Source organism: Blautia argi (assembly GCF_003287895.1).
GTDB classification, from domain to species: domain Bacteria; phylum Bacillota; class Clostridia; order Lachnospirales; family Lachnospiraceae; genus Blautia; species Blautia argi.
This window is the reverse complement of record NZ_CP030280.1, coordinates 40001-97671: the sequence shown is the minus strand read 5'-3', so window position 1 is coordinate 97671 and position 57671 is coordinate 40001. Positions and strand designations below refer to the sequence as shown.

The following is a 57671-nucleotide window of genomic DNA, read 5'->3' as shown; positions in this document are numbered from 1 at the left end:
ACACAGGCTTGCTTGTGATGGGCTTGCCATTCATGCCTTTTGAGCGTTTTACTGCTTTGATTTTCTTGCTCGTATCTCTCACCAGCCATTCGTTAAAGATATTCCGCAGCGGGGCAAAGTCATTGTCGCCCTGTGCGCTGTCCACTCCGTCATTGATAGCGATGAAGCGGACACCTTTCTGTGGGAAAATCATTTCCGTGTACATTCCCACTTGCAGGTAGTTTCGCCCTAACCTCGACATATCCTTTACGATAACTGTCCCGACTTTTCCGGCTTCAATGTCCGCAAGCATGGCTTGAAAACCGGGTCTTTGAAAGTTCGCACCAGAATAACCGTCGTCCGTGTACCAGCGCAGATTGGAAAAGCCGTTCTGCTTTGCATAGGTTTCAAGGATACGCTTCTGATTGGAAATGGAATTGCTTTCGCCTTGCAGCTCGTCCTCATGGGATAGTCTTGGGTAAAGGGCGGTAATTGGTTGTTGGTTGGTCTGTCTTAACATAAAATCCTCCGTTTCCGACAGCCAGCCCCACTATTCCGTACCTTGATTGTACCACATGGGGCGGCTGTCTGTATAGCGGCAAAAGCGTCAAATCTGCTTCTTTATGGTCGGTCAAATCGCCGTTTTTTGTGTAGCAGCTTCCGCTTCCAGCACTTTCATCATCTTGTCGGCTGCGGTGTCGGTTGCGCCCTGCTTGAAGAAGCCGGAAACGGTAAGGACGGAGTTGCCCATGCGGATTTCCGTCACACAGTCCGGGCGGCGGTCTGTTTTGGTGGTGCTTGTCTGTTTCGTTTCTGTCATAGGCTCTCCTTTCGCTGCTTCATCAGTTGCTTTAAGCGTTCCAGCTTTTCCTGTGCGGTTTCCTTTCGGAAGTTGCTGCCCGTGAAGCGGACGGGGGCGCACATGGAAGTCAGCCTGTCATAGATACGGGCGTGGGGCGTGTCCTGCGGGTGCTGCAATTCCTCCAGCGTGAGGTTGGTCGTGGCGATCAGCGGCTTGCCGCTTCGGTAACGGCTGTCAATCACGCTGTAAACCTGTTCCAGCCCGTATTCTGTTCCTCGCTCCATACCGAAATCATCAAGTATCAGCAGAGGGTAGCTGCAAAGGCGGGAAATATATTCGTTCCTGCCCTCAAAGCTGGCGGCAAGGTCACCCAGTATCGTTGCAAAGTTTGTCATGCAGACGGCAACCTCTTTTTTCCATAAGGGCGTTGGCGATACAGGCGGCAAGGTAGCTTTTTCCCGTCCCCACGCCGCCCCAAAACAGGTAGCCGATATTTTCAGCCTGCATGGTTTCCCAGCTCTCCACATAAAAGCGGGCGGTTTCGGTCTGCGGGTTTCTGCCGTTGTCATGCTCAAATGTCCAGTTCCGCATAGCAGGGTCGGTAAAGCCCCGGCGTTTCAAGTCCTCCACTTTTTCAAGGTGCTTCTGTCGGCTTTCGGCGGCTTGCTGCTTTTCACGGGCTGCCCGCTGGCAGTCGCACTCTGCCGGGTGGCGGTCACGCCCGAAACAAGTCTTTCCCTCTGCAAAATAGGCTTCTTTGGGCGTATGGCACTTACCGCAGTATAAAAGCCCGTCCTCGCCTGTGTAGTCCTCCGCTTCGGCGGTAGTGGCTGTAATGTCCGTAATCATAGCTTCAATTCCGTTTTTCATAAGCTCTCGCCCTCCTTGCATGAATAATCGGGTATGCCCTGTTTCGGGGCAGCCTTGCCTTTGGCAGCGTCCTCCTGCGCCCACTTGTAAATGGTGGCTGCATGGCTGTGGTACTGTTTCCCGGTGGAAGCGATATGGCAGGAAAGCCGGTCAATATAATACTCCCACTTGTCGGGCAACTCTGTTTTTAGCCCGGAAAGCTCTGTATCGGTCAGTATCACATTGTTGTATCTGCCATAAGCGGCGGGGGCGGGGTGTCCCGTTTCTCCCTCTCTCTCTTTTTCTATCTCTATCTCTTTCTCTAACTCTATCTCTATCTCTGGTGGACGAATGTCGGACAAATGTCCGCCTTTTGTCCGGGGCGGTAAAAGTGCCTTGTTTTCCAGTCTTGCAGCCCGTTTCCGCTCGGCTTCGGTAGAGGACTGTCCTATCATCAGCTCAATGTCGGTCATATAGAAAGCCCCGCTGTCAAGCTGCTCCACAAGCCCCAACTGCCGGAAAATCTCTAAAGCCCTCTCAACCGTCCCTATCTGGTGGCGGGTCAGTGTCGCTATCATCTGCGCTGTGTAGGGGATATGCTCGTCAAGCTGCAATTTCCCGCCGTTTTTCAGCGATTTTAAGTACAGCTTCAAGAGGATATTGGAGTATAAAATCCCGTCTTTCATATCTTCCAGCAGCACAATGGAGTCGCTGTCAAAAAAGTTCTCTTTCAGCTTGAGGTAGTAATACTTGCGGTTATCTGCCATTGTCCCTGTCCTCCTTTTTCCGGCGTTTGGAGTAGTAGTGGGGGCAGAGTATGATAACCGCCCGGAAGCTCTGCTTGCAGCTATGGGTACAGCCCCGGCAGAGGTCATTGTATGTGATACGATCGCAGGTGGAATTCCCGACTTTCACTTGCCGCAGGAAAAAAGACCATTCCAGCCGCCGTTTCTTGCTCATTCTTGGCATGGGTGCGCTCCTTTCTGCCGTTTCCGCTGGTGTGGCGGTATCGGCGGTAATTCTGTATCATCTCGGTATCATTTTCGGGTTTTTTCTGCCCTATAAGCCCGTTAAAAAATCCTTTGGTATTTGCGGATAGGGTACGGGGCAGCCCCCTTGTTCTGTATAGGTTCGGGTACATTTTGGGGCGGTTTTTATCGTTCCTGTTCCTGCCTTTTCACAGGCTTGCGCTCCCGGTGTAAAATCTGGTCGATATTGCCCTTGACAGTCTGTAAGCGGCGGTATTCCTCCCGTTTTGCCCGGTAATCGTTGTAGCCGCTGTTTTTCTCTTGGATAAGGGTTTCAATCTCTGCTTGCAGGGCTTTATAGCTCGGCAGCTTGGAAATGCCGTTTTCCCTGAAATAGCGGGCGGCTGCGTCTGCTATGATAAAGTCGCTTTCGTACTTCTGACGGTAGGCTGCTTTTGCTTTGGCGTTTTTCTGCTGTTTCAGCCCGTCCCGGACAGGGCGGGTCTTGGAATAGGCAAGCACCTGCCGTTGCAGCTCCTTTTTCCCGTTCAGCGTCTTTTCCATCTGCTTCAGCTCTGTAAGGCTTTCCCGCATGGCGGTATAGGCGGCAGAACAGGCTTCGTCCAGTTCCTCCGGGGAAGAAAAGCCGTACTGCTGATAGGCGGTAACGGTAGCTGCCATTTGCTTTAGGTTGTGCTTTGCCGCCCAGCGGTCATAGCCCACGCCCTTGCCCTCGGCTCGCTTGGCTTCCCGGTCAACCATGCGCTGCAAGGTGTTGTCTGCCGGGGTGGTTTTTTGTGGTTTTTTCCCCTTGTGACAGCTTTTTAACCGCGGCAGGGTATTCGAGTATGGCTTTGCTTGCTCTGTTCGGCGGCTCTGTGGGCGTTCTGCGTAAGCAGGACAAGGACAGCAGCCTTGTCAAAATCGTCCCCCAGCTTCCGGGCTGTGATAGGCTTTGTCCTGTCCGGCGTGAGGTAGGAAAGCCGCCCCCGGCTCTCCTTGACGGTCACACCCTCCCGCAGCAAAAGGGAAGAAAATTCGTCAAAGCTGCCAGCTTGGGAAAGTGCCTGCCGTATCGTCCGGCGCAGCTTCGCCTTGTCCGTTTCAAACTTGGTGGGCTTGGTCGGCTGTCCTGCGGCTTCTCTGACAGCGTTCTCTTTATCAAGGGCAAGCTGTCCTTTCTTTGCCGCCCAGTATTCCCGTTCGGTTATCCGTTCCTTGCTGCCGCTTAGGAGGTCGATTTGGTAAAGCCCCTCCCGGTGGCACATCTCCATGACTTCACTCTTGAAATATTCCATAGCGGCGTTGGTGCAGCGGTGCTTGCAGCCCTCCCGTGTGTCGGCTGGTCTGTCCATGTAGGGCAGAAGCGGGACTTCATAAATCCGCAGGGAGTTGATGACGATATGCACATGGATATTGCCGCTGTGGTTATGCCCGTCCGGGTGGGTGCAGACTAAGGCTTGGTGTCCGGGGAAATGCTCTTTACAGAACTGCTCGCCCAGCTCCTGCGCCCGGTCTACGGTCAAGCCGTTGTCTGTCCCGTCCCGTGGGTCAAAGCTGATGATATAGTGGTGGCTTTTCACATCTTCCCGTTTTTGGTTTTTCTCATAGCGGAGATTAGCCCGCATACAGGCAACAGCGAAATCCTCGCCCCCACAGTTGAGGGAAGAAATGCGGTAATCCTCCCTCGGTATCAGCCGCCCGTTTTCATCAAGGGTGGGCTTCATGGTAAACTCGTCATGCTCAAATGTGAGATAGGCTTCCGCTGCGCCATAGTCCGCATTTTTAGAGCTGATATGTTTGAATGTTGCCAACAGCGTCACCCACTTTCTGCAAGACTTCAAACTTTAGGGCAGCAAGGTCGGAAACCGCCGCCCGTACCTCCCCGGCAAGCTGCGGGTAGGGGCTGTGCCACTCGTTCAGCGTCCGGGCTATCTGGTTTAAGTTGCCGCCGATCCTGCCGTATTCGGCGGTCAGCTTCCCGACAGCGGCAAGCAACTCGTCATTGACGGGGGAAACGGTTATGATGGGGCGTATGGCTGCCCCGGTTATGGCTTGCCGGATAAACTCGGCTTGGCTCATGTTGTAAGCAGAAAGCCTTTCCGCAAACTCGGCGTATTCTTCCTCGGTCATGCGTGTCTTGACTACCCGGCTGCGGTGCGGCGTGTTATATCGTTTTCGCATGGTAAAACCTCCTTCGGCTGTGCGTGGTGTCCTCTCACTAATAGGAGAAAAACAGGGTGTAAAGCGGAACTGTTTTTGAAAAATCCGAAAAATTATTTTGAGGGATTTTCCAGCGGCGTAAGCCGCATAAGCAGGGTTTGGGGAAGGCACTCCCCAACAAGATTCCCGCAGGGGCAAAATGAGCGATAAGCGAATTTTGGTACTGCGGTAGAATCTTGCTCTGAAAAACTCCGGCGTTCCCCGGCTTCCGTACTTTCCGCTAACAAGACGTTTCAAAAGGGCTTTGCTACCCGCTATTCCGGCATATCTTGAAAATTTTCCTTTCACTACCTACAACACCACGCAAAGCAAAATGGACGGAGATTTTTAGAATTTCCCCTTATTCCCTACAACACCACGCAAGCCGAAAAAGGCGGACAATGGCAGTATTTTTTTCTTTGATACCCTCCACGGATAAGTAAGGGATTTTGCCAACTGCGGCGGCAATTTTCCCTTTTGTTTTTTCATACTGGGGATTTTCAAAAATGCCAAACAGGAACGAAAAAAAGCAGCAAATCTGTTGAATAGATTTACTGCTTTCTGGTTGCCGGCGAAGCGGCGGTTATTCAGTTGTAGGCGGTAGGGCTATCTCCCAAAGCGGAACTTGAAAATAGCTGTGAGAAGCGTCTGGGTGATGTAGTCCTCTGTATCTTGGTCTACCCGTCCATTCACACGGGCGGCACATTGTATGCGGCGGCGGTAATACTGCAATACAGTTCCCACCGCTTCCGGCTCCCCGCTGGTGGCTTGGACGATTGTTTCATAGGGGAGAAGCCTATTATTTCTCATATGCCATTCCCTCCATTTCCGCTTGGAGCTGCCGTAGGACTTTTCGGATATGGTAGCCCGCTGTGCTGCGGCTGCGCCCGTACTGTCTGCCAATTTCGTGCTGTGGAATACGCTTGAAAAAGGACAGGTAAATCATTTCCCGCTCCCGTTCGTCCAGCCGTGACAGGGCTTCCGCAAGTAAGCCGCTGCTGAAAATGACCGTATCGCCGCAAAGGGTAAGTATGTATTCCTCGTCCGGCTCCGGGGCTTGGAAATATTCATCTGTCGTGCCTAAAGGGTAGTGCTTTTCGTCTGTGAGGTATTCAAGGGATATTTCTCTTTTGTGCTTCCTGCTCCGTGTCCTCGCTGCGTTGATCGTTGCATTTCGGATAACGACTTTGCAAAAGGCATGGAAAGTGTACTCGATATGTTCCCGATATTCTTCTGTACAGGTCATGGAAAATCCCCCTTTCCTCCCAAAAGGGCTGTGGCTGGTTAGTAGTTGCTTTTTATGATAGTAAGGGGCGGCAGCACTTTAGGCTGTCGCTCCTTGACTGCCTAACTGCAAAACCGGGCGGGGCTGTCAACGGCGGGCGAAGCCCGTTCATCTTGACCGTTGACTGGCTCGGCCAGGTTTGCTATTTATCCGGCAAACTTGAATTTATTTTAAGCTATCACGTTTTACCTTTTTAAGCCTTACTATCATTACCATAGGAATTTCTTTGTTGTTTTTGAAACATTCTTCATAAAATCCATCAATGACAAATCCAGCTCTAAAACAAAGGTTAAAAATATCTTGTATGGAACGATGATAATAAATCTGCTCCTCCGGTTGCCCTTCAATCGCTATACCATAGTAACTGTGCGGTGTCATATATTTTTCAGTCAACGTGATAAAACAAGGGTGTTGCGTTGCAAAGACAAAAATTCCGCTTTCCTCCAACAGTTCATAAACAGCCATAAGAAGTGGTTCAATATCCGTAATATCCATAATTGCCATATTAGAAACTGCTTTCGTAAAGGCTCGATTTCTTTTTAATTCTAATATACTTTCTCTATTGGTCGCATCCGCTACACAAAATTCAATTTGTTTTGCATATTGTGATTGCCGTCTTTTAGCCAATTCTATCATTTTTTTGCTGTAATCAAAAGCGACAATCGAAGCGCCTCTTTGTGCAAGATACGAAGAATAATTTCCATTGCCACACGCAATATCCAAAATGTAATCCGCAGGATTAGGAGATAGAAGTTCCGTTACTTTGGGACGCACTACCTCTCTGTGAAATTCATTAGATTTGTCACCCATTGCATTATCCCAAAATTGTGCGTTTTTCTCCCAGATTTTTTTACTTTCCTCTGTTCCCATGTTCTCTCCCACTCCCAAAATTTGCCTTTTTGCTTCCATTAAATCTTCCTTACTATATTCCATTGTTACCCTCCATAACTTCTGATTGTTGCCGTCTTGACTATTATGTATCTTTTCTTTCCAAAATGGTATAGGCTTTTATTTTTATAATGCTGCAAAACTTTTCTTCTGTAAGGTATTCAAAGGATATTTCCCTTTGCCGCCGCTATTGGAAAGCCAAAAGCAGCGGCTTTTTTACGCGATATGACCGAAAAGTCTAGAAAGCAGGATATGTCATCATTTGTCATTTCTTCTCAATGTAATAACTGCATGGCATATCAAGCCAAATACAAGAGAAAAACAGCCACCGCCAAATAGTGATGCTCCCCACCCTGCACCCGACATTGTCATAAAACCGCCAACAAAGAAAATACCAATGCCAAGAAATATCCCGACACCATAAAAAAGTCCAATTGCCATATCATACTTATTAAATTGTCGTTTCTCTTTTTTTTCACATGTTTCCATTTTTGTTATTACCTCCTTCGCAAAATCGTCCATGTGGACTCCAAAAAGAAAACAAATTTTTTTCAACGTATTTAAATCGGGTTCATTAACATCTCTCTCCCAATTCGATAGCGCCTGCCGGGTAACATTCAATTCCCCAGCCAGTTCTTCCTGTGTCATTCCCGATTGTGTTCGCAGATGACGTATTTGCTTTCCTGTTGTAATATCCGTCTGTTTCTGGTTCAAAATGGTTCCTCCTCTCTGATGCTGATTTTATCAATGATATTTCGCAATAGCCAGCAATGAACGCTTGCATTGCGCAAGACGTTACATTATCTTCTGAAACATATGCCGGATCTTGTCTAAACGGCTGTTCGGGCGGCGTGGCTGAAATACAGGCTCGCCGGAAGTTTCCTGATACCCTTTTAATTCTGTAATGCAGACACTTCTTCCATTTGTATAAAAATTCAGATCATTCCTATATTCACCGATACAACGGGCAGGGATTTCACCCTTAAAAATAACTTCATCTTTTTCAAGTCTGGTTGATTCAATGATTGCGCAATACTTTGGTGCATCATTATAAGCCCGTGAAAGATATTCCTGCGGTGCAAAAAGGGTAAAGGAAAGGTATGGTTCCAACAGTTGTGTCCCTGCTTTTTTCAATGCCTGCTCCAACACGACAGGCGCAAGAAAACGAAAATCAGCGGGGGTGCTGACCGGGCTGTAATAAACTCCATAATCAAAACAAATTTGGCAGTCTGTCACTCCCCAGCCATATAAGCCCTGCTCCATTCCATAACGCACACCCTCCATGACGGCATTTTGAAAACTTTGGTTTAAATAGCCGAGAGATACCTCGCTTTTATATTGTGTTCCGCTTCCAACAGGAAGCGGTGTTACAGTCAAACCAATAGATGCCCAAAACGGATTCGGCGGCACTTCAATATGAATCGTGCAGCTCGCTTTTTTTTGCGGTCTTTCCAGATAAATAACCGAAGGCTCTTTCATAGCCACGCCCACATGATATTTTTCTTCTAATAGCGAACAAATAACTTCTAACTGTACTTTTCCCAAAAAAGATAACATAATCTCATGGGTAACAGTATCAATGTCAAAATGCAAAAGAGGGTCTGTATCAGCAATCTCTGCGAGGGCATTTAACAGGGCTTCCCTTTGCTCCGGCTTTTGCGGCTCTACCGTTGTCCGAAGTAATGGCATGGGATTATCAATCCGTGTTTTGTGAGGCAGGAGTTTTTCATTTCCCAGGATATCGTTCAGTTTCAAAGTATCATCAGCTAAAATAACAATTTCTCCCGGACAGGCATGGTCAGCCGGGACGATTTCACCATTTGACGGAATACACATTTCTGTAATCTTTATTTTTTCCTTTTTTGACAGCAGCAGGGTATCCCGTAAATGGAGCGTCCCATGATACAGGCGTAAATAAGAAAGCCGTTTTTTCCGCTCTGTATACTCAACCTTAAAAACATATCCACATAATTCAGACTGAATATCGTCCGTTTCTGTAATGAAAGTTTCTATAATCGCTTCAATCAGTTTTTCTGTTCCTAAATTGTCTTTTGCACTCCCATGATAAACAGGAAACAAAGAGCAGCATCTGGTTCTTTTGCACTTTTCATATTGTAATTCCTGTATATCCAAAGAATCCTCTGCAACATATCGTTCTAATAGTTCATCGCTTCCGGAAATAATCATATCCCATTTGTCTAAAGCAGAAATATCGGTCATGGTTATCTTTGGCGACAGGGAAACCTCCTGCATGACAATCATATCACTGGTAAGTTTATCTTTAATGCTTTGGTAAACACACTGCAGGTCGATCCCATTTTGGTCTATCTTATTTATAAAGATAATTGTCGGAATGTCCATTTTCTGAAGCGCATGGAATAATATACGGGTTTGTGCCTGTACGCCGTCTTTTGCTGAAATGACTAAAACAGCTCCGTCAAGGACAGATAAAGAGCGGTATGCTTCGGTTAAAAAATCCATATGACCGGGAGTGTCCACGATATTGATTTTATAATCATTCCAATAAAAAGAAGTAACCGCTGTCTGAATGGTAATTCCCCGTTGCCGTTCCAAAATCATAGTGTCTGTTCTTGTGGTCCCTTTATCCACGTTTCCCTGTTCCGCAATCGCTCCACTGGTGTATAGCAGACTTTCTGTCAATGTAGTTTTTCCTGCGTCTACATGGGCCAGAATGCCGATATTGATTATTTTCATGTGATTGTCCTCCCTTTACAGCCCCAAAGGGCATAAAAATCCCCAGCAGTAAAATACTTTTACCACTGGGGATTCTAATTTGCGGACATACACATATACAGCATACACCTATTTGTGATTGCTGTTTTTTGAATATGTCAAAATTGATAAGGCAAAAGTATTCTTAAATTGGGTACAAAAAACCAAGCCCCCCACAAAAGGAGCTATCATAATTCTTTGTTCCCACTATTTGATTATAGTTTTATTTAAGAATACCTTGCCGCATATTTTTTACTCCTTTTCTGGAATGAAGCTATTATATCACATCAGTTTTAGGAAAGAAAGTACTTAAAAGAAATTTTTCTTCCCCTTATATGTAACAATCATACCGGCTTCCTGGTGTTCAGAATGGTTTCTGCTGTCTGCTGTGGTGTTTGATTGGAATTGTCCAGCCAAAAGCCGATCCGTGGTGTTGTCTGCATAAATGTATCGTATAAGGTTTCAACCGTAAAGCCGGAATAGCCTGTTTTCTCCCTGTATCGTTCCCTTTCTTTTATTGTTTCCACATCTGGACAAAGAACGACAACCTCAACAGGGTATTTATGCAGATAATTTATCATTCGGTTTAATTCATCACCGTAGTAGTTATCTTGGATCACTACAGAAAAGCCGTTGTCAAAGTATGACCTTGCCGCATCAGCAGTCAATTTGTATCGAAGGTACAGCTGGCGGACTGCTTCCGCTGATGGGGTAGCTGACATATTTTCTCTGCCTGAAATAATCATTTTTCGGAACACATCACCACGAAGATGGACGCATTTTTCTATTGATTTTGCCAGTAAATCGGAAACTGTAGATTTTCCAGAAGCCATTAAGCCTGTAATGAGATAAATTTTTTGTTTCATTTCACTTCCTCCGGCACAAAAAATATGTACATGTAACTAATTCAACACATTTATAATTTGAATAGGGACATTATAGCATTTACTAAATACAAATTCAATGTATACGGAAAGAAAGATATAAGGAGTGGGAGGGATTCCGCCGTAGTCGGCATTGTAGGAAAATCCAAAAGTTTAGATTTTCCCACAATGCTTATCTTTTGGTCTTTGGTTCGGAATAGTGTAGTGCTGGCGGTCTATCTCTTGTTTTCGGTTGCTTGCTTCCTTACCGTACATGAGCATTTGCTCCGGGGTTATCGTTACCATAACCTTCCATCAAGTTGATGACACCCCAGACACCAAGACCAGCACCGATTGCTACAACTAATGTCTGTAAGATTGTAACTGCACTTCCGAAAAATCCCATATTCTTTTCTGAACAAACGCTGTTTTCATGGTCTGTCAGCGTTTTTCTCTCCTTTCCCTATTATTCAGACCTCTTTTTTACCTGTTTTATTTACAAGGGGATCTTATTTTTATCTTCACTTTCGTCTCCTTTCCACCTGACTGTTAGGACTTTTTCTTGAAAAAACGTTAAAAAAAATAGAGCACATAGATGGATTTCTACATGCTCTAACGCTTTTTATTCTGTTTCATTCTCTTTCACATCCTCCTCCGTTACATTTACTTCATACACCTCAAATTCCGTATCCTGCGAAAATGCCAGCTTATGCTCCAGATATTTTTCCACATCAAATGCATTCTTTGGATTCGCATCCGCCAATTCTTTATATCTCTTATGTTTTGTAATATCGTATTTATTACTGAGAAATGGTCGCACACCTCGAAGCTGTAAGATACATTTATTTCCATCCATTACAGCCAGCTCATCCCGGCTCATCAATTCTTTGCCACAAAGTCAAGTGGTGAATTGAAAAAAGCACTACGAAGATACTTCTATTACTCCGTAATGCTTTTTCATTTTATTATTTTACGTATTTGAATATTATTTGTTATCTCTTACCACCCTGCATGGATTTCCGTAAGCTATCACGTCATCTGGAATATCTTTTGTGACAATACTTCCTGCACCTATAACAACATTATTTCCGACCGTAACTCCCGGCATGATAATAGCACCGCCTCCGATCCATACATTATTGCCTATGATAACAGGCGCTGTTTGTGTTTTACAGAATTCAAATGAACCATCTTCTTTTGGTTCTCCAAAGCGATCCGTTGCATTTGTTGGATGAAATGCCGCATATATTTGTACATTAGGCACAATTAGAGCATTATCTCCAATTCGTATCGTATTATCATCAAGAAAAGTACAGTTCATGTTGACTTCGCAATTATTTCCAAAATAGATGTTGTTACCATAGTCAACATAAAAAGGTGCTGTTATCCATAGATTTTTGCCTTTTCCTCCAAGAAGTTCATTTAATATTCGTTCTTTTTCTTTCTCATCAGCTGAGCTTGTTTGATTATAATCTCTAACCAAGTCTTTTGCTATATGCCATTGTGTTAATAATTCAGGATCTCCGCAATCATACAGTTCCCCTGCCAACATTTTTTCTCTTTCTGTCATAACTTGCCTCCATCAGATATAAGATATACGATTTTTTCGTTACTTCTATATCTATAAATAATAGCATATCTTCTCTTCAAATACAGCATGAAGTTGTTTTATCTTTTCGAAAATACAGTGCATCTAATTGCCTGAGTTGGACATATATTTTTACATTTTCCACAACGAATACACTCCAGACTATTAGCATTCTTTGCCGGGTCACAGCCCATTGGACACATTTTCGCACAAGCTCCACAGTGAATACATTTTTCAAAATCAACACGATATCTAAAAACTGAAACTGGATTAAATAAAGAATATATTGCTCCTAACGGACAGATATATTTGCAAAACGGACGATAAATAATAACTGAAATCAAAATCGTCACAATCAAAATGACATTTTTCCAAGCATAAAGCCATCCTACGGTAGCCCGCATGGCTTTATTCATCAACACCAGTGGTATTCCTCCCTCTAATGTTCCAACCGGGCAAATCACTTTGCAAAACCAAGGATATCCCTGTCCGATCATATCTGTAAAATATAATGGCATTAAAACAACAAAAACGGCAAGAATTATATATTTTAACCAGCGCAGTTGTTTGTCACCTTTAAATGTGCGGATTTTCAACTTAGAAGGAAGTGGTATTTTATTTAATACATCTTGAATCAAGCCAAAAGGGCATAACCATCCACACACAAAACGTCCCATGATAGTTCCGATCAGAATCATGAAACCTGATACATAAAAAGCAAATTTATATTCATAACTTCCAAGCGTAGCCTGTAATGCTCCGATAGGACATGATGCAACAGCGCCAGGGCAGGAATAACAATTCATTCCTGGCACACATACATTCTTAATTTTGCCCTGATAAATTTTTCCACGTATAAAACCAATTATATAACTATTCGTAATAACCGCCCATAAAACCTGCATCCAACGGCGGAATCGTTCTGATTTTTTTATTTTATTATCCAATTCCGATACACTCCAAACATATATTAATTGCCTTTTCCATTACAATAGTATATTCCTCTCGCCAAATGCCAAGAAACAGAAATACAATCCCAATCAGCAAGAGCAATATTGTAATTCCATTCGATAAAATATTGACTTTTTTACCCATAGGGATTCCTCCTTGCTATAATTTATTGCCGCAGTACTTTGGCAGGGTCCGTTTTCAATAGTTTCACATACAGAATATACTTTACCGTGTATAAAGCTGATATAAAGAGGACACCGGAAAATCCATTCTTCCGGTGTCCTCTATCTCAAAATATTTTTCTATTCAAATGGTTAATGGAATGTTACAACAAATCTGCTTCCTTGCGGATCGTTGTTTTCTATCCTAATTTCTCCTCCATGTTTTTCAATGATGCTTTTTACAACAGCTAATCCAAGACCGCTACCTCCCAACTCTCGGCTTCTGGACTTATCCACACAGAAAAAAGCCTCAAAAATATGTGCTTTGGCTTCATCTGGAATCCCTATTCCAGTATCTTCTACCATCACCTTACTATCGCTTATATCAACTGAAATTGTTCCTCCGTCAGTGTTATACCTTATTGCATTAGAAAGAAGATTATAAAATACTCTTTGCAGTAGCCGATCATCACCGATTATAACTCCTTGACCGGAAATGTGGATTTTAATACCTCTTTCAGCAGCACTGTCTTCCAGTTCAAAACGGATTTCTTCTATTAAATCTCTTAGTTCAACCGGCTCTCTCCTCTCAATTGTCTGTTCATTCGTAAATGTCAAAAGATCCTTAACCAGATTTGATAATCTCTCTGTACTTTCCCCAACGCTTTGGAATAAAGTTTCGTATTCCTCCTTTTCCCGATTCGGCTTCATCTGAAATACTTCCAATTGGGTTTGAAGAGCTGCAAGTGGTGTCCGTAGCTCATGAGCTGCATTTGCTGAAAACCTTTTTTGAATTTGATATGACTGATTTAGTTTCTCCATCATTCTTTGAAAAGCAAGCGCTAACTCTGCAACCTCATCCTTTGTTGAAGGAACTGTTATTTGCTGACTTAAATTATTAACATTGATGTTCTGGACATCTACAGTAAGATCTTCCAGCGGTTTTAGTGTTTTTGATGCAAATACATAGGTTAAAACCGATCCCAGAGCGACAAGACAAAGCATAACCACTATCATTGTTCCCTGAAAATTCCCAATAGCTTCTGCAGGAAGTACAGCAGCAGACTCTATTATTTGTTCTGTCTGATTTTCTCCAACAGGAATAGCAGGAATCGTATCTGTAGATTCAATCAACTTACCAGCTGAAAAAATAGAAAAAACAGCAAGAACCACACACATGATTGTTAAAATGCAAATAGAAATCGCTGTCAATTTTATCTTTAAGCTGAATTTACTTTTCAAACCTTTCCCTCCTCTCGGATCACATAGCCTTCTCCAATTATGTTACAAATTGGATCATACCCCATCTCTTCTCTATACTTTCTTTTAACAAATACATCTCTTTATCGTCTTTTACTTGAAAAGGATGATTTTTAAAAGAACGGAGTCTTTCAATCTCAATTTCGATGATCTTTTCACCTTCGTTCTTCTGGATAAATTCTTTCATCACTTCCGTCATCATTTCCTCCTTCTTCGGTCAGACTAAAAAATGCCCGTCTGGATCCGATTATTTTTGAAATCAGTTCCAAACGAGCATCTCGTTTTCTATTAGCTACAGCTAATATATTTCTCTATTGTTTCAGCTAATATTTATTTGCAAATTATATTCTGCAAACATTCTTTCCTTTAATTTACCGTATTTTACATCCCCAAATCAATGGTAACAACAGGTACTTACCCAAATATTAGCAGTATCCCTGATAAAGCCTGTTTGCAAAATACTGTTTTTTATTAGCTGTCAGCTAACAATTATTCTATTGTGTTAGCTGGAAATCATCCTCAAAGCAATAAGCTCATGCATTTTTCTAATGAAAAAAGCGCCCCGTTATTTGCATTTCTGCTAACAATCGAACACTCTTGATTAACCGTCTCGTATAGGAATCGAACCTATAATTGAGTCTTCCGTACAGCCTTAGTCCGTGTGATGATGTAGCACCGCTGGCAAAGGGTACGGCTGGATGAGAACCATGCAGGGGTGAGATTCCCATGAGCTTTAGCGAAAGCTGTTCGGCTGACTTGCTCACAGTAAAATGCACTGAACCTCTACAAAACTTTAATTTCCTGTGTTATACTCAAAGTGTTAGAGAGGTGTATTTTACTGTTACCATCATAGAAAGGAGCCTTAATCTTATGTTAGATGGTAAAGAGAATACACACGGTATTACAACGTCTGAAAAAAAGACATATACGGTAGATGAAATAGCAGCTCTTTTAAACATCAGCATGAAATCGGCATATGCTTTAGTCAAAAGCGGTCAATTTCACTATATCAGAGCTGGCAGGATGATTAGAGTATCTAAAATATCTTTCGATAAATGGTTACACGAATAATCATTTAAGGAGAGATAATATGGCTTCAATCAAACAAAGAAAATCAAAATTTTCAGTTATTTACTGGTATATGGATGATACAGGCGAAAGAAAGCAGAAATGGGACACCCTAGAAACCAAAAAAGAAGCAAAGGCACGAAAAGCGTTTATTGAATTTTATCAACAAACCTACGGATATGTTCTCGTCCCTTTAGAAGAACAATTCGCCCATCAGCGTGAGGAAGCAGAGCAGGCAATAGATACCCCAGATGATGAAATCACTTTAAAGGAATTTCTTGTTACTTTTGTCAATCTATATGGCGTATCGAAGTGGTCTGCCAACACTTACAGCAGTAAATTGAGTTCAATTAACAACTATATCAATCCCCTTATTGGAGATTGGAAATTAAATGAAATCACCACGAAAAAACTTTCTCAATATTACAATGACCTGTTAAGTGTTCCAGAAGTTCCTCGTGCTAACCGCAAAGCGACTGGTCGCTGTGTGCAGCCTGCCAACATTAAGAAAATCCATGATATTATCCGCTGTGCCTTAAATCAGGCTATCCGTTGGGAATATCTGGACAGCAAAATGCGGAATCCGGCTTCCTTAGCTACCTTACCCAAAGTACCAAAGGTAAAACGTAAGGTCTGGAATGTACAGACATTTAAGGAAGCAATCAAACTTGTGGATGATGATTTACTCCTGCTTTGTATGCACTTGGCATTTGCCTGCTCATTAAGAGTAGGTGAAATTACGGGGCTTACTTGGGATGATGTGATTATTGATGAAGAAGCTATTGCAAATAATAATGCAAGAGTTATCGTCAATAAGGAGCTGGCAAGAATTTCTCAATCAGCTATGCAAAAGCTGAAAGAAAAAGATATTATTAAAATTTTCCCAACCCAGAAGCCCCACTGTACCACAAGGCTGGTGTTAAAGACACCCAAAACAGAAACAAGTAATCGTACTGTATGGCTGCCGACAACGCTTGCTCAATTACTGGTTCAATACAAAAAAGACCAGCAGGAATTGAAAGAGTTTTTAGGAAGTGCCTATAACGATTATAACCTCGTTATTGCTCTTGAAAATGGGAATCCCGTAGAAAGCCGCATTGTTCGGGACAGATTTACAACGCTGTGTGAGGAACACAATTTTGAAGTTGTTGTTTTTCACAGCCTACGCCATTTAAGCACAAAATATAAGCTCAAAATGACACATGGCGATATTAAGTCTGTTCAGGGAGATACAGGTCACGCCGAAGCAGAAATGGTAACAGATGTTTACTCTGAAATCGTGGATGAAGACAGACGGCTTAATGCAAAGAAGCTGGATGAAGAATTTTATGACACCCTTGATACAGAGGAACCCGAACACAATCACCATTCAGAAGCACAGGAGCCTACCAGTGACAATGACAAACTTCTGCTTGAATTGCTAAAATCCATGACACCGGAAATGAAAGAAAAGCTCTTAAAAGAAACCCTTTCTAACTGTTAGCAAAGGGCTTTGTTCCAAACAGAAAAAACTGCTAACAAAAAAGTGTTAGCAAAAACCGTAAAAATCCATGAAATCATCATCTACCTTAAATGAGCGTTAGCAAGCTATCTTGCAAAATAAATGACTTTTGGAAATTCCCACGGACATAAGCAGCCATACATTCGCTTCCCTGTCCGTGATAACAAAAAAAGCTGTAAACCCTTGAAAACAAAGGCTTACAGCGTTGTTTACTGGCGTCCATGACAGGAATCGAACCTGCGGCGTTTCGCTTAGGAGGCGAACCCTCTATCCTGCTGAGGTACATGGACGTATATAAAATTTTCAGTGTTGGGCGATTGTTCCAACAAGCCCTTAGGAGGCACTTGTTCTATCCATTAAACTAAGGAAACTTACGCCGATTTTTGGCTTAAAATAAGGCTTTCTGACCTTTTTCAAGTTTCGGAATCGGTATCCGAATTATCCTATTTTTCTGGGCTTTTTTGCCCTCGTTTGTCCCTATAGTTAAGGGCGATGTACCCACCTTTTTAAAAGAACCTCATCTTGCTTTCGAACTTCCAATTTTTTCAAAAAATGAAAGTACACAATTCAAACCTTAGGAGGACCCTGTTATATCCATTTAACTAACGAGACAATTGCCATTTCCCCTTGAAAACACGCGGTTTTCAGGACTTTTGTTATGGCAACTTTTATTTAATTATCAGCTATTTTTCAAGCTTTTAATTACATCTGCTTTCCATAATACTATACTTTCTGCACTTTTTCAAGCAGTTTATTTTCAAAACAGGACTTTTATGATTCTGAATAACAATATACCATGTCACATACTCCCTGTTAAAGCTCCAATTCTACATGATTTCTATCACATATAAGTTCGCCATTCTCAAAGACTAGCTCTGCAACCTGTATGGAACTCCTTTTATGCCTGTATTCCCAACAAAAATCCGGATTTTTGCGTTGTTCTGCACTTACCTCTGGATGGGTAAAATAAAAAATATACGCTTTGTCATTTATCACAAGCACATCTCCATGGTTGCCGATTGTACCATCATCCCTGCGGTTCCCCGGTTCTGCAAGAATGTCTTTGCACCTTTTCCAATTATGGGCATCTTCACTCACATAAACGCCCATTCCTTCCCATGTATCTGTAATCAGCCAATACTTTTCATGAAACCAAAACACATTCGGTCCCTCGTGAGGACAGTCTGTAATTTCAGCCTCTCCTACTGTCCAGTTATATAAGTCCCTGCTGTATGCCGTATAACTGAAACTTCCGTGAAGCTCATCTTTGTACCACATTTTCCATTGACCATCTTTCAGACGGAAAACACAAGCATCAATTACCCTCTCTGATGAAAGAGAAAGCTTACTTTCAAACTTCCAGTCCCATAAATTAAGACTTGTATAATGAAGGATTGCCCTGGGATACTCCCATGAAGAAGGTATCCCCTGCACATAGGAAACATACATATGATAAGTGCCTTCATGTTCTATCACCTCTGGCGCCCAGTATGTATTCCGTCCCTTTTCATAATTCAACCCATTTGCCGTACCCCGGTAAACCCAGGTTTTTCCGCCATCATCTGAACTGGCAATGCCAATATCTGTACCATGTACATATTCAATGCCGGATTTTGGTGAAAAGGCACGGCGGTTTGTATAAAAAATCCACCACGTTTTTTCCATGGAATTCCATATAATTGAAGGATCCGCCGCTCCGTCATATATTGGATCCCTGAAAAGCGGCGCCTCAGGTATGAGCTTCATAAAATATTCCTCCTGCTTTTCTAACTTAATACAAATCTCCCTTTACCTCAGTTTTTCAAAACGGCTCCATTCTTCCTGCGTCAGATTTAATATAGAACCATGCCTTTTTTTCAATCTGCCGAAATTATAACATTCTTCCGGAAGTTCTTTGAATTTTGCCCCTGAAAGTTTCTCTGTCACAAAAGGGACATAGCCTTTCTGCTCTCTGAAATAATCCAAAAGCAGACACCAGCCCTTTTTGTTTCCCAGAGGAAAAACTGCCGGTCCTTCCACTCCTTCCGGCTTCTCTGAAAAAGGCTTCTCCACAGGAATAAATTTGTCCATAAGCCTTTTTGCATGATCCATATGTATCTCTGCATTCTCTTCATCCTTATAGAAACGATAATACTCCCCGTCCTCATAGACAATCGTCATATCAATAATGTCCGTATCTTTTTCCAGATAAAGAAACGCTTTCGAAAAATTGTGAAAATCCTTTGTCCGGCTGGCATAAACTCTATGCCTTTTCTCTCCGTTTCTCTCTGTCATTGCCGACCAAAAAACCATATAACAGCCGTTTTCCCTGTCATACACGGCCTCCGGCGCCCATACACAGCCGGCATCTGCCATTTCCGTATCAAAAAAATATGGCTCTGACCAGTGCAGCAAATCTGAAGATTCCCAGCATACCAGCTTTGTACTGCCATTGTGTACTGCTTCCTCCCAACTGGTTCCAGATGCAATATGAAGGTCTGTTGCTATAATAATGTATTTCTTCTTATCCTCAAGCCGGATAAGAAACGGATCTCTTACCCCTTTTGTTCCAATTTCAGAACAAAGCAGGGGCTTTTGTCCATTCAAATCCTCCCAATGTAATCCATCTCTGCTCAAAGCAAAGTAAACTTGCTCATCTTTTTCATTTTTTTCCTTTCCGGTAAAAAAGCAAAACAAATAGCCGGCATTTTTCATATCCATATCATCCTTTCACAGAACCTGCTGCCACGCCCTCCACAATTCTTTTCTGCATAACCAGATAGAAAACAACCATAGGAAACAGTGCAATCACAAGAGCCGGCATCATCAGTGACCAATCGTTTGAGAACATTCCGATTCCATTATAAACCTGCATAACAAGAGTGGCCTTATCTGATGAATTCAGGAAGAGATACGTCAGCATAAAATCATTCCAAATCCACATGACATTAAAAATCACAATTGTAGTGGTAATGGGTTTCAAAAGCGGAAAGGAAATATTCCAGAACACACGCCAGATATTACATCCGTCAATCTGCGCCGCTTCCTCAAGTTCTCTGGGTACTGTCTGAATAAATCCCCTATACATTAAAAAGGCAAATATACACTGATTGCTGTGTAAAAGAATCATTCCCTGGTATGTGTTAATCAAATGCAGATTTTTCATTACTGTAAAAAGAGGAAGCATCGTTGCCTGCGTTGGCACCATAAATCCCAGTAGAAAAAATACACTGAGGAATTTTGAAAATTTTGTATGGTGTCTGCAGATAGAAAATGCTGCCATTGCTCCAAATATTACAATGAGAACTACGGATACCAGAGTTATAAGTAGAGAATTTCCGAAATTGCGCCAAAAATCCATACTTTCCAGCGCACGGCCATAATTCTCAAGAGTAAACGCCGCCGGAAGCGCAAGCGGATGTTCCATGATTTCCTGCTGTCCTTTAAACGTAGACACTACCAGATAATAAACCGGTATCACAAAAACAAGCGCCAGGGCAACCATCAAAATTTCTGCAGCAAATGTTTTCTTTGTATATTTTTTTCCCATGTTTTTTGCCTCCTATTCGTATAATTGCCGTTCTCGTTTGTTTAAATATGCTGTCTGAAGCATGCTTACAATTGAGATAATTACCAGGAATAAAAAGGACATCGCTGATGCATAACCAACCTGATTTGCAGTAACTCCTTCGTCAATAATCATCTGTGTAATCATCGTAGTCGCCCTTCCCGGGCCGCCATTTGTCAGTGCAAAAGGCATATCAAAAGCCTTCAGGCTGCTTGTAAGCAAAAGCAGCAGGGAAGATGTCATTGCAGGCGCCAGCATAGGAAATGTAATATTACGGAATTTCTGCCATGATGTTGCTCCGTCAATAGTTGCAGCCTCATAATAGTCACTGGAAATCGTCTGTAAATTTGCAATATAAATACATGCATGCCAACCTGTGGAAGCCCATACTGTTACGAAAATCAAAAGAACCATAGCCATTTTCGGGTCAGCCAGCAGAAGTAACGGTTCTTTTCCATCTGCTGCACGCATACCATTAATCAATCCCATTGTTGACGGGGATAAGATAAATTTCCAGATAAATCCAATAAACAATGTGCTGATTACCGATGGAAAGAAGAACACTGCACGAAGAATATTTTTGGATTTTATCTTACTGTTCAATATCAATGCCAGAGGAATTGCCAGACAAGTTACCAGTGCCGGTACACAAAATCCATACAGCAAACTATTCGTAATCGCTGTTACTGCATCTTTATTATGAAAAATACGAACATAGTTTTCCAATCCTACAAATTTAAAATTTGTGGAAAGTCCGTTAAAATTTGTGAGAGAATATCCCATAGTCTGTAGCGTAGGTATTACTGTAACTGTACAATAAATCACAAGAGCGGGAAGAACGAACAAGACCCAGGGCAGTTCCCGTTTTAACTGAAATCTTTTATTCATTTGTTTATACCTCCTGTTTTTCCTATTTTGGGTGCAAAAGTGGCTGCTGAATGATCCAGCAGCCACTTTCTGTCATTCACCCTGTTTTTTTCATTACTGTATTGTAAACCGGATGCTTTCTTACTGCTCGCTTGCAAGCAATTCAGCCATCTTATCGTCCACTTCCTTCAGTACGTCCTCCACGGTCTTTGTTCCCATTACGATTTCCTGTGTACCTCTTTGCATCATAGCGTCAATGGTATCTGTATAAGTCCATTTTGATGTAGGAATCAGGAATTTACCGCTTTCTGCATATTCCTTCATAGGTTCCATAGCCGGATCCACCTCATATTCCACTCCTTCTACACCAAGGAAGTTCCCTGTTACGCCCTGATATTTCTGTAAAGTTTCACCTGTTCCCATATATTCCAGGAAAAGTTCGGCATTTTCAGGATTTTTAGCCTTTGCATTGATTGCAATACCAATATTTGTTGCACCCATTGCATATGTATTTCCTTCCGTTCCCACAAACGGCACAACCCCTATATTCAACTCCGGATTCTTTTCCTTAAGACCTTTGATTGCCCATGGACCTGTCAGAGTCGCTGCTGCTTTACCTGTTGCAAACTCATCTAATCTCTGTTCATCTGTAATGCTGACCATATCCTGAGAAACAATTCCTGTTTCTACACAATCTTTATACCACAATTCCATTACATCGCTATATACTTCGCTGAATTTCATCTCACCACTGTTAATCTTGTCATCTAACTCCGGATCTTTTGCTATTCCTTCCGTGTCATGAAGCCAATAAATAAGATCAGGAAGCGCTGCGCCAAACATACCTAATGGCTTGATTCCATTTTCCAGAAACACTTTAGACTGTTCTATAAATTCTGCCCAATCTTTTGGCGGTTGGAATCCATATTCTTCATAGAGATCTTTATTATAAAACATTCCACCCACCCATGAGTCAGGTGCGTATGCGTATACCTTACCATCATAGGAATAGTCCTCTTTATAAGTGTCTGCAAGCTTCTGTACTGACTCCATTTCAGAAATATCTTTCATATATCCGTTTTTTGCAAAATTTGTAATTGGTCCGCGAATCCAAAATACATCCGGAAGTTCTTCAGAATTTGCCAGAAGATTCAGTTTCTGCTGGTACTGATTTCCCTCATTCGGAACATTTTGAAAATCAATTTCCAAATCCGGATACTTCTCTTTAAAGCCGTCCAGTACCGGCGCAAAATCCTTTGGTGAGTACCAGGACATAATTGTAAGTTTTCCTTTTCCCGGTTCATTGGACACTTTTTCCTCTTCTGCTCCGCAACCAGCCAAAGCGCCTGTTCCCAGAACCACTGTTCCTAAAATTGAAACCCATTTTTTCCAGTTCATCTTTTTCATTTGATTTCCACTCCTTTGTGTTCTTTCGTTAGTTATAAGATACCATTTCCAGAGATACAAAGGTATGCAAAAAATTTCTGTTTTTTGTCAGATATTAAGCTTTTGCTTTTTACATTCCCTTCCGAAATTTGTTTGGAGAAAGTCCTACGGTTTCCTTGAATTTACGGCTGAAGTGAAATTCACTGGTATATCCCACCATAATACTGATTTCCCCCTGAGATAAATTTGTTTCACGCAGAAGCTTTTTCGCCTGCTCAATACGGCAGCCCGTAAAGATAGTCCCAGTATTTTTCTCCTGTCAGATCCCGAAAAACCGTTGAAAAATATGTCCTGCTGATTCCAACAGCATCTGCAACTTCCTGCAGCGAAAGATTCGGATTCTTATAATTCTCTTTTGTATATGTTTTTGCAACTTTTACAATATAATAGTTTTCGTGTCCCTCCTTTCTGGTTTCCAGAAAATCTTGCAATTCTTTTAATTCTTTATATACAAAATCATATAGTTCTTCTCTTGTCCCACAGCACAAAAAGGTCCATATACTCATTCTACGAAATATTTTCAACGCTTCTTCCTGACAGCTTTTTGTCAGATATATTTTTAAAGAAATAAAAATATCAAATATCATGCTGCAGATATCTATAACCGTCTTTTTTTCCTCAAAAGCCCGGTCTAATGCTTTTCTCATGAGCAATTCAATCCTGCTGACATCTCCTTCCTGTGCCAGATAATCAATGGCTTCGTGCAGATCAGGAATTGGGAGTTCTCCTTTTTCATAATTATAAGATTGATTTCTTGCCTCTTTATGAATTTCACCAGTATAAAAAGCTGTTTCATAAGCTTTAAAACACCGATACAGACATATAGCAAGTGTTTCATTCTCTTTTTTCCGAGTATAAAAAAAGCGAAATTTCTCCTTTTTTCTTTTTCCTTCTGCAGTAATCTCTTCTATCTGCTCCCACATAGAAATATTATCATTTCTTTTCCAGAAAAAGCACCATAGATTGCCTGCAAAGCGAATTGAAAAATCCGCTCTCTTCCTCCTCAAATGGGAGTTTTCTGTTTGAAATATTATCATTATCCCATAGAACCAGACTCACATTTTCATACAGCTCCAGAAACGGAAATTCCTTCTCCAGCTCCAACTCTCCCACATCGTTCTTTATAATCTGCTCTGCAAATTCATGGATTTCCTTTTCCAAAGCCTTCTGCTTTATTTCTTCTATGCTTCGGCTTTCTTTTTTAGATTTATTCAGATTATTTACAATTTTGGATATTAACTTTTCTAATTCTTCTTCATCTACGGGCTTCAGAATATAATCTACGACACCAATTTCTATTGCGCGTTTTGCGTAATCGAATCTGTCAAAAGCAGACACTATTACCAGTTTCAATTTCGGAAGAATTTTCAACACTCTGCGGCAAAACTCCAATCCATCCATTCCCGGCATTTCCACATCTACCAGCGCTATATCTGGTTGAAACTCTTTTGCCTGTGTCAGTGCATCTTTTCCGTCAGATGCAGTCCGCATTTCTCCAATTCCCAGCGTTTCCCAGTCTATTGCTATCGGAAGATAACGGAGCACATTCTCCTCATCATCTGCAAACAGTATTTTATACATGGATTTCTCCTCCTTTCTTTACCCTGATATATATTCTGAAATATTGAAGGTATTTACTCTCTATTTTCTGAATTCCGCAACTTTCATCTCCATAAAGTACACAGCGTTCATGTACATTTCTCAACCCCACATGTTCCTTGCCTTTATTATTTCTGACATTTTCCAACAATTCTTCTATTTTCTCCTGTTCCATTCCCACTCCATTATCTTCCACACAGAGCAGCAGACTTTCATCTTCTTCCACATCAGCTAATATACGGATAATTCCTTTTTCTCCCTTTGGACGCAGCCCATACTTAACAGAATTTTCAATCAGTGGTTGTAAAATAAGCTTTGGAATTTGATAGTTCATTTCTTCTTCTCCAATAGTAAATTCCATATTCATTTTACCTGGGAAACGCTTTTTACAGATTTCCATGTAACAACGGACATACTCCAGTTCCTGTTCAAGACTTACATAAAATTCCTGGTTATTTACTGTATAACGTAGGAAACGGCTTAAATAATTTACAGTTTCTGCTGCATTTCGGGATTCTCCAAGTGCGGCTTCTGTCTTTATAAGCTGCAACGTATTATATAAAAAATGCGGTTGAATCTGACTGATTAATGCTTCTATCTGCGCATCTTTACTCCGCATTTCCGCCACATATACCTGTTCCACTAAATTATTGATTCTTTCAATCATCTCCGTTATCTTTTGTGCCAGATTTTCAATTTCGCCAACACTATTTTCCACATGAAAGTTTTTCGGTTCTTCAATATCCACTTTTTTCATCTGCTCTACAAGTTCATCTAATGGTTTTCTTATTCTTCCGGAAATTGCCGTTGCTGCAAAAATAGCAATCAACATAAAACAGGGCAATATACTGAAACAGAGAAGCTTTAAAAGCTGGATAGCAGGCTTTTTTATATTATCTTCCGGAATCAGTCCTAATAATTCCCAGCCTGTTGTAATACTCTTCTCATGTACGCAAAAATAATTTTTATTTCCATCTTTGAAATAAAAATTATTGCTTTTTTTCATATTTTTCAGTGCATGAGCAGGTAGATTTTTATTGATTTTTTCACAATCATCAGAAAAAATAATTTGCCCCTTTTCATCTATTATCAGATAGCGGAGTTCTCCCATATCACTTCGTGCGCTTATGATTTCATTCATACGCCCAAAATCCATATCTACAATGATATATCCCAGCCTCTCTCCATAAGGCTCAACAGGAAGAACAACTGAATTCACCTGCTTTTTTTCTGTATTATCAGGATAATAATCTGCCAGATGAGAGGGTGTAAAGAAAAACTTTTTATCTTTTTTTAAATAAGTCTGCAGCCACTCTTCTTCTAAAATTTTTTTGTTATACTTGAGTTTTTGCCGGTCCGGCATATTGGTCTGATAACCGTTTAACCCTACAATGATGCAGTCAGAAATATGATCTCTTATCAAACTGGTATTCATAAGTGCTTCATCTATTTCCATCTGTTTATAATATTTTTCAGTGGGAGACATTTTATCGTAATTTTGCAACATATAGAGAAGACTGTCATTATCCGTAAGCTGAACAATTGTTGTCTTCACATCTTGAAAATACAAATCAACCGTATAATTCCCCTGTTCTACAGTTCCTGTAATATTTTTTTTCATTTCTCTGAGTATCGATGAATCGTAAACATAATAACTAACAGCACTCACAACGAGTATGAATGTCAAAATCATTGGTATCAAAAACACCGAGATTCGCCGTCTGAATGAGCGGTTTATCCATTTTTGTAATTTTGCCGTTATGTTTTTCATACTGTCCTCCCGTATTTCAAGCGGTTTATTTCTAAAAAAGGCTGCCACCCCAAACACTTACCCGGAATCATATCCTGTTCCCACTGTGTTTTCAAGTGACAGCTCTTTCTTTACATCATACCAAATTCTACATAGCCCTGCAGCCACACAACTCCCTTAAACCGTCTTCCCACTTCAGGAATCCCCATCAAATCTTTTTCATTGATGCAGACGTCCAGTTCTATATCATTGCATGCTATCCGCATTTCGTAAACAGCTTCTTCAGTTCTGACATTATGCATTTTTGAACATTCCAGAATTTCACCCATAATGCTGTATAAATCACATTCCATTCCATACGGCATAAAATATGTATCTACAATACTGTAAATGTCCTCGTTTTCAATTCTTTTGGAAATCATAGCATAAGTATCCATATCCTCAATGGTAAGGCTCTCCATTGCCTCTTCGTCCCCGTTTTTCGCTGCTGCTATAAGCCTGCCGCGATTTGCCGCGTCCATGCGGTTCTGAATTTCCTGCCCTTCTGATTTCCAAACAGGAAGAAGAATTGTTCCTGTCCTTGCCAATCCGGATAAAGTCACACTGTATGCCCCACCGGAAAAGTTTCCTCTTCCTCTCTGGGTCAGATATTCCCCTGCATTCTGCAGATAGAAAATAATCGTGACTCCTATCCGCATGTCATCACATGCTCCGGCAAAGGATTCCTTTCCTGCATGCTTTTCAATACTGACCTGCTCCCTCAGGGTAACGCCTGTGCCGCGGAAATACGGAAAATAATATTCCATCTGGAACTCATTATTTTCATCGTATTCTCCGCACACAGTAATCCCGAAATCACACCCAAACATCTTTGACAATTCTGCAAACAAACGGTGTCTGCTGTCTTCAATCACAATTTTTTCATCATACATTTGGATAACTTCTTTCAGGATTGCGTCCAGCTCCTTTTTATCTGTAATATCAGAAAAACCGATTGCTTTTAAATAACTGTGCAATACGCAACCTCCATTTATTTGTTCGGAATAATCGCTTCCTTGCCGCCCATGTATGGTCTTAATGCTTCCGGAATTTTCACAGAACCATCTGCCTGCAGATTGTTTTCCAGGAATGCAATTAACATTCTCGGCGGTGCAACAACAGTATTATTCAGTGTGTGTGCAAGATATTTTTCACCCTTACCGTTCACACGGATTTTCAGTCTTCTTGCCTGTGCATCACCCAGATTAGAGCAGCTTCCTACTTCAAAATATTTCTTCTGTCTTGGTGACCATGCTTCCACGTCTACAGATTTCACCTTCAAATCAGCCAAATCTCCGGAGCAGCATTCCAGTGTTCTTACCGGAATATCCAGAGAACGGAATAAATCTACGGTGTTCTGCCACAATTTATCAAACCACATAGGACTTTCTTCCGGCTTACAAACCACAATCATCTCCTGTTTCTCAAACTGATGAATTCTGTATACGCCTCTTTCCTCCAGTCCATGTGCGCCTTTTTCTTTACGGAAACATGGAGAATAGCTTGTCAGAGTTTTTGGCAATTCTTCCTCCGGAATAATGGTATCAATAAATTTACCAATCATGGAATGTTCGCTGGTTCCGATAAGATACAGGTCTTCTCCTTCAATCTTATACATCATGGCGTCCATTTCCGCAAAACTCATAACGCCTGTCACCACATCGCTACGAATCATATAAGGTGGAATGCAATAGGTAAATCCGCGATCAATCATAAAATCTCTTGCATAGGAAATCACTGCTGAATGTAATCTCGCAATATCTCCCATGAGATAATAAAATCCGTTTCCGGCTACTTTTCTTGCGCTGTCCAGGTCAATACCATTAAAGCTTTCCATAATATCTGCATGATATGGAATCTCATAATCCGGCACAACCGGTTCTCCGTATTTCTGTACTTCCACATTTTCACTGTCATCTTTTCCAATAGGAACAGACGGGTCAATGATGTTCGGAATTGTCATCATAATGGTTTTGATTTTTTCTTCCACTTCTTTTTCTTCAGCAGAAAGTTTTTCTACGGTTTCTGCATTAGCCGTAACCTGTTTTTTTGCCTCTTCTGCTTCTTCTCTTTTTCCTTCCTTCATCAAACCGCCAATCATTTTGGAAATTTTATTTCTGTCTGCTCTTAAGGCTTCTACTTCCTGTTTGATTTTTCTATTTCTCTTATCCAGCTCAATAACTTCGTCTACCAATGGAAGCTTGCTATCCTGGAATTTATTCTTAATATTCTGTCTTACCACATCTGGATTTTCTCTCAAAAATCTAATATCTAACATCTTTAATCTCCTTTTCTTCTTAATTCTTATGAATTATATGTCAAATTCATTTTCTTCAATACCAAAATTCACAGCTTTTCTCAACGCTTCAACCTCTTCGTCACTAAGCGCCACATAAGATTCGCCATTCACTATTTCCTTAATATAGAGGAAACAGTTTTCACGACTGTGAATCGCATTCAGCAAAAAGCCTGTATTATTATTATCCAGCATTGCCAGCACAAAACTCAGCTTACCACCCATATCCTCAAATGCATCATATTTTACGATACCGTATTTATCCAGCATCATATTCTGCAATTTTTCCAGCTTTGTAATATTTTCTGAGTTTATCTCTGAATTCACCGCCAGCTTTTCAATCAAATCAAACTTTCTCTTAAACAGCTTTTCCAGAGATTGTGCATCTTTTCCCTTCATGAAAATAGCGTATTTTCTACTCAGTCTGTTAAGTCCCAATGATAAATTAAACACGCATACTAATAGTATTACCACAACTATTAAAAGCATAAGTAATAAAATACCGGAGCAGGACTGAAGACTGTTAATAAAATTCTTCATGTGTATGTTGCACTCCTTTTACTTTACACTTTCCAATAGTTCCACAATACGTTCCAGTTCTTCCTGGGAATAGTATTCGATTTCTATTTTTCCTTTGTCGTGATTTTTTCTGCGTATAGCAACCTTTGATCCTATAATGCTTTTAATTTTTTCTTCCAAATGTTCATACGCCAGGTCTTCCGCTGTATTTTTTTCTTTCTCAGGCTTGGGGTCTGTTGGATTTAAAAGCATCTTAACCAGTTTTTCTGTTTCTCTTACGTTTAATTTTTCGTCGAACACCTTTACTGCGGCTGCATACTGCTCTTCCTTATTTTCTATTGGCAGTAAAGCTCTGGCATGTCCTGTTGTAAGCATTTCATCTACCAGCATTTGCTGTACTCTCTCGTCCAGTTTCAAAAGACGCATAGAGTTTGTTACTGCTGTTCTGCTTTTGGAAACTCTCTCAGCAATAGCGTCCTGTTTCAGATGAAATTCGTCCATCAAACGTTTATAGGCTGCTGCTTCTTCAATGGGATTCAGATTTTCTCGCTGAATGTTCTCAATAAGGGAAATCTCCACAGTTTCCTGCTCCGTAAAATCCTTGACAATAACTGGTACTTCCTTCACGCCTGCAAGCTTTGAAGCTCTCCATCTTCTTTCCCCTGCAATAATTTCATAATAATCCCCTTTTTTCTGAACTAAAAGAGGCTGAAGCACACCGAACTGTTTAATAGACTCAGATAACTCAAGAAGCGCATCTTCATCAAATTGCTTCCTCGGCTGACTTTGATTGGGTTCTATCTGTGTCATCTTAACCATCAGCGCCGAACCTTCCAGTTCCTTTTTTTCTTCTGTGTCTTTTTTACTTGTATTCACAGTACGAATAGCCGGCTTTTTAGCTGCCGCTGATTTAGGATTGACAGCAGTTTCACTTATCATTGCGTCAAGTCCTCTTCCTAATCCTCCCTTTCTTACCGTCATTCCTCTTCCTCCCTATTCAAAACCTCTTCAGCTAAAAGTCGATAGCTTTCTGCACCCACAGACCTTGTGTCATACAGATTAATCGGCATACCATAGCTGGGAGCCTCAGCCAGACGGACATTTCTCGGAATAATGGTTTTGTAAATGGATTGATTTAAATTATTCTTTACATTTTCCACAACCTGAAGAGAGAGATTCGTTCTTGCATCATACATGGTGAATACAACCCCTTCAATAACCAGCTCAGAATTTAGTCTTTCCTGCACCAGTTCAATGGTATGAATCAACTGAGTTAATCCTTCCAGCGCATAATATTCACACTGAATTGGAACTAACACGGAGTTTGCTGTGGTCATAGCATTGATTGTTAAAATGTTTAACGATGGGGGACAATCCATAATAACAAAATCATACTTATCCTTAATTGTGTCAATCTGATTTTTTAGCAGATATTCTCTGCCTTCAACGCCTACTAATTCTATTTCTGCACCAGCAAGATTTACATTTGCAGGAATCAAGGATAAGTTTTCATATACATTTTCAATGATACAATCCTTTAACTCACAAGCTCCTACCAGTAATTCATAAAGCGTTGCCTCTGCATTATCTTTATCAACCCCTACGCCGCTGGTTGTATTTCCCTGAGGGTCGATGTCAATCAAAAGCACTTTTTGATTTTTTTCCGCAAGACATGCAGACAGATTAATGGCTGTAGTGGATTTTCCTACGCCACCTTTTTGATTTGCGATTGCAATAATTCTTCCCACTTAAATTTCCCCTTATTATGATGAGTATCTTTATGTGTAATATATCACAAATCATTATAACACCTTTCCTATTTGATTGCCAGAACAATGTTTCATGTGAAACATTCTTTTTCTTCCACAAGCTATTTAAACACTTTTTGAACAGTGCCATTTTTTCTTGTATATTCTATTTGAATGTTTTATAATATTTATATATATTCTTTTTAGGAGGTGTACATTTTCATGAGGAAAAACAAGCATAAGTTGCTAACTATAAGCATTCTTTTCACCTTAGCAACAGGCGTCATTTATGTAATCAATCGTATTATTTTCGCTACAGCAGCACTTAAAAATCTGTTGCATTCTTCTGCGAAAAATTTCTATAACTGGCGTTTCGGTAATATTTATTATCAAAAGAAGGGAAGCGGTTCTCCACTCCTTTTAATTCATGATTTAACGGTTTATAGTTCTGCTTATGAGTGGAATCAGGTGATAGATGAACTGGCAAAACAGCATACCGTATATGCTGTTGATTTACTTGGATGCGGACGTTCAGAAAAGCCAAAAATTACTTATACAAATTATTTATATGTTCAGCTTGTATGCGATTTTATCAAAAATGTAATTCATGAGAAAACAGATATTGCTGTCTGCGGTTACTCAGCTTCCTTTGTACTACTTGCCTGCCACAGTGAACCGGATTTGTTTGGTAAATTACTTCTGATAAATCCTCCTGCACCGGCAAGCTTGAATAAAGCCCCTGGCAAACGTAGCAAGCTTTATAAGTTTTTATTGGAAATACCTGTATTTGGCACCCTGATATACAATATGAAAAGCAGTCAAAGCAACGTACAACTTTTATTTACTGAAAAATACCTGTACAATCCTTTCCATATTACGCCAGAACTGATTGATACCTACTATGAAGCAGCCCACAAGGATTTTGGTCACTCCAAATTCTTACTTTCCAGCATTTGTGGGCTCTATACAAATAACAGCATTACCCATGCTTTGAAAAATATTAACCAAAGCATTGTAATTCTCACAGGAGAAGCAGAACCCGATGGAGAAGAAATTGCACATACCTATACAGAATTAAATCCTGCAGTAGAAACCTGCACATTGAAACGAGCTAAACATCTGCCACAGTTAGAAACTTCCGAAGATTTTTTAGAAACTTTAAACATCTACCTTTAATTTTTATTTATGAGAAAGAGGAGAGTGTTTCACGTGAAACATTCTCCTCTTTCTCACCTACATGTTTAAAATCTCCTTGTACCTTTTCTCCTTTATTTCCATTCTATGCCAATGTTTCACATGAAACATTTTTACTTATAGTTTTCTTCATCTGTCTAACATCTCATTTATTGCTATTCTTTCCCTTTCTCCCATTTTTTTATCATAGAATCAAAGGAATCTAGCATTTCTTTTACTTTCATTTTATTAACCAGAGTTTCGTTTCCCTTCGTATCTTTTTCCAGATAGAAATTTGTGTCATAAGGATAATATTCAACTGTATTCTGAATACCTCCCTCTTTTTCAAAAGTAATCATCATCTCCGGCGTACCCTGGACCTGAGCATTCTTTATCTGTTCCTGCCATTCCATAGAAGTAACTGTGCTAAAAAAGGTTGTAAAAAGATTTTTATCAATTTCTTTATCGTTTAGATAATATTTTGTTTCTGTTTCCGGCTCTGCGTCCTCTTCCTCACTGTTTTTTCCTTTGGGACTCTTCTCCTTTTCTACCTCTTTTTTCACAGCCGCATACGTCTGCTCATTTCTCACAAAAGTCACCTTATCCAGGTCAGCAAAGGAATAGTCTGACACCAGACTGCTCACCAGTTCTTCCGGATTTATATTGAGCATGCTCTCTACAGTACTTTGCAATAGCGTATATACATACTTACCGTCCTGTAACTTCGCATAATAATTTCCTTCTGTGTCCTGCTTTCCAATAAGAAAGACCACTTGCTTATCCACCGTTACTTCTTTTACAGCCTCTGTTTCTCCCTGAGCATGCTCATCTTTTTCTGAACCATTTTCTCCAGAGTCGGCTTTCTCATCTTCCTCCGTATCTTTCACTTTCTCTTCAGGAACACTTTCTGTCACCTGATAATCAATAGTAACTTTTGTTGGATTATCCAGTCCATACTCCGCCAGATTATCTGTGTCATAGGCAACAAAATCATTCCATGCTACAGTGGAATACTGATTCATATATTCTCCTGTCTTAGAACTATCTGCTGCAATTATCCTACCGTCACTGTCTTTATAGCTCCAACCTGTTTCCGAGGATTTCTCTTCTCCCAAAGTCTGTGTTTCATTATTACGGTTTATTTCTACCTTTTTTACGGAAGAAGCCGCAATCGATGGTATTTCTTCCTTTTCCGCCAAATCTGTAAGCTTCACTTCCAATCCGGTTTTCACGGAAGAATCTACCAGATAAACTTTGTGGCTTCCACTTTTGCTCATATAGCAGCCTGACACAGCGTCATTGATATCGCCAAATTTTAACTCTGTTTCTTTTCCTTCTATATCTGTTACAGTCACCTGTATTTCCGGATTATCTAATCCATAATCTGCTAAATTTTCTGTATTTTCCAATTCTCTCACTGCTGATATAGAAGTCAGATTGGATACTACATTCTGAATCTGTGACTCACTAAGGGGGAAGTTCTCATCTTCTGTGTAAGTCCATTTATCCTCTTTACGAGAAAAATGATAGCTCTCCTTGCCATTTTCTATGGAAAGCTCTGAAATATCCTCTGCTTTTATCTCAAATGCTGTTTTTGTATCCGCCTCTGTTGATGCAGACTGGTCTTCCTCCGGCGCTGCTGCCCGCAGCGCCAGATAAACACCTATGAGAAGAACCAGAACAACAATGGCTGCCAGAAGCCCTTTTTTCTGTTTTTTCATATTACTGTTTTCTCCTCTTTATCCAAATTCCAAAACCAACAAGCAAAATACATACCGGAATCACACCTGTGACAAAAATACTCCAGAAATTAATGTCTGCTGTAGATACCATAAGTCTGGTGGTATCATAAGTTTTTACCGGAATGGAAATCGGATTGCTGTTCTCTTTGCTGCAAAGCCAGGAAATAACTGCTGACATTAATTCATAGTTCGCCCCTGAAACCATGGCATTCATACTGTCGTTAAACAACGCCGCTGATGCAAAGTAAGCAATCTGCGTTTCCTTTTCCTCTCCTACGCTTTCCTGAATAGATACCGCCAAATCAAAGGGACCGGATATATCTCCTTCTTCCTTTTCCATAGTCTGCATTTCTTCCAGATTTGTCTTGGAATATGCACTGTCAGAGGTTGTGAGAAGGCTGGTGATTTCCAGTGTATCTCTCATATTCTCTGTCTGTCGAATCCCCTGGGCTAAAGGCATAAGCACATATCTGCTCTTAGAGGAAAGCTCAGAAGTAATTTCTCCGCTTTCTACATTCGGAAGAAGATAATAGGGATTCTGAGAAACATAATTATCTGTATTTCCTTCCACTACAATTCCATCTACAGGCTGAACGCCGTAATTTTCCAGAACCGCTTCAAAATTAGGCATCTCCTTGTCTGTATAATTAGATACAACCAAAGCCTTTCCGCCATTTTCCAAATACTCAATAACCTTATCTGCTTCTTCTTTTGTAAAATCTGTGGCAGGTGCAAAAATAAACAGACATGCAGTATCCTCAGGTACTGCTTCCTCTGACAGCAGATTCAGACTCTTCATCTGGATATTTGCCTTTTCCACAATTTCCTTCATGGTTTCACTCATAGAAGCCTCTTCATGCCCTTCCAGCGTATACAAAATCGGCATATCCTCAGACACTACATAGTTAATTGCACTGGTAAGCTGACCCTCTCCATCAAACCCGGTTACTTCCTGGGAATAAGTCTGGTAATTAATAGAAGTTTCGTACATGGAATTATAGTCTACAACCTTGCTTTTCTCTCCACAGACCACAATGATACTGTTGTTGCTGATTGACTCAGAAGTATACTGAGCAGCAAACTGTGGATAAACTGCAGGATCCTTCTGTTCTACCTTTACATGCTTGCTTCCCTCTTCATACTTTTCCAACAGCTTTTCTATATCACTGCTCTCGGAACCGTCCTGGGCAATATAATACAGCTCCACGTCCTTTTTCAGACTTTTTAAAAGCTTTTCTGTCTGCTCTCCAATAGTGTAGAGTTTCTGGCTGCTCAGGTCAATTTCTCTGTATTTTGAAGGAATTTCCTGTACTACCAGATTCAGAACTACAACAATTGCAATCACCACAGCCGTCACTGCCATGCTGTATGCCCCATGCTTTAGAATCTTTTTATTTTGCGTTTTCTGTTCCTTATGCTTTCTCATCATTTCTTTCACATTTATTTTCTTCATATCTGCATTTCCTTTCCTCAAAATAAGCTCGCTTTAACTCCAACGCCGTTTTTGTATACACTGAACAGTCAGAAATACAAAAATACAGATAACGGAAAGCATATAGAAAATACCCGTAATATCTAAAACACCACCCACAAAGCTGTCAAACTGATTGGCAATTGCCAGAAGCCCTAAAACCTTCTGAATCAATCCGGAATAAATTTCCGGCTTTATAAAATATATAAGCACCACACTGGCGCCCAGTATCACACTGACACCTACAGACAGACTAAGGGTTTTTGTCATCTGATAAAGCACCACGCCCAGCAAAATTGCCAGAAGAAGAAACGCTACCATAGAGGTTATGGCAGTATCCGAAAAAAAGCTTTCAATTCCGTCCATCATAAAACTGCAAAACAACACGCCAAAGGTCAGAACCGCCGCAATGACCTGACTCTCTGTCACGGAAGACAAAAACATTCCCACTGCAATCTGCGCGCAGCCCAGGAAGAAGAAGCCCAGAAGGGCTGTATACGCCATGGCATAAGAAACCGTACCGTATTTCCCCATAATAAGAGGATAAAGACCGACAATTGCCACAGGAATCAAATACATGGTCACCATACTCAGATATTTCCCCATAACCACTTTCCATACAGGAACCGGAGCCGTCCAAAGAAGCTGGTCGGTTTTATTTTTCTTCTCCTCTGCCAGAATCTTCATGGTCAGAATCGGCGTGATAATGAGAAAAATAAAGGTTACAGAATTTAAAGTCATACCAAAATCAGGACTTGCAAACTGCAGGTTATACGCAGTAAAATAAATACCCGATATCAGCAAAACAAACGCCACAAACACATAGCCAATCATCGAGGTCAGATATCCTCTCAATTCCTTTTTATAAACTGCCAGCATCTCTTACTCTTCCTCCTCTTCTCCGCTCTCAGCAGTATTTTCATTTATTAAAGCTTCCTCTGATTCTTCTTTTGCCTCCTGCTGCAAAAGCTCTTCCTCATTGTCAGCTTCAAAAACAGAATCCTCTTCCAACACAGAACGCCCCGCATTATCTGTTAATTTCAGGAAGACCTCCTCCAGACTCATATTGCTGGATTGCATTTTCAGAATCGGACATTTGGCTTCAGCCAGGGCAAAGAAGATATTTTCCCGCATGTCCTGTTCTCCTGTAATCTTTACCGTGAAATCACAGGCATCTTTTACTATGGACTGGTGATAAACAAGTTCCTCTATGTTCTCCACCATATCTAAGGCTTTCCGGATAACCTCTTCCTTTCCCTTTACCGTAATCTCCAGCGCATTTGCCCCTGACATCACCCTACTGAGATTCTCAGGCGAATCACTTGCAACCAGCCTTCCCTTATCTATAATCAGCACATGATCACACACAGCGCTTACCTCAGAAAGAATATGGGAACTTAAAATTACGGTATGCCTGTTTCCCAGACTTTTAATCAAATCTCTGATTTCAATAATCTGTTTTGGATCCAGACCTACCGTAGGCTCGTCTAAAATAATAATTTCCGGGTATCCTAAAAGCGCCTGTGCCAGTCCTACTCTCTGCCTGTAACCCTTAGAAAGATTTTTAATTAATCTGTTTTTTACACTGTCCAGTTTTGTAGTTGACATAACTTCTTTAATATTCTCTGCCCTTTTACTTTTGGGAATTCCCTTTAATTCTGCTGCAAATCTCAAATATTCCAGAACAGTCATATCTACATACAAAGGCGGAATTTCCGGCAAATATCCGATTTTCTTCTTTGCCACCTCCGGTTCTTCTAATATATTGTGTCCATCAATGAGAATTTCACCTTCTGTAGATGCAATATACCCGGTAATCATATTCATAGTCGTAGATTTTCCCGCACCATTCGGTCCAAGAAAGCCGTAAATTTTCCCTTTCTCAATGGTAAAATTCAAATGATTTACCGCCATATGGTTGCCATATTTTTTTACCAGATTTCTTACCTCAACCAAAATTTTCCCTCCTTTAATTATGTACAGAGCTGTAACAGCCCCTGATTTATTTATTCTATGGGAAATTTGTGATAAAAATTAGACGAGAATGTGTTTTTTCTGTGAAATGGAGAAGTTATACTTGCAGCATCTTTCTTTTTTGCTGCTCTATGCTCCCAAAAAACTTTTCCGGCTGTTTTTTGAGCATATGAAAGGATTGAGCATGCTCATCTTTAGTGAAAACAAGCATGCTCAATCGTTTTACTTTACATAAAATAGAGTTTGCGCAAATTTATATAGCTTTCACGCAAACGTTTGTCTATTTTCGTAAATACACTTTTTACAATATTGGTTCCCTGGTTGGTGTTCCTGCTTTTCTCGGATACTTTTTAGGCGTATTCTTTTCCTTTTTAATCACAAGCAGAGTTCTCTCCATATCCGTACCGCAAAGCCGGAAATCCACTATCTTCTGCAGCTTTCCTCCCATAACGGCAATGGCTTTCTTTGCCTCTGCAAGCTCCTCTGACGCCTTTTCTGCCTTATAGGACACAAATACTCCGCCTGGTCTTACATAAGGCATACAATACTCGCACAGGGACGCCAGACGGGATACTGCCCTTGACACGCTCAAATCATACTGCTCTCTGTACTCCGGCTTTTTCGCTGCGTCCTCCGCTCTTCCATGAACGGTTTCAATTTTTTCAAGCCCCAGTTGGCTGATAACTTCATTTAAGAAGTTCAGCCTTTTATTCAGAGAATCCAAAAGCGTCACCTTCAGATGAGGAAAGGCAATTTTTAACGGAATCCCCGGAAACCCTGCACCGGTTCCTACATCTATGCAGGACTGTATTTTATTTATATCCAAACCCTTTGCAATGGACAGACTGTCTGCAAAATGCTTTACCAAAACCTCCTCAAATTCCGTAATTCCGGTGAGATTCATCACCTTATTCCACTCTACAAGAAGCTCATAATACTGTATAAACTGCTGCTCCTGCTTTTCACTCAGGCTGATTCTGTATTCCTCACAAGCCTGCCTAAGAAGGGTTAAATCATAACTCATGACATGCTCTCCTTTATCTGTTTCGTCTGTAGGTTTCCATATACACCAAAAGCACAGAAATATCTGCCGGGGATACCCCTGCAATACGGGACGCCTGTCCTACGGACACAGGGCGGTATTCCTTTAATTTCTGCTTTGCTTCAATACGCAGACCGCTGATTGCATCATAATCCATATCCTGAGGCAGCTTCTTTGTTTCCAGCTTTTTAAAGCCTTCTACCTGCTTTAACTGGCGCTTAATGTAACCATCATACTTAATGTTAATGTTTACCTGTTCTCTCACATCTTCCGGCAATTCCGGTCTTTTTTTATCAAATGGCGCTACAATATCATAGCTCAGTTCCGGTCTTCGGATTAAATCTGCAAGGGAAATCCCGTTTTTTAGCGGTGTGCTTCCGTATTTTTCCAAAAGTTCCTGTACCTCTTTTACGGCGCCTACATGCACATGCTCCATGCGCTCTGCTTCTTCTGCGATTTTTTCCTTTTTCCACTGAATATAATCATACTGCTCCTGTGATACCAGTCCCACCTGATATCCCTTTTCCCGAAGCCTCAGGTCTGCATTATCCTGACGAAGCAGCAAACGGTATTCTGCACGGCTGGTCATCATACGGTATGGCTCATGATTCTCCTTTGTGACCAAATCATCAATCAACACACCGATATAGGACTCGGAACGATCCAGTATCATCTGCTCTTTTCCAAGCACCTCCATAGCGGCATTAATACCTGCCACAAGTCCCTGAGCTGCTGCTTCCTCATAACCTGAACTTCCGTTGAACTGACCTCCGGAAAACAGTCCCTTTATGTTCTTAAACTCCAGTGTGGGATAAAGCTGTCTGGCATTGATACAATCATATTCAATCGCGTAGGCATTCCGCACGATTTTTACATGCTCAAGTCCCGGAACAGAGCGGTACATTTCATACTGCACGTCTTCGGGAAGAGAGCTGGACATGCCTCCCACATACATTTCATTGGTATAGCGTCCTTCCGGTTCAATGAATACCTGATGTCTGTTTTTATCCGCAAATTTTACCACCTTATCCTCAATAGACGGACAGTATCTTGGGCCTGTCCCTTCTATCATGCCGGAATACAGAGGCGAACGGTCCAGGTTGCTTCGGATAATCTCATGAGTTTTCTCATTGGTATAGGTAAGCCAACAGGATTCCTGCTCAATCTGCACGTCCTCCGGGTTTGTGGAAAAGGAAAACGGAACCACCTTTTCATCTCCAAACTGCTCCTCCATTTTAGAAAAATCCACGCTTCTTCTGTCAATTCTCGCCGGGGTTCCTGTCTTAAAGCGGAACATTTCCACACCCAGCTTTTTCAGAGAATCTGTAAGATAATTGGCTGCCTGAAGTATAATTGCTCACGTCACCATAAATACACCTTGCCTTTAAGTAAGTACCTGTACAAAGTACCACAGCTTTTGTATGGTATTCGGCGCCGGAATAAGTCTTCACGCCCTTTACTTTTCCATCTTCTGCCAGAATTTCGGTAACCTCCGCCTGGCGGATTGTAAGATGCTCTGTATTTTCCAGAGTTTTCCTCATCTCTCTTGTATATTCCTGCTTGTCTGCCTGAGCACGAAGGGAATGTACGGCAGGACCTTTGGATACATTCAGCATTTTAGACTGAATAAAGGTTTTATCAATATTTTTTCCCATTTCACCGCCCAGAGCATCAATTTCCCTAACCAGATGTCCTTTGGACGTACCGCCGATATTGGGGTTGCAGGGCATCAGTGCAATGCTGTCCACACTGACAGTAAACATAATGGTTTCAAGTCCCAGTCTGGCACATGCCAGAGCTGCCTCGCAACCTGCGTGTCCGGCTCCCACAATGGCAATATCATATTTTTCTTCTAATACACTCATTTCTGTTTTCTCCTGTTTTATCAACAATCTCTCATGATTTCCGGTGAATTATCCACATTTTTTTATTTGCCTGTGCAAAACTTTGAGAAAATTTCATTCACCAAATCCTCTCCCACGGATTCTCCGATAATACTTCCCAACGCCTCATACGCATTCATCAAATCTATGGAAAAAAAATCCTCCGGCATCTGCATTTCAATGCTGTTTTTTACCAGTTCCAGACTTTTTTCAGCCTCATCCAAGGCTGCCTTATGGCGTACATTTGTAATATAAATCTCATCATTAAAGGATAGCTCTCCCTCAAAAAACAGCTTTTTAATCTGCTGCTCCAGCAAGTCAATTCCCTCTTCTTCTCTTGCTGAAATGGTTACAATGGGGTGGTCTGTCTTTTTCCTTAAGTCCTCTTCTGTCACTACCTGCTGCAAATCTGCTTTATTCAAAATGACAATGGCTCGTTTGTCCTGCAAAATCCCCATAATTTCTTCATCATTTTCATCTAATGGCACAGAAGAATCCACCACATACAGAATTAAATCCGCGTCCTTTGCAGACTCAACCGCTTTTTTGACACCGATTTTTTCCACCACGTCCTCTGTACTGCGGATTCCCGCAGTATCAAGCATACGAAGGGAAATGCCATGAAGCACAATGGTTTCCTCCAGAACGTCCCTGGTGGTACCTGCAATATCTGTGACAATGGCGCGCTCCTCGCCTACCAACGTATTTAAAAGAGAAGATTTTCCTGCATTGGGTTTTCCCACAATCACGGTTTTAATTCCCTCTTTCATCAGCTTTCCTTCTCTCACGGTCTGTAAAAGCCCTTCCAGCTTCAAAAGCAGATTGTCCACCTCTTTTTTCAGCTCTTCTCCGTAACCATCTATACTGATGTGTTCCGGATCGTCCAGGGCGGATTCGATATAGGCAATCTGATAAATAATCCGTTCTCTGATTTCTTTAATCACCCTTTGAATATTTCCCCTTAACTGTCCCAGAGAACTTTTCAGAGCATACTCATTTTGTGCGTTAATGATATCGATAACCGCCTCTGCCTGAGATAAATCCATTCTGCCGTTTAAGAACGCCCTTTTTGAAAATTCTCCCGGCTCTGCCGGTCTTGCCCCATATTTGACCACAGTTTCCAGCACTCTTTTCATGGCAAGTACACCGCCGTGACAATCAATCTCTACCGTATCTTCTCCTGTATAGCTTCTGGGTCCGTCCATTACCATAATCAGAACTTCATCTATGGTTTCCTTTCCATCACAGATAAAACCATAATTTATGGTATGGGAAGGCACTTCTTCGATTCGCTTTTTTCCGTTTTTGGAACAATATATTTTTCCCACAATTTTGCGGCTGTCCGGACCGCTGATTCGGATAATGCCGATTCCTGATGCAGTCATGGCAGTGGCTACTGCGGCTATGGTGTCTGTCATAAAATCCCTCCTTTAAAAAGAAAAGGCAAAAGCGCAGGGAGATACCCTTGTTATTCGCGCTTTCACCTAGAATAATTATGTTTTACCTTATGCTGTTATCTGTTTTTTAACTTTACTACCACATGACGGTAAGGTTCATTTCCTTCACTGTAGGTTTCCACATAGCGGTTGCCCTGCAGAGCAGAATGAATGATTCTTCTTTCATATGGGTTCATAGGTTCTAAAGATACTGTTTTTCTGGTTTTTCTTACTTTGTAAGCAATACTTCTTGCCAGATTTTCCAGTGTTTCTTTTCTTCTGTTTCTGTAGTCCTCTGTATCCAGCTTTACACGGATATAGCCTTGTCTGCCTTTATTTACCACCAGGCTTGTAAGGTACTGGAGAGAATCCAGTGTCTGTCCTCTCTTACCAATGAGGATTCCCATATCTTGTCCTACAAATTCAATGTCCAGATTTCCTTCCGGCTCTTTGTACTGAATCTTGATTTCTACAGGAAGCTCCATGGCTTTAAATACTCCTGTAAGGAATTTCTCAGCTTCTGCTTTAATTTCTGCAATTTCTTCTTCACTTCTTACCACTGCTTTTCTTTCTTCCCGTACACGCTCGTTTTCCCTTACCGGTACGTCTTCTTTTTCAGCAGTTTCCTTGTACACCTCATGCTTCGGCTCTTTTACAGGCGCACTTTTGACTTCCTTCTTCTCTTCTCTGGCTTTTACCGGGGTTTCTTTTTTTACAGGTATTTCTTCAGAAACATCTGCTGCTTTTTTTCTTTTTACCTTAATAATCGCCGGCTTTGCACCAAATCCCAAAAATCCGGTCTTTCCCTCAGAAACAACCTGAATTTCCAGATTTTCACTGGAGGTTTCAAATTCAAGACTTGCCTTTGTAATCGCTTCGTCTACCGTTTTTGCCGAAAACTCTTTGAATTCCATTCTTTTTCCCCCTTACCTTATTTCTTTTTTCCTTTGTGCTCCTCATCAAACCGCGCCACCATATTTGCCTTGGATGCCAGGCTTCCCGGCTTTGTCTTAGGCACTGCTGTGCTGTAGCCTGATGTATTTTTTACAGAATTGCTCTTTTCTGCAATAGTCTTTCTCTTTGGTTCTTCAATATTGCGGACACTCATCTTTGCCTGCTGGCTGATATTCTGGGTTGTAACCCCTCTCTTTGCCCGCTTCTTGTCCATCTTTTCTTTATTTTTACGAATAAATTCGTCCATATCCATGTTATTCAGACGTCTGTTGATAATCAGCTGCTGAACGCTTCGGATAACCGCACCGATAATCCAGTAGATACCAATACCAACCGGGAATGTGAAACAGATAAATGCTGTAAATAAAGGCATAATCATGTTCATGCTCTTCATGGTTGCTTCCATGGTAGAAGAGCCTCCGTTTCCGTTGTTGGCAGGATTGCTTTCTGTCTGAATCAGCTTCATATTCAGCACCTGTGTTGCCCATGCCAGAACCGGAATTAAGATAGCTGCAATAATCAGCAGATAGCTGTGTGAACTCCAACCGGACTGAATCAGCGCCCATGGATTATCTGCGATATTCAGACCTAAGAAATTCTGCATAGGGTGCAGTGTATCTGCAGCCTGATTTAACACATCTGCAAATCCCTGGAATTTGTTTACATCAGCAAGCTGATCCCACTGTGACGGGGACAGCGCATACAAAAAGTCTACGACCTGATTATCTGTCAGAGTTCCCTCCGTAGGCAGATAGGCATTTGTAATTTTGTGCTGCTGTACAAAATTCAGGATAATCTGAGAATATCCCTTTACATCAGTAATATGTGCAACAGCAGAATCAAATACTCCTCTGATTCCACTGATATATCCCGGAATCTTAATAATAACCTGATACAAAGCAAAGAAAATCGGCATCTGAATTAACATCTGCAGACAGCTTCCTGTAGGAGATACCCCATATTTTTCGTAAATGGCCATGGTTTCTTCCTGCATTTTCATCTGTGATGCCTGATCTTTTTTTCCTCTGTATTTTTTCTGAATCTTCTGCAATTCAGGGGACATAACAGCATTCATTTTTGCAAATTTCTGCTGTCTGATCTGAAGTGGAGTCATAAACGCATAGATAATCAGTGTAAAGATAATGATACACAGACCCAGGTTATGGACTCCAATGCTATAAATGCCGTTCATAAGCCAGCCCAGCACTTCCGCTACCCAGTTTACAATCGGCATGGTACTCTTAGTCAGTAACACACCCAAAACAGTTTCCTCCTTCTGTTTTTGTCACCCTCCTGTTTTTCTCAACCGATAAACCTTCTGTTTTCCTTTTACGGTACCGGGTCATATCCACCCTTTGAAAAAGGATTACATCTTAAAATTCTCCATACTGCCATAAGCCCTCCTTTAAGAGCGCCGTATTTCTCGATTGCCTCCAACCCGTACTGAGAGCAGGTAGGTATATAGGGGCAGCGTGTGCTTTTAAGCGGTGACAAATATTTCTGATACCCTTTAATCAAGACGATTAATATTTTTTTCATTCTCTTCACTTCTCATTATTTTGTGGAGTTTTCCCAAATGCAGCAAGGCACTTTCCAACGCATGAAATCCCTGCTCCTTTCCACTTACTCTTACAATAACTACTATATCATATCCGCAGCAAAATTTTTCTTCATTAAGGCGATAACTTTCTCTTATCAATCTGGTCAAATGATGTCTTACTATACTGTTTCCCACTTTTTTGCTTACTGATATCCCAAGTCTGTTACGCTGCAGTTGGTTTTCCTTAATGTACATAACCAGATAACGATTGGCAAATGATGTTCCCTTTTTGTAAACCAACTGAAAATCTCTGTTCTTTTTTAATGATTCCGAATATTTCATATACTCTATCCTTTACCGCAAAGAGAAGAAAAGACCACATGTCTGCGGTCTTATGCTGATAATTTTTTTCTTCCTTTTGCTCTTCTGGCAGCTAAAACTTTTCTTCCGCCAGCACTGCTCATTCTAGCTCTGAATCCGTGAACTTTGGAACGCTGTCTTTTCTTTGGCTGAAATGTCATTTTCATATTCAAGGCACCTCCCTTATATTATATGGACATCTTTCCGATAAATATTTAATTCAGATGTCACTTCTAGCTATGCATGATAGAAAACATCATTTCAATTATATTCATAAAGTCGGTATTCGTCAAGACTTTCTTTCTATTTCTGCGGTTTTTCTGGCATTTTTTCTGTTTCTTTTTCCCTCTGCATAGTTGTCCACATAGTTCCACACACTTTCCACATTCTTTTTTGGATTTTTCCCTTTAACTAATTTTATCCATATTCTTATACACACACTTATTCACATTTTTTCAGTTGACGTAACTTTATCCACAAATTGTGGATAACATGTGGATAACTTCCCCTATATATTCACATTCTTCTACCTTCAATTTCTAAAAGCCCTTATTTTTCAACGGTTTTCGACATGTGGATTCTGTTTTTTACATTATACACATTTTTCACATCACTGTTTTTCCACCTTCTTTTCTTTTTAGACAATCCTCATTATCCACATATTTTAATCCACAAATAAACAAGCCCACATTTTGTCAAATTTTTCACATTTTCAAAACTATTTCTTCCTATAATAATGGAGTTTCTACACTTATCCACATACCCACACGGATTTTCTCTTCAACTTTTCATTGATAAAAACGGTTTTTTATTATATTATATAGATAATAATACTTTTTTTTGCCTATGATTGAATGAAGTAATCCGTCAATCATATATTTTTTGTGTTTGAAAACCGGCATAGAATACGATTTAGGAGAATTAAAAATGCACATAATTCAGGAAAAATGGTCAGAGATTCTAAACATGATTAAGGTAGAACATGACGTATCCGACATTTCTTTTTCCACCTGGCTTAAGCCCTTAAAGGTCTATAAGGTAGAGGGAAATGTGGTTACTATCAACATTAATAACCAAAATATTGCTTTGGATTATATTAATAAGAAGTATCTCCTTCCTTTAAAAGTAGCCATTGCGGAGGCTACCGGGGAAAATTTTGAGATTTCCTTTATTCTGCCTGACGAAATTGAAGAGGAAATTAAGGAAAAAGCGGTGGCAAGCCCTATTGACCATAACGAAAACATTGCAAAAGCCAATTTAAATCCCCGCTATACCTTCGACACCTTTGTAGTCGGAAATAATAACAAAATGGCACATGCTGCTTCTGTTGCCGTAGCAGAATCTCCGGGTGAATCCTATAACCCACTGTTTATCTACGGAGGTGTAGGTCTTGGAAAAACCCACTTGATGCACTCCATTGCCCACTATGTTTTGCAGCAGAATTCCAATGCAAAGGTGCTGTATGTTACCAGTGAATATTTTACCAATGAGCTGATTGAATCTATCCGTAACGGCAATAATTCTACCATGTCTAAGTTCCGTGAAAAATACCGGAACATTGATGTGCTGCTTATTGATGATATCCAGTTCATTATAGGAAAGGAATCCACACAGGAAGAATTTTTCCATACTTTTAATGCCCTGCACGGCGCAAAAAAACAGATTATCATCTCCTCAGATAAACCGCCAAAGGACATGGAAATTTTAGAGGATCGTCTTCGTTCCCGGTTTGAATGGGGCTTAATTGTAGATATTTCCTCTCCGGACTATGAAACCAGAATGGCAATTTTGAGAAAAAAAGAGGAATTAGACGGCTATCAGATAGATGATGCAGTCATTGAGTACATTGCCAAGAATATAAAATCCAATATTCGTGAGCTTGAGGGTGCTTTAAATAAAATCATGGCATACGCAAATCTGGAAAAAAGCGAAATCAATCTGCCTTTAGCGGAAAAGGTATTAAAAGATATTATTTCTCCGAATCAGAAACGTATCGTTACCCCGGAACTCATCATTGATATTGTAGCAGAACACTTTGACTTATCTCCTGCTGACCTCACCGGAAACAAGAGGAACTCAAAGATTGTTTTCCCACGGCAGATTGTCATGTATCTGTGCCGCCATATGACAGAAGTTACACTGAAAAATATCGGCAAGGTTCTCGGTGGCAGGGATCACACTACCATTATGAATGGGATCAATAAAATTGAGGCAGAACTGGAAACCTCTGAATCCACAAAAGAAATCATTGATATTTTACAGAAAAAAATAAACCCCTCAAAGTAGCATGAAATTTATCCACAATGTAAAGTGAATACTATGTGAATTATATGTGGACAACTCTGTTGAAAAATTTTGCGGTTTTTTACCCACATTTCTATCAACAGCATTTATACATGAACTTCAACATGAACCCACAAAGTTATCCATACTCTTGAAGCCCGTATTTTCACGGGTTTCGGAACTTATTCACATATTCACAGCCCCTACGGCGATTACTACGGATTTGTTATTCATTTATTTATATATTTACCCACTTCACACAGAAAGGAAGTTATTCACACATGAAAATTATTTGCCCAAAATCTGAACTTCAAAAAAGTGTCAGTATTGTCATGAAAGCCGTACCTTCTAAAACGACTATGCCGATTCTGGAGTGTATCTTAATTGATGCAGCAACCAATGATATTAAATTAACGGCAAATGATATGGAACTTGCCATTGAAACCCGTGTTCAGGGACTGGTGATTGAAAAAGGTGTTCTGGCTCTGGACGCAAAAATCTTTTCCGATATTGTCCGCAAACTTCCGGATAATGATGTTACTATTGAAACAGATGAAAAACTGAATGCAACCATTACCTGTGAAAAAGCAAAATTTAATATTCCCGGAAAATCAGGAGAAGATTTTTCTTATTTACCTTTAATAGAAAAAGAAGGCTGCATACGGGTTTCACAGTTTACTTTAAAAGAAATTATTCGTCAGACGATCTTTTCCATTGCAGTAAATGAAAACAATAAGCTGATGACAGGAGAGCTTTTCCAGATTGAAAATAATATGTTAAGAGTAATTTCTCTGGATGGACACCGTATTTCCATTCGAAAAATTGGCTTACAGGAAGAATGTGAAGACCGTAAAGTGGTTGTTCCCGGAAAAACTCTGAACGAAATCAGCAAGATTTTATCCGGTGAACTGGAAGATATGGTAGATATTTATCTTTCTTCTAATCACATTTTGTTTGAATTTGATGACACAAAGGTGGTGTCCCGTCTGATTGAAGGAGAATACTTCAAAGTAGACCAGATGCTTTCCAGTGATTATGAAACAAAGGTAAAAATTAATAAAAGAGAGCTTTTAGACTGTATTGACCGTGCGACTCTGTTTGTAAAAGAAGGGGATAAAAAGCCTATTATTATCAACATTCAGGACGGCCAGATGGAACTGCAGATTGATTCTCAGATTGGTTCCATGAAGGAAGAAATTGATATTGAAAAAGAGGGAAAAGACATTATGATTGGCTTTAATCCCAAGTTTTTAATCGATGCACTGAAGGTTATAGATGATGAAGAGGTAAGTATTTATTTGATGAATGCCAAGGCGCCTTGCTTTATCCGCGACGATAATCAGCAGTACATCTATCTGATTCTTCCGGTTAATTTCAATGCAGTAAGCAGATAGGAGAAGCTATGGAAACCATTAAATTACGCGATGAATTTATTAAATTAGGTCAGGCTTTAAAAGCCGCAAACCTGGTACAGGACGGGGTTGAAGCTAAATATGTCATTCAGGACGGAGAAGTTCTGGTAAACGGAGAGGTGGATACCAGAAGAGGACGTAAGCTGTATGAGGGAGATGTCCTTTCTTATCAGGGACAGGAAGTGAAAATCATAAAATAGTCGGAAGCAGTAGGGTGATTTATGTATATTGAATCCATAGAGTTGAAAAATTACAGGAATTATGAAACCCTGTCGCTGAAGCTTGATGAAGGGACAAACATTTTCTACGGGGATAATGCCCAGGGAAAAACCAATATTCTGGAAGCTGCCTATCTGTGCGGAACTACAAAGTCCCACAGAGGCAGCAAGGACAGAGATTTAATAAAATTTGATTCAGATGAAGCCCATATTCGTATGTTTGTGAAAAAAAACGGGATTTCCCGGAAAATTGACATGCATTTAAAAAAGACAAAGGCAAAGGGAATTGCAATAGACGGGATTCCGATAAAAAAGGCCGGAGAGCTTTTCGGAATTGTAAACATGGTTTTTTTCTCACCTGAAGATTTGAATATTATTAAAAACGGTCCGGGCGAACGACGGAGATTCATGGATTTGGAATTATGTCAACTTAATAAGCTGTATTTGTCCAATCTTTCCAGTTATAACCGTATTTTGAATCAGAGAAACAAGCTGTTAAAGGATATTTCTTTTAATCCTTCTCTTATGTCAACCTTAGAGGTGTGGGATGAGCAGCTTGCAGTCTACGGAAGCGCTGTGATTGAGGGGAGAATGGGCTTTATTGAAGAAATGAACGGCATTATTGAGGAAATACATAGCAATATTACCGGCGGAAAAGAAAAAATCGAACTGATTTATGAGCCAAGTACAGACCGCGGACAGTTTCTGGAGGAGCTTTCCCGAAACAGGGAAAAGGACTGCCGTTTCAAAATGACGTCCACAGGGCCCCACAGAGATGATTTATGCGTCAGGATAAACGGCATGGATATCCGCAAGTATGGCTCCCAGGGGCAGCAGAGAACCGCGGCGCTTTCTCTGAAGCTGTCTGAAATCTATATGGTAAAACGCAGCATTCAGGATATGCCCATCCTGCTTCTGGACGATGTATTGTCTGAGCTGGATTCCAACAGGCAGAATTATCTTCTGAACAGCATCAGTCAGGTACAGACTATGATAACCTGTACAGGGCTTGATGATTTTATTGACAGGAGATTTCACATAAATAAGATATTTAAAGTGGTTGAGGGAAATGTATATTGCCCGTAAACCGTCAAATCACCGGTGAATACCGGAAAACAGGAGGAATTGCATGAGTACAGAAATAAATACAGAATACGGCGCAGACCAGATTCAGATTCTGGAAGGTCTGGAAGCCGTAAGAAAAAGACCAGGTATGTATATCGGCAGCACATCTTCAAGAGGACTTCATCATCTGGTCTATGAAATTGTAGATAATGCAGTAGACGAGGCTTTGGCAGGTTATTGTGATACCATTGAGGTATCTGTAAATGAAGATAACTCTATTACCGTTATTGATAACGGAAGGGGGATTCCGGTAGGAATCAACCATAAAGCAGGGATTCCGGCTGTTGAAGTGGTATTCACCATTCTTCATGCAGGAGGCAAATTTGGCGGCGGGGGATACAAAGTATCCGGCGGTCTTCACGGCGTAGGCGCCTCTGTCGTAAATGCGCTCTCTACCTGGCTTGAGGTTACGATTTACAAGGAGGGTAAGGTATACAGACAGCGCTATGAGCGGGGAAAGACTATGTACAGCCTGAAGATTGTAGGAGAATGTGACATGGAAAAAACAGGAACCATGGTTACTTTCCTGCCTGACCCGGAAATTTTTGAGGAAACTGTTTTTGATTTTGGAACCTTGAAGCATCGCTTCCGCGAAATTGCCTTTTTGACAAAAGGGCTGAAAATTGTGGCAAAGGATAAGAGGGAAGAAGAGGAGAAGGAAGTAGTCTTCCATTATGAGGGCGGTATTAAGGAATTTGTGCAATATTTAAACCGCAGTGCAACACCTTTGTACGAAGATATTATGTACTTTGAGGGAAGCAGGGACGGCGTTATGGTAGAGGTTGCCATGCAGCACAATGACGCCTATACAGAGAATACCTACGGCTTTGTAAACAACATTACCACACCGGAAGGCGGAACCCATATCATGGGCTTTCGAAATGCCATTACAAAGACGTTTAATGATTATGCAAGAAAGAACAAGCTGTTAAAGGAAAGTGAGCAAAATCTTTCTGGAGAAGATATCCGTGAAGGTCTGACTGCCATTATCAGCGTGAAAATAGAAGACCCGCAGTTTGAGGGACAGACCAAGCAGAAACTTGGAAACAGTGAAGCCAGAGGCGCTGTGGACAATGTGGTAAGTAGCCAGTTGGAAATTTATCTGGAGCAGAACCCTGCTGTGGCAAAGATTATTGTGGAGAAATCTATTTTGTCCCAGAGAGCCAGAGATGCAGCGAGAAAAGCCAGAGAGCTGACCCGTAGAAAGTCTGCCCTGGAGGGTATGTCCCTTCCTGGAAAGCTGGCAGACTGCGTGGACAAGGATCCGAGTAAGTGTGAAATTTACATTGTAGAGGGTGATTCCGCGGGAGGTTCCGCTAAGACGGCCAGAAGTCGTGCGACACAGGCAATTCTTCCCCTTCGAGGTAAGATTCTGAACGTGGAGAAAGCCCGCCTTGACAAGATTTACGCCAATGCAGAGATTAAAGCCATGATTACAGCGTTTGGAACTGGTATCCATGAGGATTTTGATATTTCCAAGCTTCGTTATCACAAGATTATTATTATGACCGATGCCGATGTAGACGGCGCACACATTGCTACACTGCTTCTGACCTTCCTGTATCGCTTTATGCCGGAACTGATTAAGCAGGGCTATGTGTATCTGGCAAAACCGCCTCTTTTCAAGCTGGAAAAGAACCGTAAGACTTATTATGCTTATACAGAAAAAGAGCAGGCAGACATTCTGGCTGAAATCGGTCTGGAGGGCTGCAGTATTCAGCGTTACAAAGGACTGGGAGAAATGGACGCAGAACAGCTCTGGGAAACCACTATGGACCCGGAAAGACGTATTCTCATGCGTGTTGTCATGGACGAGGACTCTACCTCTGAGCTGGATCTGACCTTTACAACCCTTATGGGAGATAAGGTAGAGCCAAGACGTGAATTTATTGAAGAAAACGCCAAGTATGCCAAGAATCTTGATATCTGATACCCGCAACAAATAAGGAGAAGCTAAATGGAAGAAAATATTTTTGACAAAGTTCAGGAAGTAGATTTACAGAAGAAAATGGAGGAATCCTATATTGAATACGCTATGAGCGTTATTGCGTCCCGCGCCCTTCCTGACGTTCGAGATGGTTTGAAGCCGGTGCAGAGAAGGATTCTCTATTCCATGATAGAATTGAATAACGGACCGGATAAGCCTCATAGAAAATGCGCCCGTATCGTTGGTGATACCATGGGTAAATATCACCCTCATGGTGACAGCTCGATTTACGGAGCTCTGGTAAATATGGCGCAGGACTGGTCTACCCGTTATCCGTTAGTAGACGGACATGGGAATTTTGGTTCCGTAGACGGGGACGGCGCTGCTGCTATGCGTTACACAGAGGCGCGTCTGAGTAAGATTTCCATGGAAATGCTGGCAGATATTAATAAAAATACCATTGATTTTGCACCAAACTTTGATGGGACAGAAAAAGAGCCTACTGTGCTTCCTTCCAGATATCCAAACCTTCTGGTAAACGGAACCTCCGGTATTGCAGTTGGTATGGCGGCAAATATTCCTCCTCACAACCTGCGGGAGGTTATTCAGGCAGTGGTGAAAATCATTGATAACCAGATTGAAGAGGAAAGAGAAACTGAGATTGAGGAGATTCTCTCTATTGTCAAGGGACCGGATTTCCCAACAGGGGCTACTATTCTGGGAACCAGAGGCATTGAGGAGGCTTACCGTACAGGCCGCGGTAAAATCAGAGTGCGCGCGGTAACAGATATTGAAACCATGCCAAACGGAAAGAGCCAGATTATTGTTACAGAGTTGCCGTACATGGTAAATAAGGCCAGATTGATTGAAAAAATTGCAGAACTGGTGAGAGATAAGAAAATTGACGGCATTACAGATATTAACGACCACTCAAACCGGGAAGGTATGCGTATCTGTATTACACTGAGAAGAGATGCAAATGCCAATGTAATTTTAAACCAGCTTTACAAGCACACCCAGATGCAGGATACTTTTGGTGTGATTATGCTGGCACTGGTAGGCAATACACCGAAGGTTATGAGCCTTCTGGAAATGCTGAAGCACTATCTGGCGCATCAGGAAGAGGTTGTAACCAGAAGAACACAGTATGACTTAAATAAGGCAGAAGCAAGAGCACATATTGTATCCGGTCTTTTAAAGGCTCTGGACGTTATTGATGAGGTTATCCGTATTATCCGCGGGTCAAAGACCAGGGTGGAAGCAAAGGAAACCCTTATGGAAACCTTTGGTTTTTCTGACGTACAGGCTCAGGAAATTGTAAATATGCGTCTTTATCAGCTTACCGGTATGGAGAGAGAACGTCTGGAAAAGGAATTTAATGATCTGCAGATTAAAATCAGAGAGTTAAAGGCAATTCTGGAAGACAGACACCTGCTGCTTCGCGTTATCCGTGAGGAAATCCTTGCCATTGCAGAGAAATACGGCGATGACAGAAGAACTGCCATTGGATACGATGAATTTGATATTTCCATGGAGGATTTGATTCCAAGAGAAAACACTGTGATTGCTATGACAAAGCTGGGTTATATCAAGCGTATGACCGTAGATAATTTCCGCAGTCAGAACAGAGGCGGCAAGGGAATCAAGGGTATGTCCACTATTGACGATGACTATATAGAAGAACTTCTTATGACCACAACCCATCATTTCCTCATGTTTTTTACTAATATGGGAAGGGTGTACAGAATTAAGGCATACGAAATCCCGGAGGCAAGCCGTACTGCAAGGGGAACAGCTATTATCAACCTTCTGCAGTTACAGCCGGACGAAAAAATTACAGCTGTGATTCCAATTCGAGAATTTAAGAAGGGCAGCTATCTCTTCATGGCAACCAGAAACGGTCTGGTGAAAAAGACGCCGATTGAGGATTATGCAAATGTGAGAAAAACAGGTCTTGCAGCTATTTCTCTTCGGGAAGATGATGAGCTGATTGAAGTGAAATTTACAGATAACAAAAAGGATATTATCCTGGTAACAAAATTTGGACAGTGCATTTGCTTTAATGAAAATGATGTTAGAAGTACAGGAAGAGTTTCCATGGGTGTGCGCGGTATTAATCTCATGGAAGAAGATGAGGTTATCGGCATGCAGCTCACCTGCCAGGGAGATTATCTGTTGATTGTATCTGAGAATGGGCTTGGAAAGAGAACCTCTATAGGAGAATTTACACGTCAGAACCGTGGCGGTAAGGGTGTAAAATGTTACAAAATTACAGAAAAAACAGGAAATGTCATTGGCGTTAAGGCTGTAAACAGCGGCAATGAAATTATGATGATTACTACAGAGGGAATTATTATCCGTCTGGAATGCGACAGTATTTCTATTCTCGGCAGAATTACTTCCGGCGTGAAGCTTATGGATTTGAAGGACAATATCACCGTTGCAAGTATTGCAAAGGTAAGGGATAAGGAAGAAGAGTCTGAGAAGGAAATACTACAGGAGGCAGCCGGGGAAATATCTGCAGAAGAGGCAGAAGGGGAAACAACAGAGCAGGAGTAAGCGGCTTAAAGGCCTGAGGAAAGTTAGGAGAGTATACAGATGAGAAAAATAAGAGGGAAGGTATTATGTGCAGTTCTGTGTGCAGTATTCTTGCTCACAGGCTGCAGTACAAAGGTCAGTCATAAGACTCCGGAGGCTGTGGTAAAATCTCTTATCAGTGCATATCAGAATCAGGACGAAAAAGCAGTCAAAAAGTGTTTTGGATTTGACCCGGATAAAAAAACAGACAGTGCAGTGAAAAAAGAAATAAACTATAACATGAAATATTTTGAAGCCCATGCGGCAAAAGATGTGAAGTTTGAAAAAGCGGATATTCTTGGTAGTTTTGAAAAGAGAGATCTTGTGTATGTGTGGTACAACTACGAGGTAGAGCTTAAAAAAGAAACCCAGGAGGTACCTGCCCTTGCCTTTTATTTTGTACAGGAAAAGGACAAGGATTACTTTGTAGTTCCTGCAAAGGACGTGACTGATAAGATGAGCAAGGCGTCCAGAGAAGCATACAAAAAGTTTGTAAAGACAGAGGAATACAGGGAATACGAACAGCAGTATGAAACCTTTATCCGCAAGAATCCAAAATACGAAAACAGTCTGCAGAATAAGTTCAAGGAAGTATCCGGTAAAGCAAAGAATAAATAATCCTTGTATGGCATTGCTGAAGCGTTTATTTGCTGTACCAGGCAGAGGAGAAGACAGTGAAAAGAATATTACTCATGGTGGCATACAACATTTTGCTGGTGCCTGTTATGTGGTTTAAATTGTGCTATTACGCAAAGCATACGGAAAAATATACAGAAGAAGAACGGTACAAAATGCTTCGTTTCATTGACCGGCGCGCGATTAAGGGAGGGCGTATTGTCATTGATATTCACGGGCAGGAAAATATTCCCGAAAAGGACGGATTTATGTTTTTTCCAAATCATCAGGGACTGTTTGATGTACTTGCCATTATGCAGGCGTGTCCCAGACCTTTTTCCGTGGTTATGAAAAAAGAGGTGCAGAATATTCCTTTTCTGAAGCAGGTTTTTGCCTGTATGAAGGCATATGCCATTGACCGGGAGGACGTAAGACAGTCTATGAAGGTCATTCAGCAGGTAGCAAAGGAAGTGGAGTCCGGGCGCAATTATCTGATTTTCCCAGAGGGAACCAGAACGAAAAATCCTAATGCTGTTCACGAGTTTAAGGGAGGCAGCTTTAAAAGCGCCACAAAGGCCAAATGCCCCATTGTGCCAGTGGCGCTGATTGATTCCTATAAGTCTTTTGATACCAAATCCATTGAGAAGATTAAGGTGCAGGTACATATTTTAAAGCCAATGCTTTATGAGGAATATAAGGACATGAAGACTGTAGAGATTGCTGCAGAGGTGAAGCAGCGTATTGAACATGTCATTCAGGAATATGAGGGAAAATAAAAGAAGATTGAAGTAAAAAGGCTGTTGCATGATACACATATCATTCTGGAGTGCGTATCATGTGACAGCCTTTTAAAAAAGATTCCGCTGATATGACTTAATCCAGGCGGAAAATATTGTCTGCAATTTATCCATTGGTTCTGCGGAACTCTCCGGGCGTAAGTCCTGATGCTTTCTTAAACATGGCAATAAAGTGGCTGGTGTCGGAAAAGCCTGTGCGAATGGCGATTTCCTGTATTTCCAGGCTGCTTTCCACAAGTAGAAGCTCTTTTGCCTTGTTAATCCGGTAGGTGGTGAGATATTCATAAGCAGAACAGCCCAGAAAGCGGCGAAACAGCCGAGATAAATACTGGGGGGTCACATATACCCTGCTGCTCAACTCCTGTATGGTGAGTTCAGCGGCATAGTCTGCATCAATCTGTTTCAGAACAGGTTCGACATAGCGCTTATAAAGCGTTTCTTTTTCCAAATCATTTCCATATCCCCCGTTTACAAAGTGCATGAGAAGACTGTAACAGTCTACAGAGAGCGCCTTTGTTCCGGCGGGCAAATGCGCGTATGCGCCGGCAATTCGTACGATTTCTCTGTGCAGCAGGCTTCCCAGTTCCTTGTCTACAGGGATTATGGGGCGATTGTTTAAAAGCGTTCCGATACTGCCTTCCAGTGTTCCGGTAAGAGAGAAAAAGCAGGTGCGCCATTCCTCTTTTGAGGCGCTTTCATAGGAGTGAGGCAAAAAAGGAGCCATCAGCAGCCCTTCGCCGGGATTCAGGGTACGACAGGTTCCCTGAATTTTGATTTTTCCTGCGCCCTGTTCTGTCTGCAGGTAATGAAAATGGGGATATCCCTTTGGACGGCTCATGGGATCCTGATACCAGTCATATCCAATGGAATCAAAGAGAAAGGGCTGTTTTACAGGTGTATTTCTAAAGTAAATAGGCATGAGAATCTCCTGTTTCAAAATGTTATATTATTTAGCTAAACATATCATACAACAAAGGTTTTATCAATGGTAAAATAGGGGCATAGTTCAGTACGATGAAGGAGGATATAAAATGAACCGATTTGATTATTCCATGGTAAAAAATCCTGAATATTTTAAAGATAACTGTATGAAGGCACATTCTGCCCATAAATATTATGCGTCTTTAGAAGCTATGCAGCAGAACGAGGAGAGCTTTAAATACAGCTTAAACGGATTATGGAAATTTCATTATGCAAAAAACTATGAAAGCACGGTGCGGGGATTTGAAAAAGAGGACTATTGCTGTCTGTCCTGGGACGATATCCGTGTACCGGCGCATATCCAGATGGAAGGCTATGATGTTCCACAGTATGCCAATGTGCAGTATCCATGGGAGGGAAGAGAGGACATTAAACCAGGAGAAATTCCGACTCATTTCAATCCCGTAGCAAGTTATGTAAAATATTTTGAAGTTCCGGAGCATATGCAGGGGAAAAAGCTTTACATTTCCTTCCAGGGTGCAGAAAGCGGTCTGGCTCTCTGGCTGAACGGTTCTTTCGTAGGATATAGTGAGGACAGTTTTACCCCTTCAGAGTTTGATTTAACTCCTTTTGTGAAGGAAGGAAGAAATAAACTGGCAGTTCAGGTATTTAAGTGGACCAGCAGCAGCTGGTGCGAGGACCAGGACTTTTTCCGCTTCTCCGGTATTTACAGAGATGTGTATTTATTTACCGTTCCGGACATACATGTGCAGGATTTAAGAATTCGCACATTTTTAGACGATACTTATACAAAGGCAGATTTAGAGGTGAAATTACAGGCTTCTGCAGCAGGAAGAGTACGCCTGAGCCTGTCAAAAAACGGTGAAAAGGTACAGACCCTGGAAGAAAATCTGGAACAGGACACGCTGCTTCACATGGACGTGGACACACCGGAGCTTTGGAGTGCAGAAACACCGGTGCTTTATGATTTGCTTTTTGAGGTGTTTAATAACGAAGGAGAATTAGAAGAGGTTATTCCACAGAAGGTTGGTTTCAGACGTTTTGAGATGAAGGGCAATCTGATGACCTTAAATGGAAAACGTGTTGTCTTTAAAGGAGTAAACCGCCATGAATTTAACTCCGTTACAGGACGTTATGCAAAAAGAGAAGATGTCTTAAAAGACATTGTAACCATGAAACAGAATAACATCAACGCAATCCGTACCAGCCATTATCCCAATGATACTATGGTATATGAGCTGTGCGACGAATACGGACTTTACATGATTGCAGAAAACAATCTGGAATCTCA

The 57671-nt window shown here is 41.2% G+C and carries 54 protein-coding genes, 1 tRNA gene and 5 pseudogenes (2 of these 60 running past the window's edge); 12 read left to right on the top strand and 48 right to left on the bottom strand.

All coding sequences use genetic code 11. The features are described 5' to 3' along the window. The 20 genes and pseudogenes from DQQ01_RS00515 to DQQ01_RS00420 all read right to left on the bottom strand — a co-directional run. A pseudogene (locus DQQ01_RS00515) lies at nucleotides 1–499 on the bottom strand (recombinase family protein); it reaches 1113 nt to the left of the window's first position. A 111-nt stretch (nucleotides 500–610) separates the two neighbouring features. Continuing rightward, nucleotides 611–799 (bottom strand): transposon-encoded TnpW family protein, encoded by a 189-nt coding sequence (locus DQQ01_RS00510; RefSeq protein WP_002569233.1) that lies wholly within the window; start codon nucleotides 797–799, stop codon nucleotides 611–613. Continuing rightward, nucleotides 796–1651, bottom strand: a pseudogene (locus tag DQQ01_RS00505) (ATP-binding protein). Before DQQ01_RS00505 ends, DQQ01_RS00510 begins: the two are co-directional and overlap by 4 nt. Beyond that, nucleotides 1648–2397 carry a putative phage replisome organizer gene (locus DQQ01_RS00500; RefSeq protein ID WP_002569235.1) on the bottom strand — a complete coding sequence of 250 codons (750 nt, stop codon included), beginning with the start codon at nucleotides 2395–2397 and terminating at the stop codon, nucleotides 1648–1650. Before DQQ01_RS00500 ends, DQQ01_RS00505 begins: the two are co-directional and overlap by 4 nt. Continuing rightward, nucleotides 2387–2599: a hypothetical protein gene (locus DQQ01_RS00495; protein ID WP_002569236.1), complete on the bottom strand. Its 213-nt coding sequence runs from the start codon at nucleotides 2597–2599 to the stop codon at nucleotides 2387–2389. Before DQQ01_RS00495 ends, DQQ01_RS00500 begins: the two co-directional genes overlap by 11 nt. Nucleotides 2600–2784: 185 nt before the next feature. Then, nucleotides 2785–4412: pseudogene (locus DQQ01_RS00485) on the bottom strand (relaxase/mobilization nuclease domain-containing protein). Further along, the gene (locus DQQ01_RS00480; protein WP_002569238.1) at nucleotides 4384–4782 is read right to left on the bottom strand and encodes a plasmid mobilization protein; all 399 of its coding nucleotides are present in this window, start codon (nucleotides 4780–4782) and stop codon (nucleotides 4384–4386) included. Before DQQ01_RS00480 ends, DQQ01_RS00485 begins: the two are co-directional and overlap by 29 nt. Nucleotides 4783–5406: 624 nt before the next feature. Continuing rightward, the gene (locus DQQ01_RS00475) at nucleotides 5407–5610 is read right to left on the bottom strand and encodes a helix-turn-helix domain-containing protein (RefSeq protein WP_003505336.1); all 204 of its coding nucleotides are present in this window, start codon (nucleotides 5608–5610) and stop codon (nucleotides 5407–5409) included. Next, nucleotides 5600–6046 (bottom strand): RNA polymerase sigma factor, encoded by a 447-nt coding sequence (locus DQQ01_RS00470; protein WP_003505338.1) that lies wholly within the window; start codon nucleotides 6044–6046, stop codon nucleotides 5600–5602. Before DQQ01_RS00470 ends, DQQ01_RS00475 begins: the two co-directional genes overlap by 11 nt. A gap of 204 nt (nucleotides 6047–6250) precedes the next feature. Further along, a complete protein-coding gene (locus tag DQQ01_RS00465) occupies nucleotides 6251–7018 on the bottom strand; it encodes a class I SAM-dependent methyltransferase (RefSeq protein WP_003505400.1) in 768 nt (255 codons plus the stop codon). A 213-nt stretch (nucleotides 7019–7231) separates the two neighbouring features. Continuing rightward, entirely contained in the window at nucleotides 7232–7687 is a 456-nt protein-coding gene (locus tag DQQ01_RS00460; RefSeq protein WP_003505401.1) for an XRE family transcriptional regulator, read from the bottom strand. 81 nt (nucleotides 7688–7768) lie between these two features. Further along, nucleotides 7769–9688 carry a tetracycline resistance ribosomal protection protein Tet(32) gene (gene tet(32), locus DQQ01_RS00455; RefSeq protein WP_111917758.1) on the bottom strand — a complete coding sequence of 640 codons (1920 nt, stop codon included), beginning with the start codon at nucleotides 9686–9688 and terminating at the stop codon, nucleotides 7769–7771. A gap of 362 nt (nucleotides 9689–10050) precedes the next feature. Next, on the bottom strand, nucleotides 10051–10572 hold the full coding sequence (locus tag DQQ01_RS00450; protein WP_003505403.1) for a P-loop nucleotide/nucleoside kinase family protein: 522 nt from the start codon (nucleotides 10570–10572) through the stop codon (nucleotides 10051–10053). Nucleotides 10573–10834: 262 nt separating this feature from the next. Beyond that, a complete protein-coding gene (locus DQQ01_RS00445) occupies nucleotides 10835–10975 on the bottom strand; it encodes a Maff2 family mobile element protein (RefSeq protein WP_111917757.1) in 141 nt (46 codons plus the stop codon). Nucleotides 10976–11191: 216 nt separating this feature from the next. Beyond that, nucleotides 11192–11461, bottom strand: a pseudogene (locus tag DQQ01_RS00440) (VirD4-like conjugal transfer protein, CD1115 family); the annotation flags it as partial. Between the two features lie 93 nt (nucleotides 11462–11554). After that, nucleotides 11555–12139, bottom strand: coding sequence for a sugar O-acetyltransferase (locus DQQ01_RS00435; RefSeq protein WP_111917756.1), 585 nt, complete (start codon nucleotides 12137–12139; stop codon nucleotides 11555–11557). Between the two features lie 98 nt (nucleotides 12140–12237). Continuing rightward, nucleotides 12238–13062, bottom strand: coding sequence for a 4Fe-4S binding protein (locus DQQ01_RS00430; protein WP_111920781.1), 825 nt, complete (start codon nucleotides 13060–13062; stop codon nucleotides 12238–12240). Between the two features lie 34 nt (nucleotides 13063–13096). After that, entirely contained in the window at nucleotides 13097–13252 is a 156-nt protein-coding gene (locus DQQ01_RS15980) for a CD1871A family CXXC motif-containing protein (RefSeq protein ID WP_199797973.1), read from the bottom strand. A 170-nt stretch (nucleotides 13253–13422) separates the two neighbouring features. Further along, nucleotides 13423–14511: a sensor histidine kinase gene (locus DQQ01_RS00425; RefSeq protein WP_111917755.1), complete on the bottom strand. Its 1089-nt coding sequence runs from the start codon at nucleotides 14509–14511 to the stop codon at nucleotides 13423–13425. A gap of 37 nt (nucleotides 14512–14548) precedes the next feature. Then, nucleotides 14549–14728 carry a ParB N-terminal domain-containing protein gene (locus DQQ01_RS00420; protein WP_242980451.1) on the bottom strand — a complete coding sequence of 60 codons (180 nt, stop codon included), beginning with the start codon at nucleotides 14726–14728 and terminating at the stop codon, nucleotides 14549–14551. 671 nt (nucleotides 14729–15399) lie between these two features. Between DQQ01_RS00420 and DQQ01_RS00410 the strand changes: the two genes are divergently transcribed. Next, entirely contained in the window at nucleotides 15400–15600 is a 201-nt protein-coding gene (locus DQQ01_RS00410; RefSeq protein ID WP_039884107.1) for a helix-turn-helix domain-containing protein, read from the top strand. 19 nt (nucleotides 15601–15619) lie between these two features. Beyond that, on the top strand, nucleotides 15620–17080 hold the full coding sequence (locus tag DQQ01_RS00405) for a site-specific integrase (protein WP_111917754.1): 1461 nt from the start codon (nucleotides 15620–15622) through the stop codon (nucleotides 17078–17080). A gap of 231 nt (nucleotides 17081–17311) precedes the next feature. Here the strand turns inward: DQQ01_RS00405 and DQQ01_RS00400 are convergent. The 15 genes from DQQ01_RS00400 to DQQ01_RS00330 all read right to left on the bottom strand — a co-directional run bounded on the left by DQQ01_RS00400 (nucleotide 17312) and on the right by DQQ01_RS00330 (nucleotide 30909). After that, nucleotides 17312–17388, bottom strand: a tRNA-Arg gene (locus DQQ01_RS00400). 523 nt (nucleotides 17389–17911) lie between these two features. Then, nucleotides 17912–18844, bottom strand: a complete 933-nt coding sequence (locus DQQ01_RS00395; protein ID WP_111917753.1) for a glycoside hydrolase family protein — start codon at nucleotides 18842–18844, stop codon at nucleotides 17912–17914. Nucleotides 18845–18886: 42 nt separating this feature from the next. Next, nucleotides 18887–19792, bottom strand: coding sequence for a glycoside hydrolase family 43 protein (locus DQQ01_RS00390; protein ID WP_162624207.1), 906 nt, complete (start codon nucleotides 19790–19792; stop codon nucleotides 18887–18889). A 7-nt stretch (nucleotides 19793–19799) separates the two neighbouring features. Beyond that, nucleotides 19800–20627: a carbohydrate ABC transporter permease gene (locus DQQ01_RS00385; RefSeq protein ID WP_111917751.1), complete on the bottom strand. Its 828-nt coding sequence runs from the start codon at nucleotides 20625–20627 to the stop codon at nucleotides 19800–19802. Between the two features lie 12 nt (nucleotides 20628–20639). After that, nucleotides 20640–21533 (bottom strand): carbohydrate ABC transporter permease, encoded by an 894-nt coding sequence (locus DQQ01_RS00380; protein ID WP_111917750.1) that lies wholly within the window; start codon nucleotides 21531–21533, stop codon nucleotides 20640–20642. 120 nt (nucleotides 21534–21653) lie between these two features. Next, nucleotides 21654–22919 (bottom strand): ABC transporter substrate-binding protein, encoded by a 1266-nt coding sequence (locus tag DQQ01_RS00375; RefSeq protein ID WP_111917749.1) that lies wholly within the window; start codon nucleotides 22917–22919, stop codon nucleotides 21654–21656. Between the two features lie 109 nt (nucleotides 22920–23028). Next, complete coding sequence (locus tag DQQ01_RS18315) at nucleotides 23029–23157, bottom strand: AraC family transcriptional regulator (RefSeq protein ID WP_408607852.1); 129 nt, start codon at nucleotides 23155–23157, stop codon at nucleotides 23029–23031. 16 nt (nucleotides 23158–23173) lie between these two features. Then, nucleotides 23174–23881 carry a helix-turn-helix transcriptional regulator gene (locus DQQ01_RS00365; RefSeq protein ID WP_162624206.1) on the bottom strand — a complete coding sequence of 236 codons (708 nt, stop codon included), beginning with the start codon at nucleotides 23879–23881 and terminating at the stop codon, nucleotides 23174–23176. Nucleotides 23882–23891: 10 nt separating this feature from the next. Then, nucleotides 23892–24539, bottom strand: coding sequence for a response regulator (locus DQQ01_RS00360; RefSeq protein ID WP_111917746.1), 648 nt, complete (start codon nucleotides 24537–24539; stop codon nucleotides 23892–23894). Further along, a complete protein-coding gene (locus DQQ01_RS00355; RefSeq protein ID WP_111917745.1) occupies nucleotides 24532–26328 on the bottom strand; it encodes a cache domain-containing sensor histidine kinase in 1797 nt (598 codons plus the stop codon). Before DQQ01_RS00355 ends, DQQ01_RS00360 begins: the two co-directional genes overlap by 8 nt. A gap of 110 nt (nucleotides 26329–26438) precedes the next feature. After that, a complete protein-coding gene (locus DQQ01_RS00350; RefSeq protein WP_111917744.1) occupies nucleotides 26439–27323 on the bottom strand; it encodes a DUF3881 family protein in 885 nt (294 codons plus the stop codon). A gap of 14 nt (nucleotides 27324–27337) precedes the next feature. Continuing rightward, nucleotides 27338–28624 (bottom strand): serine--tRNA ligase, encoded by a 1287-nt coding sequence (serS, locus tag DQQ01_RS00345; RefSeq protein ID WP_111917743.1) that lies wholly within the window; start codon nucleotides 28622–28624, stop codon nucleotides 27338–27340. 33 nt (nucleotides 28625–28657) lie between these two features. Then, entirely contained in the window at nucleotides 28658–29182 is a 525-nt protein-coding gene (locus tag DQQ01_RS00340) for a DUF4446 family protein (RefSeq protein ID WP_111917742.1), read from the bottom strand. Between the two features lie 18 nt (nucleotides 29183–29200). Then, nucleotides 29201–30142 carry a ParB/RepB/Spo0J family partition protein gene (locus DQQ01_RS00335; protein ID WP_111917741.1) on the bottom strand — a complete coding sequence of 314 codons (942 nt, stop codon included), beginning with the start codon at nucleotides 30140–30142 and terminating at the stop codon, nucleotides 29201–29203. Then, on the bottom strand, nucleotides 30139–30909 hold the full coding sequence (locus DQQ01_RS00330) for a ParA family protein (RefSeq protein ID WP_111917740.1): 771 nt from the start codon (nucleotides 30907–30909) through the stop codon (nucleotides 30139–30141). Before DQQ01_RS00330 ends, DQQ01_RS00335 begins: the two co-directional genes overlap by 4 nt. 222 nt (nucleotides 30910–31131) lie before the next feature. Here DQQ01_RS00330 and DQQ01_RS00325 point away from each other — a divergent pair, with 222 nt between their 5' ends. After that, nucleotides 31132–32085 (top strand): alpha/beta fold hydrolase, encoded by a 954-nt coding sequence (locus DQQ01_RS00325; protein WP_111917739.1) that lies wholly within the window; start codon nucleotides 31132–31134, stop codon nucleotides 32083–32085. Between the two features lie 173 nt (nucleotides 32086–32258). Here the strand turns inward: DQQ01_RS00325 and DQQ01_RS00320 are convergent, their stop codons facing one another. From DQQ01_RS00320 to rpmH, 12 genes and pseudogenes are all read right to left on the bottom strand, one after another. Then, nucleotides 32259–33803 (bottom strand): DUF4340 domain-containing protein, encoded by a 1545-nt coding sequence (locus DQQ01_RS00320; RefSeq protein ID WP_111917738.1) that lies wholly within the window; start codon nucleotides 33801–33803, stop codon nucleotides 32259–32261. Nucleotide 33804: 1 nt separating this feature from the next. Continuing rightward, nucleotides 33805–35277, bottom strand: coding sequence for a GldG family protein (locus tag DQQ01_RS00315; protein WP_111917737.1), 1473 nt, complete (start codon nucleotides 35275–35277; stop codon nucleotides 33805–33807). Between the two features lie 33 nt (nucleotides 35278–35310). Continuing rightward, nucleotides 35311–36174 carry an ABC transporter permease gene (locus tag DQQ01_RS00310; protein WP_111917736.1) on the bottom strand — a complete coding sequence of 288 codons (864 nt, stop codon included), beginning with the start codon at nucleotides 36172–36174 and terminating at the stop codon, nucleotides 35311–35313. Between the two features lie 3 nt (nucleotides 36175–36177). Further along, a complete protein-coding gene (locus DQQ01_RS00305; RefSeq protein ID WP_111917735.1) occupies nucleotides 36178–37251 on the bottom strand; it encodes an ABC transporter ATP-binding protein in 1074 nt (357 codons plus the stop codon). A gap of 319 nt (nucleotides 37252–37570) precedes the next feature. Then, the gene (gene rsmG / locus DQQ01_RS00300) at nucleotides 37571–38293 is read right to left on the bottom strand and encodes a 16S rRNA (guanine(527)-N(7))-methyltransferase RsmG (protein WP_111917734.1); all 723 of its coding nucleotides are present in this window, start codon (nucleotides 38291–38293) and stop codon (nucleotides 37571–37573) included. A gap of 13 nt (nucleotides 38294–38306) precedes the next feature. Continuing rightward, a pseudogene (mnmG, locus tag DQQ01_RS00295) lies at nucleotides 38307–40176 on the bottom strand (tRNA uridine-5-carboxymethylaminomethyl(34) synthesis enzyme MnmG). 62 nt (nucleotides 40177–40238) lie between these two features. Further along, a complete protein-coding gene (gene mnmE / locus DQQ01_RS00290; protein WP_111917733.1) occupies nucleotides 40239–41612 on the bottom strand; it encodes a tRNA uridine-5-carboxymethylaminomethyl(34) synthesis GTPase MnmE in 1374 nt (457 codons plus the stop codon). Between the two features lie 95 nt (nucleotides 41613–41707). After that, nucleotides 41708–42544 carry an RNA-binding cell elongation regulator Jag/EloR gene (gene jag / locus DQQ01_RS00285; protein WP_111917732.1) on the bottom strand — a complete coding sequence of 279 codons (837 nt, stop codon included), beginning with the start codon at nucleotides 42542–42544 and terminating at the stop codon, nucleotides 41708–41710. Between the two features lie 17 nt (nucleotides 42545–42561). Beyond that, the gene (locus DQQ01_RS00280; RefSeq protein ID WP_308779017.1) at nucleotides 42562–43839 is read right to left on the bottom strand and encodes a YidC/Oxa1 family membrane protein insertase; all 1278 of its coding nucleotides are present in this window, start codon (nucleotides 43837–43839) and stop codon (nucleotides 42562–42564) included. Nucleotides 43840–43913: 74 nt separating this feature from the next. Continuing rightward, the gene (gene yidD, locus DQQ01_RS00275; RefSeq protein WP_111917731.1) at nucleotides 43914–44123 is read right to left on the bottom strand and encodes a membrane protein insertion efficiency factor YidD; all 210 of its coding nucleotides are present in this window, start codon (nucleotides 44121–44123) and stop codon (nucleotides 43914–43916) included. Further along, the gene (gene rnpA / locus DQQ01_RS00270) at nucleotides 44095–44466 is read right to left on the bottom strand and encodes a ribonuclease P protein component (protein WP_111917730.1); all 372 of its coding nucleotides are present in this window, start codon (nucleotides 44464–44466) and stop codon (nucleotides 44095–44097) included. Before rnpA ends, yidD begins: the two co-directional genes overlap by 29 nt. Nucleotides 44467–44516: 50 nt before the next feature. Then, entirely contained in the window at nucleotides 44517–44651 is a 135-nt protein-coding gene (gene rpmH, locus DQQ01_RS00265) for a 50S ribosomal protein L34 (RefSeq protein WP_003021823.1), read from the bottom strand. Between the two features lie 760 nt (nucleotides 44652–45411). On the opposite strand from rpmH, the gene dnaA reads away from it, so the two are divergent. The 8 genes from dnaA (at nucleotide 45412) to DQQ01_RS00225 (ending at nucleotide 55417) form a co-directional block, all read left to right on the top strand. Then, on the top strand, nucleotides 45412–46770 hold the full coding sequence (dnaA, locus tag DQQ01_RS00260) for a chromosomal replication initiator protein DnaA (RefSeq protein ID WP_111917729.1): 1359 nt from the start codon (nucleotides 45412–45414) through the stop codon (nucleotides 46768–46770). 278 nt (nucleotides 46771–47048) lie between these two features. Beyond that, nucleotides 47049–48161, top strand: a complete 1113-nt coding sequence (dnaN, locus tag DQQ01_RS00255; RefSeq protein ID WP_111917728.1) for a DNA polymerase III subunit beta — start codon at nucleotides 47049–47051, stop codon at nucleotides 48159–48161. An 8-nt stretch (nucleotides 48162–48169) separates the two neighbouring features. After that, nucleotides 48170–48379 (top strand): RNA-binding S4 domain-containing protein, encoded by a 210-nt coding sequence (locus DQQ01_RS00250; protein WP_111917727.1) that lies wholly within the window; start codon nucleotides 48170–48172, stop codon nucleotides 48377–48379. 21 nt (nucleotides 48380–48400) lie between these two features. Beyond that, a complete protein-coding gene (gene recF / locus DQQ01_RS00245) occupies nucleotides 48401–49483 on the top strand; it encodes a DNA replication/repair protein RecF (RefSeq protein WP_111917726.1) in 1083 nt (360 codons plus the stop codon). Nucleotides 49484–49526: 43 nt separating this feature from the next. Beyond that, the gene (gene gyrB / locus DQQ01_RS00240) at nucleotides 49527–51452 is read left to right on the top strand and encodes a DNA topoisomerase (ATP-hydrolyzing) subunit B (RefSeq protein WP_111917725.1); all 1926 of its coding nucleotides are present in this window, start codon (nucleotides 49527–49529) and stop codon (nucleotides 51450–51452) included. A gap of 27 nt (nucleotides 51453–51479) precedes the next feature. After that, complete coding sequence (gyrA, locus tag DQQ01_RS00235) at nucleotides 51480–54008, top strand: DNA gyrase subunit A (protein ID WP_111917724.1); 2529 nt, start codon at nucleotides 51480–51482, stop codon at nucleotides 54006–54008. A gap of 39 nt (nucleotides 54009–54047) precedes the next feature. Next, on the top strand, nucleotides 54048–54644 hold the full coding sequence (locus DQQ01_RS00230) for a hypothetical protein (protein WP_111917723.1): 597 nt from the start codon (nucleotides 54048–54050) through the stop codon (nucleotides 54642–54644). Between the two features lie 56 nt (nucleotides 54645–54700). After that, the gene (locus DQQ01_RS00225) at nucleotides 54701–55417 is read left to right on the top strand and encodes a lysophospholipid acyltransferase family protein (protein ID WP_111917722.1); all 717 of its coding nucleotides are present in this window, start codon (nucleotides 54701–54703) and stop codon (nucleotides 55415–55417) included. 127 nt (nucleotides 55418–55544) lie between these two features. Here DQQ01_RS00225 and DQQ01_RS00220 read toward each other — a convergent pair whose 3' ends face one another. Next, nucleotides 55545–56357 (bottom strand): helix-turn-helix domain-containing protein, encoded by an 813-nt coding sequence (locus DQQ01_RS00220; RefSeq protein WP_111917721.1) that lies wholly within the window; start codon nucleotides 56355–56357, stop codon nucleotides 55545–55547. Nucleotides 56358–56469: 112 nt separating this feature from the next. On the opposite strand from DQQ01_RS00220, the gene DQQ01_RS00215 reads away from it, so the two are divergent. Continuing rightward, nucleotides 56470–57671, top strand: partial view of a beta-galactosidase, LacZ type gene (locus DQQ01_RS00215; RefSeq protein WP_111917720.1) — the 5' portion only. Its footprint extends 1831 nt past the window's final position; 1202 of the gene's 3033 nt are visible here — the first part of the coding sequence; it begins with the start codon at nucleotides 56470–56472; the stop codon falls past the right edge of the window.

Excerpts from the sequence above, each read along its gene's own strand:
- DQQ01_RS00510 (WP_002569233.1), bottom strand. The coding sequence starts at position 799 with ATGACAGAAACGAAACAGACAAGCACCACCAAAACAGACCGCCGCCCG.
- DQQ01_RS00500 (WP_002569235.1), bottom strand. The coding sequence starts at position 2,397 with ATGGCAGATAACCGCAAGTATTACTACCTCAAGCTGAAAGAGAACTTT.
- DQQ01_RS00495 (WP_002569236.1), bottom strand. The coding sequence starts at position 2,599 with ATGCCAAGAATGAGCAAGAAACGGCGGCTGGAATGGTCTTTTTTCCTG.
- DQQ01_RS00480 (WP_002569238.1), bottom strand. The coding sequence starts at position 4,782 with ATGCGAAAACGATATAACACGCCGCACCGCAGCCGGGTAGTCAAGACA.
- DQQ01_RS00475 (WP_003505336.1), bottom strand. The coding sequence starts at position 5,610 with ATGAGAAATAATAGGCTTCTCCCCTATGAAACAATCGTCCAAGCCACC.
- DQQ01_RS00470 (WP_003505338.1), bottom strand. The coding sequence starts at position 6,046 with ATGACCTGTACAGAAGAATATCGGGAACATATCGAGTACACTTTCCAT.
- DQQ01_RS00465 (WP_003505400.1), bottom strand. The coding sequence starts at position 7,018 with ATGGAATATAGTAAGGAAGATTTAATGGAAGCAAAAAGGCAAATTTTG.
- DQQ01_RS00450 (WP_003505403.1), bottom strand. The coding sequence starts at position 10,572 with ATGAAACAAAAAATTTATCTCATTACAGGCTTAATGGCTTCTGGAAAA.
- DQQ01_RS00445 (WP_111917757.1), bottom strand. The coding sequence starts at position 10,975 with ATGGGATTTTTCGGAAGTGCAGTTACAATCTTACAGACATTAGTTGTA.
- DQQ01_RS00435 (WP_111917756.1), bottom strand. The coding sequence starts at position 12,139 with ATGACAGAAAGAGAAAAAATGTTGGCAGGGGAACTGTATGATTGCGGA.
- DQQ01_RS00430 (WP_111920781.1), bottom strand. The coding sequence starts at position 13,062 with ATGCAGGTTTTATGGGCGGTTATTACGAATAGTTATATAATTGGTTTT.
- DQQ01_RS15980 (WP_199797973.1), bottom strand. The coding sequence starts at position 13,252 with ATGGGTAAAAAAGTCAATATTTTATCGAATGGAATTACAATATTGCTC.
- DQQ01_RS00420 (WP_242980451.1), bottom strand. The coding sequence starts at position 14,728 with ATGACGGAAGTGATGAAAGAATTTATCCAGAAGAACGAAGGTGAAAAG.
- DQQ01_RS00410 (WP_039884107.1), top strand. The coding sequence starts at position 15,400 with ATGTTAGATGGTAAAGAGAATACACACGGTATTACAACGTCTGAAAAA.
- DQQ01_RS00405 (WP_111917754.1), top strand. The coding sequence starts at position 15,620 with ATGGCTTCAATCAAACAAAGAAAATCAAAATTTTCAGTTATTTACTGG.
- DQQ01_RS00395 (WP_111917753.1), bottom strand. The coding sequence starts at position 18,844 with ATGAAGCTCATACCTGAGGCGCCGCTTTTCAGGGATCCAATATATGAC.
- DQQ01_RS00390 (WP_162624207.1), bottom strand. The coding sequence starts at position 19,792 with ATGAAAAATGCCGGCTATTTGTTTTGCTTTTTTACCGGAAAGGAAAAA.
- DQQ01_RS00385 (WP_111917751.1), bottom strand. The coding sequence starts at position 20,627 with ATGGGAAAAAAATATACAAAGAAAACATTTGCTGCAGAAATTTTGATG.
- DQQ01_RS00380 (WP_111917750.1), bottom strand. The coding sequence starts at position 21,533 with ATGAATAAAAGATTTCAGTTAAAACGGGAACTGCCCTGGGTCTTGTTC.
- DQQ01_RS00375 (WP_111917749.1), bottom strand. The coding sequence starts at position 22,919 with ATGAAAAAGATGAACTGGAAAAAATGGGTTTCAATTTTAGGAACAGTG.
- DQQ01_RS00365 (WP_162624206.1), bottom strand. The coding sequence starts at position 23,881 with ATGTGGGAGCAGATAGAAGAGATTACTGCAGAAGGAAAAAGAAAAAAG.
- DQQ01_RS00360 (WP_111917746.1), bottom strand. The coding sequence starts at position 24,539 with ATGTATAAAATACTGTTTGCAGATGATGAGGAGAATGTGCTCCGTTAT.
- DQQ01_RS00355 (WP_111917745.1), bottom strand. The coding sequence starts at position 26,328 with ATGAAAAACATAACGGCAAAATTACAAAAATGGATAAACCGCTCATTC.
- serS (WP_111917743.1), bottom strand. The coding sequence starts at position 28,624 with ATGTTAGATATTAGATTTTTGAGAGAAAATCCAGATGTGGTAAGACAG.
- DQQ01_RS00340 (WP_111917742.1), bottom strand. The coding sequence starts at position 29,182 with ATGAAGAATTTTATTAACAGTCTTCAGTCCTGCTCCGGTATTTTATTA.
- DQQ01_RS00335 (WP_111917741.1), bottom strand. The coding sequence starts at position 30,142 with ATGACGGTAAGAAAGGGAGGATTAGGAAGAGGACTTGACGCAATGATA.
- DQQ01_RS00325 (WP_111917739.1), top strand. The coding sequence starts at position 31,132 with ATGAGGAAAAACAAGCATAAGTTGCTAACTATAAGCATTCTTTTCACC.
- DQQ01_RS00320 (WP_111917738.1), bottom strand. The coding sequence starts at position 33,803 with ATGAAAAAACAGAAAAAAGGGCTTCTGGCAGCCATTGTTGTTCTGGTT.
- DQQ01_RS00315 (WP_111917737.1), bottom strand. The coding sequence starts at position 35,277 with ATGAAGAAAATAAATGTGAAAGAAATGATGAGAAAGCATAAGGAACAG.
- DQQ01_RS00310 (WP_111917736.1), bottom strand. The coding sequence starts at position 36,174 with ATGCTGGCAGTTTATAAAAAGGAATTGAGAGGATATCTGACCTCGATG.
- rsmG (WP_111917734.1), bottom strand. The coding sequence starts at position 38,293 with ATGAGTTATGATTTAACCCTTCTTAGGCAGGCTTGTGAGGAATACAGA.
- mnmE (WP_111917733.1), bottom strand. The coding sequence starts at position 41,612 with ATGACAGACACCATAGCCGCAGTAGCCACTGCCATGACTGCATCAGGA.
- jag (WP_111917732.1), bottom strand. The coding sequence starts at position 42,544 with ATGGAATTCAAAGAGTTTTCGGCAAAAACGGTAGACGAAGCGATTACA.
- yidD (WP_111917731.1), bottom strand. The coding sequence starts at position 44,123 with ATGAAAAAAATATTAATCGTCTTGATTAAAGGGTATCAGAAATATTTG.
- rnpA (WP_111917730.1), bottom strand. The coding sequence starts at position 44,466 with ATGAAATATTCGGAATCATTAAAAAAGAACAGAGATTTTCAGTTGGTT.
- rpmH (WP_003021823.1), bottom strand. The coding sequence starts at position 44,651 with ATGAAAATGACATTTCAGCCAAAGAAAAGACAGCGTTCCAAAGTTCAC.
- dnaA (WP_111917729.1), top strand. The coding sequence starts at position 45,412 with ATGCACATAATTCAGGAAAAATGGTCAGAGATTCTAAACATGATTAAG.
- dnaN (WP_111917728.1), top strand. The coding sequence starts at position 47,049 with ATGAAAATTATTTGCCCAAAATCTGAACTTCAAAAAAGTGTCAGTATT.
- DQQ01_RS00250 (WP_111917727.1), top strand. The coding sequence starts at position 48,170 with ATGGAAACCATTAAATTACGCGATGAATTTATTAAATTAGGTCAGGCT.
- recF (WP_111917726.1), top strand. The coding sequence starts at position 48,401 with ATGTATATTGAATCCATAGAGTTGAAAAATTACAGGAATTATGAAACC.
- gyrB (WP_111917725.1), top strand. The coding sequence starts at position 49,527 with ATGAGTACAGAAATAAATACAGAATACGGCGCAGACCAGATTCAGATT.
- gyrA (WP_111917724.1), top strand. The coding sequence starts at position 51,480 with ATGGAAGAAAATATTTTTGACAAAGTTCAGGAAGTAGATTTACAGAAG.
- DQQ01_RS00230 (WP_111917723.1), top strand. The coding sequence starts at position 54,048 with ATGAGAAAAATAAGAGGGAAGGTATTATGTGCAGTTCTGTGTGCAGTA.
- DQQ01_RS00220 (WP_111917721.1), bottom strand. The coding sequence starts at position 56,357 with ATGCCTATTTACTTTAGAAATACACCTGTAAAACAGCCCTTTCTCTTT.